This window comes from Vibrio eleionomae, assembly GCF_009874545.1.
Taxonomy (GTDB): Bacteria; Pseudomonadota; Gammaproteobacteria; order Enterobacterales; family Vibrionaceae; genus Vibrio; species Vibrio nitrifigilis.
The window spans coordinates 1-45,624 of record NZ_WEKT01000043.1; the positions used below are offsets into that span (position 1 = coordinate 1).

Here is a 45,624-nt window from a genome sequence, read left to right on the forward strand (position 1 = left end):
AATTATCATTAATATTCATTCTTTATATGTAGTAAATAATATCAGCACATTCGTTTGGATCACTAATAGCATAAAAGAAAGGTGGTTAGTGCTTAAGGCTACCTTGATTGTGGTAATGGAAAAAACGATGAGGAATGTTCTTCCTATTGCTGCTGTGGTAATGACTGCAAAACTTCAAGAACATTTTGGTCAACAATCCCTCTAGTTTAATACCTTGGGTGGTAACTATGTGTCAATAGTCGCTGCGTCAGCCGTACTGATTTTTAATCGTGAGCATGCGGATATTCTATTGCACGCATTACATGAAGTATTGAGTAGTTATACCCAAGTAACCTCAAAATGCTGTTTCAGCGAGAATGTATTCGCTCTTAGGCAAGGCACTGATTTGAAGACATAGTCATTCTACGTTAAAAATCAGTAACACAGCCTAGGAGCGAATAAAACTCGCCCTTCGGGAGCTCATCAACAAACCTATTTCTGCGCCCAATCACGTTAAAAGGGAATGACCATTCCTGCCGTGATTGAGCTTGACCTAGGCTCGTTGATGAAGCTCTGAATCCTGCATCTTGAGGTCATAAAACTCGCCCTTCGGGAGCTCATCAACAAACCTATTTCTGCGCCCAATCACGTTAAAAGGGAATGACCATTCCTGCCGTGATTGAGCTTGACCTAGGCTCGTTGATGAAGCTCTGAATCCTGCATCTTGAGGTCATTTGGGTATATACTTAATAAATTTATCAATTAATGATCTAAAACTTACCTAAAAAACAGCAGAGGTTATGCAAAGATAGGCTCTTAGATTTAGTCAGCAAGAACGATTTTAGTCGTATTGGTATTAACATCTTGAGAATGGATGTTAATACCAGAGCGTCAAACCGATTTGTACTCAAACAATTGTTCGTTATTGCTGAATTTTAGAAAGTCACTGTTCCCATATCGTTAAACGTTAGCTTTCGATATTAAGTCTTTGTTTAATTGTAGGAAGGGCCTTGTCGCCACTAAAGGTAGTGACATTTTTTAGCCAAGTATTAAGTAATTGAGGATGAGCTGATATCCATTTTTTTGCGGCTTCTTTAGCACTAATATCATTCTTATTCGCTTGGTTAATAATCTCGTTTTCCATATCAACATTAAAGGCGAGATTATGCAGTAAGGTATCGACATTTTTGCATTTGTTTCCAAACCCTTTTTTTGTCAAAGTTTGTATTTGCGCACTGCCGTAATTAGGCCCAAAGTATTTGTCCCCGCCACTCAAATAGCGAATGTCAAAATTGACGTTCATCGGATGTGGTTCCCATGCTAAAAACGCAATATATTTATGGCGCTTGATCGATCTTGAAACCTGAGACAACATTCCTTGTTCACTGGATTCGACGACCTGCCAATCGCCAAGCCCATAGTCATTTGAATTGATCATCGTTTTGAGATTTTCGTTTGCTGGTGATCCTGGTGCTATGCCATAAATTTTGTCACCAAATTTATCTGCAAACTTACTAAGGTCAGTAAAACTATGAACACCTGCTTGATAAACATAGTCGGGTACAGCTAGGGTGAATTTGACGCCGTCCAAGTTGGTGCGAACAACATCAACATTCGTGCGATATTTTTTAATGTATGCGTTCTGGGCTGGGAGCCAATTACCCATGAAAACATCTACTTTTCCTGTCTTTAAGCTTTCAAAACCGATAGGAACACTGAGCATGTACACTTGAGTTTTGTACCCTAGTCCTTCAAGTAGTGTTGTGACAACGCCATTGGTAGCGCCAATATCACTCCAACCAGGATCTGAAAATGTAATGGATTGACAAGATTGCGGCTCAGCGGCATAAGCAGAGAACTGCGTCATTAGGAGTGAGATGGTAAGCCCACTCTTCAAAATCGATTTGTTATTGTTTGCAAAAGTTTTAAATTTCATTTAATCGTCCTTAAATAATTGTCCATTTCTATCATTTAACTGTTTGGAAAATGTGCAAATGTCGGCTGGATGATTAGCCCTAATAATACTCGTTAATAATTGCTGTCATCAGAGTATGACCAGTGAGTGCGCTTAGGTTATGGCAATCTTCAGAATCAAACGAGTCACCACCTTTGGTTAGTCGGTGTGATTACGATTGAATTTCTGAAAAGAGAAGATGAATGCACTGTCATTTGATTTGCCATGATGAAGACTCTTTTAAGTTAAGCTGACATGAGTGTTTTCAACTTGTCATTGAATCTAACACAATGATTACATGGGCAAGAAGGTATTGTAAACGTGCTGAAAATTTATGCTATGCATAAGCTTATCTAATGTTATACAGGCAGGACATACCGAACTAACAGAATATCGTGTTTTTTTTTGGAGTTTTGGGCTATTGAGTTATACAACTGATTCCAAGTAATGGAGTTCAAAACCTTTGCAGTAAGTCAATCATGGTGTTTGATGATTTTTGGTTTGATAAGAAAAACTGCGCTTGTATGACATTACGGTCTTTTGAATGGAGCCGTTGATTGACACAATGATAAACGGAGATTATCAACATAGTTCTTAAGTCGGTTCAAAACTAAAAACTTATAAGTCGTAGTGTATATATTCAAATGACCTCAAGTGTCGAATTCATAGTCTATAGCAAGTTCAATCCCGAGAGGAATGGTCATTCCATTTCAACGTGAGTATATCCATAACCCATACGTGATAGAGGTAAATAGCAGCACTTGTCGTCTAAATGTTACCTTTCTGGCGTCGTATAGATCTTAGTCAATGGGCACAATATGAACGATAAATTGTATTGTTGAAAAGGGCGCAGTTATGTTGATGACAATCGTATTACATACACCTGTTTGGGTTTGGTTTTTACTGATGTATCTTTTTTATCGAGGTTACAAAGGCATGGCGGAGCAGAGGGTTGAATTTCGCTCTTTGTTACTCTTTCCTGTGGCTTTGATTTTGTTTGCTTTGGATGAACTTTATGGAAAATCCGCTTTATTCGTTGGGATCTGGTTATTGGCGGTATTAGTGGGAACTCTTTTGGGAATCTATCTATTTGGTCAGCAGATTGAACGTGCTTATCGCGATCAATTAGGGGCGCTGTGTCTATCTGGTCATGTGAATCTTATGATTGTGTTAATGGGTTTATTTATCGGGCATTATTTTGTATCTGTAATGCTTGTATTGCATCCAAACTGGTATTGGAATGCTGCCAAGATTTCATTAACAGGGATTGGATGTGGCATATTTTTGTTGCGGAACTGGAAACTCTTTCTTCAATATCATCATATTCGCTTGGCTCACTAATAATACACAATCAAGGTAGTTAGTGACTATGGCTACCTTGATTGTGGTAGATATCAGTTTATGCTTGATGAGCACTGTCCGATTCTAAAGGCGCCTTGTCTTCTGGCTCCGCAATTGTTTCTGGAGACAACTCTTCTACCGGGCGATTTGCGTGGTTATTGAACAGTAAACGTGTAATGTCTGGACGTGAATAGTGGCCGCAAGCATCCATTGAGTTTTTCGCTACACCGATCATACCAAGGTCGATGTCGGCATACATAATGCCTTCTTCTTTTTCTCCCAAAGGTTCGACTAACGGTGCGCCATCTGGGCCGAAGATGACGGTGTGACCACCTCCCGCACTAATGAGTTCATGTTTCTCTGGGGTATCACATAACAGTTCAATCATTTCATCAGAAACAATGGCAGAAGGAGCAATAACAAAACAGGCACCTTCAATGGCATACACCTTGTTGGTTGCGATGGCCATTTCATCACTGATGGCGTGAGCAAATTTATACGTCGAAAAACTTGGCCAAGAGGCCACGTGCACCTGCTCGTTTTGTGAAAACATCGCATATTTGGTTAAAGACAAGATGTTTTCCCAGCAGTTTAAAGCACCTAAACGACCGTGAGGCGTGTCGTGAACGGCGATATGGCTTCCGTCACCTTCACCAAATGCAGTACGTTCTGCGTGAGTAGGCTTGATTTTACGACGTTGGGCAATGGTGTCTCCGTCAGGACCTAATATCCATTGTGCGATGTAGAGCGAGCCGCCTTTACGTTCGGCTAAGCCAAGCACAACAGTGATATTGTATTCTTTCACGGCGCTACGAATCTGGTCGGCTTCTGAGCTATCGTAAGCTAATGCATTATCAAAGTACTTACGGATATAGCCTTTTTTGATCGCCATCGCAGGTGTATCAAGCCAAATCCACCATGGATAACCTGGAATCCATACTTCAGGAAAGGCAACTAACTTCGCACCATTTTCCGCCGCCTCTTTTATGTAAGCGATTGTTTTTGCAACAGCACCATCAAGATCTAAATAAGCCGGGGCAGCTTGAACTGCAGCGACTTTATAAGCAGGATGAGTTAACGACATGAGCAATTCCTTTTGTATATCGGGTCTGTAGTGACTATATCACTGACTACAAGAGGAAATTTGTACAAAATGGTACTGTTTTTAGGCTGGATTGGAACTGACGAATGTTGTGACAGAAAGGAAAAGGATGGGTAAATTAACGAGAGTTTACCCATTCTAAATCATGTCAAAACGTTAGGCGTATTGGAACGTTGTGATTAAATGATCTTCGTAGCGTTTCACGTCTTGTTCAATGGTTGGATTTTTGAAAATGTCATAGGTAGCAAAACCGTCCACAGATTCAAAACCGTTGAATTGATATGCTTTATGTAGCCACATAAACAGTTGATCGATATTGTGACCTTCGAAAAACTCTTCTTGATTAAAGGCATTTTCTGGTGCGTTGAGCGTGACAGAAACCAACAGTTTTTTCCCTGTAGTTAAACCACCAGAGCCATACGTTTTACTTGGATCGCTGCGGGTTCGACCATCATCTGCTGCCAATTTATCTCCTAACCCTGCATTGAATACCTCGTCGATGTACTTTTTGAACAGCCAAGGTGCTCCCATCCAGTACAATGGGGTTTGGACGATAACGATATCAGCCCAAAGGTGTTTTTCTACTTCTTCATTCGCATCGTAACCGTCATCAACCGTGGTTGTTTTGATGTCGTAATGAAGTGTGGACAAGGTATCGATAGCTACTTGGCTAAACAGTTGATTTAATTTTCCTTCAGCCCAGCCGTCATATTTTTGATGGGCGTTAATTACTAATGCTTTTTTCATAGTATGTCCGGTTTTATTCTGTTTTAAGGATGGCCCAAAGCCCTGATAACTAGTGTTATCGGGGCTTATTTTATAGGATCAAGGCAAGATTAAAGTTGTTGAGCTTGCCATTCAAAAATAACGAATTGAGCAATGCCGGCAACAACAAGAGGGTCTGTTTTTGCAGTTGCCTCAGCCTCTTCTAGAGAGTTAGCTTGAAAAACATAAGCGCCGCCTTGAACGTTGTTGTAGGGGCCAGCAAGACCCAGTCGGCCCTCGTCACGAAGTGCATAGAGATAGTTGTAGTGCTCCTGATAAAGTTCTTCAGAGGCATCGAATTCTCGGATCATATGTACTAAATAGCTATTCATAAATTTACTTCTCATTTTTTTGTGAATTTAGCGTCGGAGGCAGTGGACTGGCTACAGAGTGATGCCATTATGATTGTTTTCATCTCTGGATAAAATGGCATTTTTATGTTTACACTATCCAATATTTTGGATAATAAATTACGACTATGGATCAACTTCAATCATTAAAAGCATTTCAAAAAGTTGTTGAAAAAGGCGCATTTAATAGAGCGGCAGAAGCACTTGGAATGCCAACGTCCACAATAAGCAAAGCCGTGATGGATTTAGAAAAGCACCTAAAAGTGAAGTTATTGCATCGGACCACACGAAAAATCACCATCACTCAAGAGGGGATGGAATACTACGAACGTACTTATCAATTAATGAGTGAGTTGCAAGCGATTGACGCTGAAATTTCAGGGAAAAAGTATGCCCCAAGTGGACATTTAAGAATTGATTGCCAAGTGTCATTTGCCACATTACAACTTATTCCAGCGTTAAAAGATTTTCAGAGGCAATATCCCGATATTACCCTTGGTTTGGGAATTAATGATAGAACAGCTGATTTGATCGATGAAGGTATAGATTGCGTTATTCGATTAGGGGGACAGCAAATCCCAGGTATGGTCGAACGCAAGCTACTCGACTTAGAGTTTGTTACTAGTGCCTCTCCTGCTTTTATTGCCCAATATGGTATGCCTGACTCACCAAAATTGCTTGGAAAATCCTACCCCACGGTGGCTTATTTTCGGACCTCATCGACGAATTCTCTGCCGTTAATATATGAGCAAGGTTCTGAGAAAGTAGTGGTAGATCAAGCGAGTTATACCGCTAATAATGGTCGAGGTATTTTGGATATGGCCTTAAATGGACTTGGCATTATTCAGCATGAGCGGTTGTTTGCTGAGCCGTACATCACTCAAGGCAAGCTGGTAGAACTCTTTTCAGATTGGAAACAGCGCAGTATGCCACTCAATATTGTGTATCCTCCAAATCGCCATCAGAGCGCTCGGCTACAAGTATTTATTGATTGGATGATCGACACATTTCGCGCTTAGCGTTATGTGTATATTTACCAAACGATAGCAAAAAATTAGGCTCTAGTGAGCCTCTAGAACCTAATTCATCGTCGCTAATTATTTTGCTTGATTAGCACGGATATACTTGATGATCGCAGAGAAATCTTGCTCACCAAAGCCATCTTTAATAAAGTCTTCAAAGATATCGATAGTGTGATTGCCTAGCGGTGTGCATGCGTCACTGCTTTTCGCTGCATCTTGAGCAAGCCGTAAGTCCTTCAACAACATGGTCGCAGGAGCGCCCGGTTTGTAATTGTTATTAGATGGTGAAGTGGGTACTAACCCTGGAACCGGGCAGTAAGTAGTGAGTGCCCAACATTGTCCTGTTGATGTAGAGGCCACATCAAACAACGCTTCACTGGATAGTCCCAGTTTTTCCGCTAACGCAAAAGCTTCAGATACCGCAACAATGTTGATACCTAAGATCAGGTTGTTACAGATTTTGGCAGATTGGCCTGCGCCAGGACCACCACAGTTTACGGCTTTTTGTCCCATGATATCCAGTAAAGGCAGCACCACATCAATGGCATCTTGCTCTCCACCCACCATAAAGGTCAATTTTGCATTTTGCGCACCGGTAACACCACCCGAAACAGGGGCATCCACGCTCTTCACCCCGTGAGATTTAGCCAATTCATGGACCAGTTTCGATGTCTCTACATCTGCTGTTGATGTGTCAACCAATGTTGCCGTTGGTTTTACGTGGTCGATGATTTGTTCCCATACTTCTTTCACAAACTTGCCGTTTGGCAGCATGGTGAAAATGATGTCCGCAGAAGACGCCACATTAAGGAGTGAATCACTTGCTTGTACACCATTTTCTGTTGCGCGGGTAATCGCTTCTGGGTTTACATCAAAACCCACGACGTTATAGCCTGCTTTGGCTAGGTTGCTTGCCATTGGGCCACCCATGTTGCCCAAGCCGATAAAGCCGATTGTTAACTGTGTCATAATAAAACCGATAATTTAAATAAGTGTCTGCTCAGCACAAACCGCACTGAACTTAGAATTGATCGAAGGCATCAAATACTTTTGAGCCATACACAAATGCACCGCCAGCTGCGACAGTCATTGCTACTTGAATCGCTGCGCCCACTTCTTCACGTGTTGCACCTGCCAGTTTTGCTTGGCGAGCATGTGCCGCAATACAACCATCACACTGATGAGCAACAGAAACCGCAATTGCTATCAATTCTTTCGTTTTGTTATCAATGACGTCGTTAGAATGAGTTGCCGATTTCATGTCTTGAAAGGCTTTGATCATGTCTGGATTTGCCTGCTGCATTTTGACTGAGCTTTTACCAATATGTTTGAGGTATTCAGGCCATTGTTCTTCCACGATGTTCTCAGTTACTTGTATTGCTTTTAGTCAGTGAGTGACTGGTGTTTGCTTTGGGGGCTCGTTAAAACGAGCCCTCGAGGTGTAAATTAATTAGAAATCGCTTGCGACAGGAAGATCTAAGTTACGACCCCATTCATCCCAAGAACCGTCATAAACGGCCCAATCAGTATGGCCAACCAGTGTCATCCCTAACGCTAGGATACAGGCGGTAAGTCCTGAACCACATGACGCGATAACGGGTTTGTTAAAGTCGACACCAGCATCAAGGTAAAGCTGACGTAACTCTTCTTTAGGAAGCAGTTTTTTCGTTTCAGGATCCAACACGTTTGCCCAAGGTAGGTTAAGGCTATTTGGAATGCGACCTTGGCGCGTACCAGGGTAACGGTCTGCGTCTTTACCTTGCCAACGCGGAGTTGGGCGCGCATCAAGAATTTGATCGTGTTGGTTAGAGGCTTCAAGAACCTGTGGCCAAAGCGCCAACAACTCTTTGCGTTTACCCGGTGCTTTAAATTCTGCTTTTGCGTGCTCTTTTACGCCATTTTCGACGGGCAATTGTTCGGCTTGCCAAGCTGGGAAACCCCCATCAAGGATGACAACGTTGTCATAGCCATAAAAACGGAATAGCCACCAAACGCGAGCGGCACTGTATAAACCGCGCGTATCATAAGCAACAACAGTGGTGTTGTTGTCTATACCTAGGTTGCTTATTTCACGCTCAAAAATGTCTTGTGGTGGCACTTTACGTGGGCGAGGGTTTTCTGGATCAGAAATAACGTCTAAGTCAAAGAAGCGAGCACCTGGAATGTGTTCTTGGACAAATTCTTCTTTGGCACTGCGGCCAGTGTCTGGTAGATGAAATGTGCCATCCACCACAACAAGGTTGTTGTCATTGAGATGTTCATTTAACCATGATGCGGTAACTAAAGGATTTAAGTTTGACATGTTCCCTCCAAACTAATAGTGATTATTGAACGTTCATCAGTGTGTAGACACCAATGATCGCAAAAACGGTAACTGTCTTGATTAGCGTAATAACAAAGATGTCTTTGTAAGATTGACGATGTGTTAATCCACACACTAACAGTAACGTAATGATTGCGCCGTTATGTGGCAGGGTATCCATACCACCAGATGCCATGGATGAGATGCGATGCATTACGTCCATTGGGATGCCATATTGATGCGCAGCTTGTATAAATTGGTCAGATAAGGTCGCCAGTGTAATGCTCAAACCGGCTACCGCAGACCCTGTTAAACCGGATAATAAATTCACAGTGATCGCAGTATTGATCAGCGGTGATTCAAAAGAATTCAGGGCTCCAGTAGCAATGGCGAAGCCCGGTAACGCGCTAATAACGGCACCAAAGCCAAATTCGGATGCAGTATTCATTGAAGCAAGCATCGCCCCACTCACTGCTTTACTGGTATTTTCCTTTAACTGCGGAATAATTTTTGACCAGCTCACTGCCAATGTAAATAGGATGGCACTTGACAATGCAAGCATAACGGAACCGATACCACTTAATTTCTTTAATGACACCGTTACTGGTGAACTGCTGTCTGATAATTGCAGAACATAAGAGTTAGGCAATAAATCCGGCAATGAATTCGATAGTACATAGTTAACAACGAATACTAATGCTAACGGAATCAATGCAATAATTGGGTTTCCTAAGGACACTTTTTCTTGAGAAGAATGGTCAGGCTCGTTGATATGGTTTTCGCCATAACCCTCACCGTCACGTTTTGCGCAGCGTAAGCGCCAATTTAAGTAGGCAAAACCGCCACCAAAAATCATCAATGCACCTATTAACCCCATCCAAGGGGCTGCCCACACTGTGGTTCCATAAAATGTTGTTGGAATAATGTTTTGAATTTGTGGTGAACCAGGCAGTGCATCAATGGCATAGGTACAGGCGCCAAGCGCAATTGAAGCGGGTAATAAACGTTTAGGAATGCCCGCAGAGCGAAAGGCTTCTGCCGCAAATGGATAGACGGCAAATACAACGATAAAGACGGTGACACCGCCATAAGTCAGTAGTGTGGAAACCGTAATGACCATCAACATGGTGTATTTGGTGCCGAAGGTGCGAATGAAATAGCTCAAAATAGTATGAGCAAAACCAGAGACTTCCATTAGCTTGCCAAAGATAGCGCCAAGCATGAATACTGGAAAATAATTACTCAGAAATCCCACCATTTTGGGCATGAAAATGCCAAAGAATGCGGGACCTACAGCCGCTGGAGAGGTAAGTAACACCGCACCAAGTGCACATAGTGGTGCAATTAGAATAACGCTGTAACCTCGATATGCAAGATATATAAGAGTCAGCTGGGCGATAACAATAATGGCAAGATTCATTCAGCTAGTTCCAGTACAACGTGTTTATTAACCTTTTGGAAACTAGAATCCTACACCGATAAATATGCCATACCAATTAGTGTCTTAGGTTAACTTATAACTAAAAGTTATTTTAAAATTGGTACTATTAAAGATAAAGCCACTGGGGGGACCTAAGCGGATCAAACGCTAACTAGGTGAAAATCATACGTATAAGGTGGCGAATCTGTACGTTCGAAATAAAAGTGGATCAGTGGTTGGAGCGTAATATTCCACAAATTATGCTGAAAAACATTAGCATCAATTTTCCTCAAAGGATGGAAGATTGAATCTCGATAGTCATTGGTTACCGTTTTTCGTTCTTATTAATAAATGGGTAAGATCTGTAATTAACAGTTGCTACCTGCTCAGGAAAGCCTCAGAATGGCGCACTTTTCGCACTGGTAAATTAAGTGCGTCGTTCTTATAAATTTTAATTGAGTATCAATATGGGTTTTTCCTCGTTAGGGCTATCTGCTCCAATTCTTCAAGCCATCCAAGAGAAAGGCTATACCACGCCTTCTCCTATCCAAGCGCAAGCGATTCCTGCTGTATTAAAAGGCAATGATGTGATGGCAGCAGCGCAGACCGGGACAGGGAAAACAGCGGGCTTTACCTTACCGATACTTGAGCGTTTATCACATGGCCCAAGTGTTCGTGGTAATCAGGTCCGTGCATTGGTCTTAACCCCAACCAGAGAATTAGCCGCGCAAATTCAAGAAAACGTATTTACTTATAGTCGTCATTTGCCTTTGAGCAGTGCGGTGGTGTTTGGTGGCGTGAAAATTAACCCACAGATGCAGCGTTTACGTAAAGGGGCGGATGTATTAGTGGCAACGCCTGGTCGCTTACTAGACCTGTATAATCAAAAAGCACTCAAGTTCGATCAATTAGAAGTGTTAGTGCTGGATGAAGCCGATCGTATGCTAGACATGGGCTTTATTCGTGATATTCGTAAAATTTTGGCGTTATTACCTAAACAGCGTCAGAACTTGCTTTTCTCAGCCACTTTTTCTGATGAGATTCGTGCACTAGCAAAAGATTTGGTCAACGATCCCGTCGAGATCTCTGTTACGCCAGCTAACTCAACAGCAAAAACTGTAGAGCAGTGTGTATACCCTGCTGATGTGAAGAAAAAAGCCCCAATGCTGCTGCAACTGATCAAAGAAGGGAACTGGCACCAAGTTTTAGTATTTACCAGCACTAAGCGCGGCGCGAACCGTTTGGCTGAATACTTAACGGATAAAGGGGTCTCTTCCGCGGCGATTCATGGTAATAAGAGTCAAGGTGCTCGTACTAAAGCCTTGGCGAACTTTAAATCTGGTGAAGTCCGAGTGTTGGTTGCCACTGATATTGCAGCGCGTGGTATTGATATTCCTCAATTACCTCAAGTGGTTAACTTTGATCTACCAAAAGTAGCGGAAGATTATGTACACCGCATTGGCCGAACTGGACGTGCTGGTGAAAGCGGCAAAGCAATTTCATTTGTGAGTGCCATTGATGCGGATTTATTATTTGCGATTGAACGTTTGATCAAAAAGTTGCTGCCACGTATGGAACTGAAAGGTCACAAACCCACTAATCCCGTACCGGAAAAAGCATTAGATGCTCGACCAATCAAACCGAGAAAGCCTAAGAAACCGAAAAAACCAAAGGCGAAGCCGCAAGAAGGTCAGTCTGGTGAGGCTAACACGCAGGGGCAGGTGAAGAAAAAACGTCGCCCAAACAATGGAAAACCAACGGCTGCAGGCAAATCTGGCCAAGGTCGTCCTGCCAATAAATCGGGTCAACGTTCTGGTGATAACAAAGCCACTGGTGGCAACAAACCAGCAGGGCAGAAACGTCGCCGCGCACCACGTAAGCCACAGGCAGAAAAATAATACGTTATTTTCGGTAAAATAAATAAAGCTGACTTTCATAGTCAGCTTTTTTGTATTCTTTAGTTATATATAAATAATTTAATATTATTAATTCAAATAATAAATGCTCTTATTTTTTCATTTCTATGATTTGCATTAATCATTAATTAAAAAAGTGGATTGCATGGTGAAAAATACAATGGTAGTTTATCAGTTAAACGAAAAAATTTGACTAACTGATTGTTTTAATTATATCATGTTTAGTTATTGATCATATTTACTCCAATAATCATTAAATTTAACGCCGTTCTGCCAATAATAAATAATTTGAGTATACGATGTGTGATGCTTAACCCACATGGGTGAGTTGACTCTATTCCACTAGAAGAGAGAAATAGCAGCAATGGCAGATAAATATTTAAAAATCGTCATGAGAAAACAAACTACCCAGTTTTCCTTTCACTTTGAGACTAGCCACCGCTATTTCTTCTCTATGACCATGGCATAATTCATATGAACAACTCCTCAACAACAGATTCTTTGTCTGTTCATACTTCTTTTCGCTCTATTGGTGCGATGACATTTTTAATTGGTTTGACCTTTGTTGCCATTATCATTTCCTTTGTGGTTGGTCGATTCACGATTCCTCTCTCTGATTTTTGGGACGCATTAACTGGCCACGGTTTAGGCGCTTTGGTGCTACTTAAAGTGCGTTTACCGCGTATTGCTGCGGGGATGGCAATTGGTGCGTCGCTAGCGGTATCAGGCGCTACATACCAAGGCATATTTCGTAATCCAATGGTATCTCCTGCCATATTGGGCGCATCCTCTGGAGCAGGTTTGGGCGCTGCGATTGCAATTTTATGTTCCATGAGCTTTTTTATGGTGCAGGCCATGGCGTTTACGTTTGGAGTTGCGGCAGTACTGATTACCTATTTTGTCGGTAATGCGGTAGGACGAAATAACGACTCACTGCTCAGTTTAGTGTTAACCGGTATTGTGATTTCTGCACTCGCTTCCGCAATCATCTCGTTAACCAAATACCTTGGCGACCCAGAAGAAAAGCTTCCAGAAATCACCTTTTGGTTAATGGGGAGCCTTTCATCGGCGACGGTGTCCAATATGCTTTGGATGATTGCACCGTTAGTGGTGGGACTTGTACCGATTATTATGTTGCGCTGGCAACTTAACCTTTTATCTCTAGGAGATGAAGAGGCGTCGGCGTTAGGGGTTAATGTCAGTAAAGTGCGCGTTATTTTGATACTGGCTGCGACCTTGCTTACGGCGGTATCGGTGGCGGTGAGTGGTGTGATTGGCTGGATTGGCTTATTGATTCCTCATTTAGCTCGTATGTTAGTGGGGCCAAATCACCGCGTCTTGATTCCAGCCAGTATCTTTTTGGGTGGTTCTTATCTCATGCTAGTGGATGATTTGGCTCGTTCCCTGTTACCCATGGAAATCCCAATTGGGATTCTAACGTCATTGATCGGCGCTCCTTTCTTTCTCTATTTGATGGCACGTCGCAAAGGATTATAAGGAGTCAGACAGATGATGAAATTGTCGGTGCATGATCTGCAATGTGGGTATGGCCAAACAGTGATTGCTGAAAATATCTCGTTCTCCGTAACCAGTGGTGAAGTGCTGTGTATTCTTGGTCCTAATGGGGTCGGGAAGTCGACGCTGTTTAAATCGATGTTAAATTTAATCCCTAAGCTCGGGGGCGAGATTCGCATTAATGATGACAACATTGAGAGTTGGTCACGTAAACAGCTAGCGACAGTGTTGGGGTACGTGCCTCAAGCCAGTGCCACGCCGTTTCCATTTACGGTGCGAGAAATGGTAGCAATGGGGCGCACAGCCCACTTAGGTGCGTTTGCATTTCCGAGTAAACATGATTGGCAGTTGGTCGATGATGCCATGCATAAACTCGGTATTAGCCGTTTGGCTGAGCGACGTTTTCCAGAACTATCTGGTGGTGAAAAACAGATGGTGTTGATTGCGCGGGCCATTGCTCAAGCACCAGCGCTGCTTGCTATGGATGAACCGACTGCTAGCTTAGATTTTGGTAATCAAGTCGCTGTGTTGCGCCAAGTTCGCCAGCTTGCGAGTGAAGGGTTTGGCATCATTATGATCACGCATTCTCCAGAGCAAGCCTTTTTGTGTGCGTCAAAAGTATTGTTGTTCAGGCGAGATAAACCTTGTCTCTTTGGTTCCGTGGCTGAGATTGTCACCGAAGCCAATCTACGTGATGCCTATGGTGTCGATGTTCAAATTAACCAAATTGGTGAGAGAAACGGGCACCCCGTGCATTCGTGCACGCCAGTGGTATAAGTGAACCTTGCCAGATAATGGAGCGTAATTTATGTCTGCAAAGAAAGTGTTATTTCGTCAGCATGGAATGCTGAGAACAAAAGCGTTGGCAGCAGTGGCGTGTTTGTCCTGCTTATCTGTTGGTATGCCTGCAATGGCAGCGATCCAGCAAACGGTAACGGATGCCAGTAGTACTGCAGTAGCCGTCCCAGCACCTTCGCAGATTCATGCTATTGGTGATGCGTGGCCTGCGCATTTAGAAGTGTTATCGATGCTCGGAGCTGGAGCTAAAGTGGTGTCCTACGTGAACGTCGATACTCCAGAAAAACGTCCTTGGCTAGCGGTGGTGAACCCGCAAATGAAACAGGCATCTCCCGCGTTTACTAAAACAGACGTGAACGTAGAAGAAATGCTGAAAGATAAACCTGATGTGGTTTTCTCTATTGTTACCCCGCGTATGCGTACTAAATTGCAAGAATTGAATATCCCTAATGTTCAACTGACGTTTACTAACTTTAAAGAGTTGGAAAAAACCTTTGATTTAACCGCGAAGATCCTTGGTCCTGATGCGCAAAAACGCGCCGACGATTTTAACGCTTATCTAGAAGAAAAATTGCAACAGGTTCGCTCTTATACGTCCACTTTGCCTGAAAGTAAAAAGCCACGCGTATTGCATGTAGTGCACTTTAATCCGTTGACTATCGATGGCGGTCATTCGTTGATTGATGCTTGGATTAAAGCCGCTGGTGGCGTTAATGTTGCAGAAGATGTGCATGGCAGTTTAAAAGTGACGTCTAAAGAGCAGATGTTGGCGTGGAATCCTGATGTGATTATTTTTGGTGGCAGCGCAATGCCTGACCCAGCCACTCGCGCTAGTGAATTAAAAGCATTAGAAAGCGATCCGATGTGGGCAAGTGTTAATGCGGTGAAACATCACCAAGTGTATATCAATCCCAATGGCGCTTTTTTATGGGATCGTTACGGCGCAGAAACCGCATTACAAGTTCAGTGGGCGGCGAAAACGCTCCATCCTGAACATTTCAAAAATCTAGATATGGCAAAAGAAACAAAATCTTTCTACCACCGTTTTTTGAATTATGACCTAACAGATAAACAAGTGAATGAAATACTTCAGGATCTCCCACCCAAAACATTGTAAATAACGACGTTAATCATTATGGTAAGCCCTGCTTTTTTGAGTAGGGCTTATTTTATCCGTTCAAGATAAGCTTTACTTTGAAATCATAAATAAAATCAATAAATTAAAAAAGGTAAAATAATGAGAAGTAAAGCACTTCAACGTATCGTTATGTCTGCAGCTTTAATGGCGAGTTCTGTATTGGCGGCACCTACTTGGGCCAGTAGCGACATTTATGTTCAAGCATCTAAAGGGAGCTTCAATAATGAAGCAATAGCGAAACTGTTTGCCCAAAGACCGGCGCTTAAACACGACACCATTTATGCAGGAACACCTTTAAATGTTATGAAATCTGCCAGCGAGCATGATGCCTATGCGTTCAGTGCCGTGGAAAATACCACCATCAAAGGCCAACTGGTTCAGGCAACAGTCACCGCATTTGAGCACTATAAACCCACTGCGCTGCAAGCTTATGTGACGATGCCAATTGAAATGTGTGTGCTGATGAATAAAAAGGATGTTGCGGCTAACACACCAATCAGCTTGATTGCTTCTCACCCAGCAGCACTTAAACAAATTGACCGCTGGAAACACAGCATTAAAGGATTAAAAGAGCAGGCGATTCCGGCGGGTACTGCCGAATCTGCACGTCGAGTCGCACAAGGTGAGTTACCCTCTGGCACTGCCGCTATCGGCTCATGTGCATTAGCTTCTCTTTACACCAACTTATCGATTGTTGATAAAGGTGTGCAGGATAACCAAAATAACGCGACTGCTTTTATTATGATGAAAGTGACCAAACGCGATCACGCCATTAGCGAGCAAGCTGCCCGCAAAGCGTTATTTGCCGCTATCAAACAGGCTAAGCAAGTTGACCAGTTAACGCTGACAAAGTAGTGGGTTAGGTGATAGAACAGCCCCGCTATTGATATTTGGCCAGATTATCTGGCCATTTTTATTTTTAGTAGTGCGTCATCTACAGGGTAAATAAGTTGAAATCTTACTGTTATTATTAAATATGTAAACTTATAGAATTAAATCTAACAGAGTTTAGATACCCAATAGTACTGTAAGTGTCGATACCATAATATATATTGATATGTATGATGTATTTACACTTCATAGCATTAAAATCCATATTAACAACATAACTAATTGTTTTATATAATTTCCTCCTGTGGGCATATTTTATGCTTTAAATCAAAAAGTTGATTGGGGTAATAATAAAGGAACGAATATGAAGAGGTGGTTAAGTGTATTTGTGTTACTTATATTTTCCGGAATAGCTCAAGCAACCGTTATAAGTGGAGCGTCGGTTGAAAATAATATTTTAAGCTACACTGATGGTGATGCGGTTTATGAGTGGCTTCAATGGAATATAACGACTGAAATATCGGTGCAAGAGTTACTTGATAATATCATAGCGAACGATAGCAACCTCGTCATCAATGGTATTGACTACGGTTCTGGATGGTCAATAGCAACTACGTCAGATATGAAAGATTTATTGGACCAGTTCGGTTACGGAACAGATAATTCTTATTATTACAGTGATTCAGAGGCAAATTACTCAACGTTTACTGCAATGTTATCCTTACTTGGAGTGACGTTAAGTGATACTGGAGATGGTTATTTGGACATCGGAACCGCTGCTATTTTTGACGATGCTGATGACAATGACGATCTATACGGGATCATAGTGTTAGAAGGCATATCAGATAATTACGGCAGATTCTCTACTTATGAGTATATTGAAGCGGCAGAATCCGCATCCGGCTCATCCGCGTCACTAGGAATCGCGGTATTGCAAGTCAGTACTGTCCCTGAACCTAATATATTTGGCTTAATGTTTTTAGGTATAGGGTTAATTAGCATGGTGCAGTTTCGTCGCCACAAGGTGAGATAATCAACTAGTTTTCTAAAATGTGCCCATATCACCTTATAACGCTCCCTACACCTTCGCAGTTGTCCTAGCCTTGTATCTCTATGGTGGTGCCATCTGGCATTATCGCTATGGAAGAAAAAATGAAGAGATACACACCTTAATAACGGTGTGTGCCCCTGTTAAACGTTTAAAAATTAGCGTTTACTGCCCCAAACGCTAGTCGCGCTAACAGCTAAAATTGATAGCAGGATAAGTGACGATGCGGGAGCTAATATCACCCAATAGCTACGCTCTACGTAGGGCATGCCTTCGGAAAGAATACGGCCCCATTCTGGGCTTGGTGGCATAGCGCCCAAGCCAAGGAAACCCAGTGAAGCAAGAGCAAGTGCAATGCCCGGCACGCGCAACATGGCATGGCGTAGCAGTGGCTTAAATACCGCAGGAAGCAAGTAAAACACATTGCGTCTGAGTGGCCCAACCCCAATCATTGGCAGCATTTGCATGTAAGTGCGCGCTTTGACTTCTGTTGTCAAAGCGGCGGCGTGTGCGGCCAAAGGTGCCCAACTGACCAATATCACCGCTACACTTGCTCCCCAGATCCCCGCACCATAAATAGCGACAATTAATAACCCGGTAATCACCGGTGGTAGAGCATTGGCGATTTCAATTGGCCCCGCCATAAGGCGCGGAAATTGACCGACAACAAAGCCTATCACCAGACAAATCAGCGCGATGATGATGGCTAAAAAGCAGGTGTAAAAACTGCCATGGGCGACGCGAGCGAGAATGTCTCTGCCCATTGAATCGGCACCAAATGGTAGCGTAAGTGAAGGGGATGATAAGCGCATATGTTCGATAGCAAACGGATCGCGCGGTAAACCAAACACGATGACCAGCACCAACAATCCAAGACAAACCCAAGGGATAACTCGTGCAGAGCCGGTGACTTGAATGCTGTTTTCTTTGGGCTGAGGTAGCGCCCCTTGGCGCAGTGCACGACCCAAAATGAGCGCTTTAATCACATTGACTACGATACCGATGGTAAAGGCGAGCGACAAAATCAGCAAAATACCCAATTGCAGTGTCGGTACATCTTTGGCAATGGCAGCTCCAAGGGTAGCGCGACCAATGCCCGGAATCGCAAACACTTTTTCCACTGCAATGGCACCACCAGTCAGTGATACCACGACTAAACCAACCAAAGGCAGAATAGTGGCTAACGCTCGTTTAAGTACGGCAAAAGTAATATGACGACGACTAATACCCGCCACGCTCCAAGTCGCGACCCAAGGTTCGGTAAACACTTGAGCAATCGTATCTGAGAGTAAACGACCTAGATAACCACCGGCAGGAATCGCCATCGACAGTGCAGGTAACACCGCGTAGTGAAACCCTTGCCAGCCAAAAGGCGGAAACCAACGTAGCCACACAGCGCCGATGAGCAATAATACTGAAGCGAGCAAAAACTCGGGTAGGGCGGTGAACATAACCGCGATAACCCCTTGGCTACGGTATGCTTGCCCACGTAGTCCATAGCGAATAGTGGGAAGAGCAAGTGTTAGGGCGATGATGACTGCCCCACAAAAAGCGAGCCCCATTAATGTCAGAGAGACACTTGCGGCGTTGAGCATACCCCCTAAAATTGGGCGACCAGACACCCAAGAGCCACCAGGATCACCTTGCAATAAACCGTGTAACCACTGTGTCATCAATGCCCATGGCCCTTGATCGAGCCCCAAAGAAGCGCGAATGGCATTCAGTGTCTCTTCACTGGGATTTTGCTCTGCAGAGCGTGCGCGTAGCAAAGCCAGTGCAGGATCTTGCCCTGATAACCAAGGGAGGAGGGCAACTAATATCACCACTCCCCCCATGGTCACTATGCGTGACCCTAGCGAAGTTAGGCCAGACCAAGCGGCGATTGAACGTAAAAAAAGTCGTTTCATGGTTACACGGTTCTTACTGCAATTAATAGGTTACGATTGCGAATTACTTGACGTTTTTGATGTAGGTATGGCTATCAATCAAGGTGCGTTCACGAGGATCGCGAATGGCGCCAACCACTCGTTTCGATTCGCCTTGGATCACACGCTCGTGCAGCATCGGAATGGCCGCATCGCTGGCCAAAATCAAGTTCTCTGCTGCCATGATCGCTTTTTGGCGTTCAAGCCCGGCTGGTAGACTGCCTGCGACTTGCAGTGCTTGGTCGATCTCTGGTTGGCAAAGCTGCGCAATATTAAACGATCCTTTACAGCTAAAGTCGCTGTACATGTACGCCACTGGATCGCCAGAGTCCAATACGGTTGCTCGTGACAAAATAAACGCATCGAACTTGCCCGCTAGCGCATCCGATTCGATTTGTGAGTATTCACGAACATCTTGTTTAACGGTAAAGCCAGCTTTGTTTAACTGTTGTGCGAGGTAAACTGCCACTTCCGGTAGTTCAGTACGGTCGGTAAACGTCGCCAAGGTAATCGTGATGCCTTTGGGATCTGCAGGTGCGACCGTGTGTTCAACGGGTTGGCGCAACTTCGCCGCCCAAGGTAGTGCTGGACCTAATAGACCTTGGGCAATATCAGCACGTTTTTCATACACATTATTGACGATTTGCTCGCGATTAATGGCTTCGCGAACCGCAGCGCGTACTGCAGGATCTTTCATCACACCGTAACGGGTATTGAGATACAGGGTATTGGTGCGTGGCATAGGCACTTCATGAACTAACGAAGGGTCAAGCAGTGGCGCTTGCGATACCGGAATGGCTTCAACAATATCGGCGTTATCAGTGCGCAATGCAGCAGCACGAGCGATACCATCAGGAACAAAGTTCACGTCAATTCCAGATGCTTGTGCTTTCTCACCCCAGTAATCGTTAAAACGATTTAAGGTTGCTGAACTGGTGCCATTGACTGCAGTCAGTACAAACGGACCGGTTCCGGCAGTAATTGGATTAATCACACCGTTTGCTTGGTAGGCATTCGGTGACAAAATGGATAATTGCGGGCTGGTTAAACGCTGCGCCAAAAGAGGATCAGGTTTTGAACTGGTCACGATAACGGCGTGTTCACCATCGGCCTTAATGGTAAGGTTCATGCCATCAAGAATACGTGGTTTTGGGGTTGCCTTAGCGGCCACTTGCAGTGAGTTGACTACAGCCTTGGCATTAAATGGGCTGTGATCATGAAATTGCACGTTCGGACGAAGTTCGAAGCGCCATTCGGTTGGTGAAATCTGTTCCCATTTTGTTGCGAGTGCCGGAGCCAGATTGCCAGCTTGGTCTAAGATCACCAAGGTTTCGGCTGTGCTCCAACGGGACAACTTAAATGCATCATCACTCAGCGGCGTTAACCCTGAGCGTGGTGGCAATAACATGGCTAGCTTAATGCGATCTTGCGTTGCTTCTGTTGTACTCGCTTGTGAGACGGGTTTGTCGCTCGTCGAATCAAAACAACCCGACAATAAAGAGGCAGAGATGGCAACGCTAAGCAATGGCCACTGCTTTAATAGTTTCATTGATACTTCATCCTATAAGAATTACAAATTACGCGGAGCGCCTTTCGAAATGAGACGTTTCCAGCTCTATGCTAGGTACCGCCTCCAATAATTGTTGGGTATATGGGTGCTGTGGCGAAGTAAGCACCGCTTGGGTTGGGCGATCTTCAACAATCGCACCATGGTTCATCACCAAAAGTCGGTCACATAGCCCCGACACAATCGACATATCGTGGGTGACCAGTAAAAGTCCCATGTGGTTTTGTTGGCACACCTCAAGCAACAATGTTTTTATCTGCTCACGTAGGGGTAAATCCAAACCACTGGTTGGTTCGTCAGCCAGTAGAAAAGCAGGCTTTACCATTAGAGCTCGAGCTAACGCCACTCGTTGTGCTTGTCCGCCAGAAAGTTCGCCGGCTTTTTTATTCAGTGTTTCTTCTGTCAGTCCAACCTGCTTTAGGGCGTGAATGAGTTCGGATAACGTCACTTCGCGTTTTTTTAGGCGTTGTACTGGTTCAGCCAATACCTTTGCCACACTTTGCATCGGTGGCAGAGCATTTTGTGGATCTTGCGGTATGTATTGCACCTGTTCGCGATACCAATTCAACGAATGCCATAAGCGTTTACGAATAGGCTCTCCTTGGCAGGCGAGTTGTCCCGAGCTGGGTTGATTAACCCCTAAAATTAGCTTGAGCAAAGTAGATTTACCGCTCCCCGATGCGCCAACCAGTCCCACGCGTTCGTGTTGAGTGAAGGCTAACGTGAGATCGTGAATGATAGCCTGTTGATTGGGCGTAAAACTGACGTTGTTTAAGGTCAAAAATGGAGTATCAGCGTTCATGCATAAGCCCTTGTAGCTGAATTGTCTGCGGTGATATGAGATAAACGGCTGCTCTTAACCGCTTGAACCAAACTTTGGGTATAGGGGTGTTGAGGGTAACGAAGTAACTGGTGCATCGGAGCCTGTTCAACAATCTTGCCTTGATAAATAACGATTGCCCGATCGCACAGTTCGGCTGCCACATTAATGTCGTGAGTAATGAACAGCAATGACAGTGGGCTGCCGTGCAAATGCTCATCGTGAGCACACAGGTGCTGCGGACCACAGCACTGTTTCAGCAGCTCAATGACCTGCTTTTGACTTAGTACATCCAGTGCAGTGGTTGGCTCATCTGCCACCAATACATTGGCACCACTTAATAAGGCTAGAGCGATGCAGAGGCGCTGGCGCTGGCCTCCAGATAACTCAGAAGGCAGACGAGATAACAGATCCGACGTTGGGTCAATGTGCATTTGCGCCAGTACATCATGCAGCTCATGATTGGAACGGTTTTGTGTACTGAGCGAAAGCTGTTTTCCCACGCTCATGAGTGGGTTTAGGGCACTGAACGTATCTTGAAAAATGGTCGCGACCCGGCCTTGCGGCTGGCGTGCTAATACTGGTTTTGCTGTTACATCAATACCATTGATGTTAATTGAACCAGAAACATCACAATAGGGAGGCAGAGTCCCGTTAATAGCTTGTGCTGTTAACGATTTTCCTGACCCTGACGCACCGAGAAGACAGACCCGCTCGCCTTGCGATAACGAAAGGTTAATGTTTTCAACGAGAATTTGTCCATTGATTGAAATGGATAGATTGTCAACGGTCAGTATTGAACGGCTTGAATCAATTGGCTGCACAGGGATTTATACTTTCTAATTATGTAATGTCAATAATGTTATAACATAACAAAATGATAGGAATGAATAAATATGAGGTAGCACTCTGTTACAATTTGACCGTAAATCTAACTCGTGTGTAGGGTCACTCCACCGGAGCCAAGTTTTGTTCATTGAAACTTGGCTCCGGTTAACTTCGTTCATAATAGTCTTCCAGTAGACAGGATTTAAAAACAGTTACTTAGAGGTAGGTATAATGCTTATGTTCTTACTTAGATAAGAATATATTCTGATCTGATCCATTTAATTTGATTTAAAAGTATTAAAGAAGTTTTGCCCCATTATTTTCTATTTTAAGACTTGAGAGACACATCTCTTTTCATAACTTTAACCTATATTTACTAATAGCAGATTATGAACATAGTTGAATTGCTATAAATGTAATATCGTATTCTGCAATTTGTAAGTACAAAGAAATATAACATCTATAGAACAGTATGTTACTGATATGGTGTCTGTATTTTCTAAAAATATTATGAAGATAATATCCGCTGAAAAGACACTGCTAGCTGTTTTATGTAGTAAGAATTAAGTTTATTTAACATTAAAAAGGGTCAAAATGAAGTTTAGTAAGATAACTATATCGTTGATTCTAGATGCATTTCTTTCAGGGTGTGCATCTGGACTAAATTCAATGCAGCAAAGAGAGTATGCTGCAATGGAAAAAGATGGTGTACTAATTAAAGAAAAAAATCCCAATACAGGAATGGCTTTGGGTTTATTGCCAGGTGGCGGGTCTTTTTATGCGCGTGAACCAGGTTTAGGTGTTGTAAATCTATTATTTTGGCCGCTTTCTGTTCTATGGGATCCCTTCAGTGGTAAGCAAAGAGCGGAGTCTATAAATTACGATGTTACCAAACATTATCTTAAGCAAGAGATAAAGAAAGAGATGAGCGAATTAGATGATAAGCTTGCATTAGGAAAAATAAGTAACGAGCAGTACATAGTAGAAAAAAGAAAAATTGAAAATAAATATAGCTATGAATAGTTACCGTAGTTTGTTCGTATCCGCCCCATGATCCCACAGGCCGTTTAGTTTCAGTGTGAAAAGCTCCAGGGAAGAAGTGAGTAGATACCAGGCTCTGGCTTAGCTAGAGCGTGTTGATCTTTGCTGCACATCTTTCATTCAGCAATACATCGGTAGCCACATTATCGTAAACGCCAGTGATTGTTATCAGCTCGTTATCTGCCGATTTTGTTTGAGTTTAATTTTTATTCAAAGCTGATATTTGTTTTTGAGCTTCTGTTAATCGCTCGATCCCTTTGATCTGTTTTCTTTCTTCTTGTGTCAGCTGGTTATAGGCTTGGCTCGCTTCCTCTATCTCTTTGCTGCTTTTACGCGTAATCTGGTTTGCCGCTGGTAGCTGATTCAACATCGCGTTGAATGCTGATACCGGAGTCCAACCTTCAACAAACACGCTACTTGCTCCATGTGGCGTAAATTGGGTTGAATTTAGCTGAGCTGTGCCTGATCCTTTTTGTATATTTCCCTGAACATCCCGACCAAGCCATGGGCGACTCAGTTGTGTGATTTTTTTTCTTTCCTGTTCTGATTGACGGCGTTGGCTAAATAGCCACTGGAAAGGATAATCGAGCTGGTACGCATATTTCCAGGTAGACATATGGTTACCACGGGTGAATGAGATCCAGTTTATTCCAGAGCCGGGGGTTGTATTGTCGTGGTTCGTAACTTCTTTCTCTTTGGTATTCTGTGTCTCCAATGGCAGATAAGGATCCCACTGAGCATGAGTCACTGTTACTCCTGCCGCTTTATAGTAGTCAGAAAGAGCGTTCCACTCACCGGAAGCCATTGAATCACCAGAGCAGCTATGAACCAGTATGTTGTCATCTGAAACCATGTAATACCAGTTTTGGTAATTGTGTTTGTCTAATCCAAAACCATTGAAACTGATAGGGTCATTTTCAGGTGTACGCGCAGGCGAGCCATTATTCTGGAAGTTTTTATTGTAGTTATTTGACCATTGTGAACCAGCAACGGCGATACCGGCAAAAAAGTTATCTCTTTGAGCCGCCATATTTAATAGCAGCATTCCGCCCATTGATTGTCCGGTACCATAAATTCGATCAGTATTGATGTAGCCGTGATATTTTTTCAGTATGGAATCTACCAGTTCCCAAACCGCGGTATTTGCTTCACTGGAAGACACTAAATCATTGGTTGAACGACGACTTTCTTCTATTTGCGGTACGACTATAATGGCAGGGTTTGACGTCTGGACTTTATCACCAGACAGTTTAACCGCTGCTTTTGAAGAGGTAAGTGCCGCCATAGGATCGGTATTATTGGCACCGGCATGTTCCATATGCAGAACCAGAGAAATATTGCCCTTGTGCTGTTTTAATTGCTCAGGGTCAGGAACATATATCGAGTATGGCAGTTCGAAGTCTTCGTATTTACCCGTATATTCACTGTAAGTATGAGTGGCTTTGAATGCACCATCGCCGATACGATGCAATGTCCAGCCGCTTTGGGAGTCAAACTGCGGCAGAATGATTGTGCTTTTATCCGCCGTAATCACGTTTTGCAGACCACCACTCCATTTATTTTTCTGTTGGGTGATGGTGTAGTTAACGATTTCTTTTGTCCCAGCTGTTATTTTCGCATCTTCCCCCTGGATATCAGAAATCTGTTTTACTCCGGCCATCATCGTTGAAGTATAAACGAGGTTTTGTGCTTTGAGCATATAAGCTGTATTGACCTCAAGGATGACATAGCGACCTGACTTTGTTCCGCCGCTTATGGAAGGCATGGGTTTATTATTGACATACACTTTGGTGATATGTCCTTCATTTCCTTTCACACTGTCGTTATCACGTTCAATCGTCTTATCAAAGCCATGCTGACGTTCCTGATAAAGTGCATAGTCAGTAATTTGATAATCATTACTATCGACAGACTTTGCATCAATCGGTGTGTTGTATTCAACAATGATTGCAGATGTTTTTGCCCCTTCAAGATCGACAAAACCATAAGATTTGACCGAAGTAATCGCATTGTCTGCTGAAACTGTTTTTTTAGCAGCTAGGGTATGACTGCCGTATAAGGTCGCGACAAGCATTAATGCAAGACCTGAAAATTTCATTATTCTTATTAAAACCTCTGATGGATATCTGTGCTAGATCGTTTAGATTAGACCAGAAAAACCTGTAATAGTTTAATTTATATGAAACTTTAGAGGTGGATTGGCAGATTTATAAACAGCAAAGCCGCTGCACGGAGAGGGCTGCGGCTGATGCTTACTTTGTTGTGGTAGTTATGGCGTAATCGCCTCTGCCTCTTCAAGTTTCTGTTCGTGATAGCGTTTTCCGCCACTCCAGCCAAAATTATCCACTGTGTACCCCCCCCAGCATTGCGTTTGTCGCAACGGCTCCGCCAAGGTCGCTTGGTAATTAAGGTACGACAGAATCGCTTGGTGATCACATGTCAGCTAAGATCCAGTTCTTTCGGCCAATGACCATCGATTTTATCGCACGCTCTGCTCGATTGTTGTCGATGAATAAGTGCCCATCATCCACATAACGCACCAACTTTGGCCATTGACCCAAGGTGTATTTAATCGCTTTACCCAGTGGGCTAGATTCGAACACTTTCTGTGTCGTGAGCCATTGATACAGGTCGTCCAATATCGGTTTGGCGTGTGATTGTCTTTCTGACCAACGCTCTTCGGCTGACGACGGTTTTAAGCGAGCTTCTAGCGCATAGAGTTTTTGGATTTTCGCCAGTGCGATATCCACTTTCCCAGTCTTGCCTTTTCCCTGGAGCTTTTTTGCTTCCATGAACTTACGGCGAGCATGAGCGAAGCAACCGACGTTTGTCACTTGAGTGAGACCATCGTACGCCGCATAACCATCGGTTTGCAGGTAACCCGAGTAATCTCCCAAGAAGTCCATTGGGCACGCTCTCGCGCGACTGTTTTGATAGTCGTACAAGACGATGTTTTTCATATCCGGTAAACAAGCTTGCGGAGAGTCAGCTCCTGAGCAGTAAAGCCACATGTAACTGCGCTTCTCTTCTTGTAGAACATTTAATGGGGTTTCATCGGCATGCACCACCACTTGCTCAAGTAAGTGCGTTTTTAAGGCTTGGTACAAGGGTTGGAACTTCTCGCTCACTTGGATAACCCAGCGAGCCATGGTGGTTCTTGATAAGTCGATGCCCGATTGTGTGAACAAGGTTTCTTGTCGATACAGCGGCAAAGCGTACTGGTATTTACCTAAGATGATATTGGCCAGCAAGCTTTCTGTGGCGAAGCTTTTCGGGATAATGCTCTCTGGCGCTGGCTGTTGGTGAACAGGGTTAGTCTCACCGTGTTGCACACAATGATGGCACGCGTATTTAGGACGAACGTATTCGATAACTTTGAGAACGGCAGGCGTGAACTCCAGTTTCTCGCTACGGTCTTCCCCGATTTGATGCAGAGAGTGTTGACAGCAAGGACACTGTTTATCGTGCTCGTCCAGATCAAGAACCACGGTTTCGCGAGGTAAGTCTTTAGGTAATGGCTTGCGTTTACCTCGGCGCTTTGTTGTGGTCGTCGTGGTCACCACTTCTTCGTCGACTTTCTCCGCTTCGCATTCCACTTCATTAAAGAAGTCGCCCTGAGCTTCGTTATACGGTTTTAACGCTTCAGAGCGTTTGGCGAACTGACGGTCAAGTGCCAGTTTGAACTGCTCAATTAAGGATTGGCGCTCTTGTTGCCACTGTGATTCTTTTTGCTGCCAAGCTTCTTGCTCAGACATCAACGCCTTCACCATCGCTTGAAGTTCCGCGATGTTTTGGCTGTCTGGATTGATGTCGGGGGTCGTCTTTTTCATGGTCGTTATTGTACTTAATACCGATAAAAAAGGCTTGGTTATCTGACTTTTATTGCCATTAACCCATTGTAAAACTGTCGATTTTTATCGCTTTATGGCCGATTATTGTGAAGCCAGAAAGCAGCCTGTCGAGGTCAAATTGCGTTAAGGTAAACACCGTATTTTTCTCTTGCGTGGGCCACTTAAACTTGGCTTTTTCGAGGCGTTTATACCAGAGCGCATAACCCGTTTGGTCCCAATACAACGCTTTGATTTTATCGCGTTGTTTATTGGTGAAGAGGAACAATGCCCCTGAGCCTAGCTCGAGGTCGGTTTCGGATTCAATCAACAGCGCCAGACCATTGATAGACTTTCTGAAATCGACAAACTCGCGGTATAAATACACCACTGGCGCGGTCATCATGCGTTTCATGACAAGGCTCCAATCAATTCTGCAAGATAGTGTGTCGGCGTGCCTTGAGGAATACTCAATTCGACGTTATTTGCTATCAAAGTCATGTTCGCCAACGACGTCTGGGTCACCTTGAGGCACGTAGTCTTTTCAATCATTTCGGCCTTAACGAAACCACTCTGATTCGCGGAATAGTTAACACTCAGCTTTTGCCGCTTGGCGTAAAACGTCGATACGCTAATGTCGTGCTTTTGGCAAAAAGCGTGTTGTGTGAGCGAACTGGCTTGGCATTGCTCAATCAGAGAAAGCCATTCTTGGTCGGTGCGTCGTTTGTACATATCACATCTCCTTTGGATTGGAGATGTGATCATAGAGTGGGCAACGGGTGATTAGAATGTGGTGTTTGTGGTGCGCTTACGTTTGTTCAGCTAATAAGTCAAATTAAGCCGACCCAATTACGCGGTGTTTGCCTTTATGCTTTTTAGCGTAAAAGTATACCTTCGACTATTGGTCGGTTGATTTCCGGCATTATGTTAATTGATGAACATCGAGGATGTTCACGACGACACACTCTATCATCGATGTTTAACAACCATATTGTAATTAGTTTTTGAAAAGTTTTTTCAAAAAAACTCAGGCAGGGGCAATATCAAACTTCAACGTAGAAATGCGTGGATATATACGATGAAAAACAGTAGATCTAGTTTATTGAGCTTGGGTGTCAGTTTCTTAACCGCCGCCTAGGGCTTTAAATAAGTTAACCTGCTGTATCCGTCGGTTGGATGATAGAAACGGCGTAACTTTCACGGGCATCTAACATTGCGCGTTGGTTATTCAGCTGTTCGTTACTTTGGTGGGCTGTAAGGTTATCAACCAAACTGTAAAGGTGAGTGTTCCCGTTAAAAAATATGTAGATTTTTATTGTGTAAATTGTTGGTATGAATTCGTATTAGCTTTCTATATAGTTTTATTTTTATATTGCCATTGATTTGATCAATTATTCATTTCGTATCAACGGCCTAACTACGGAAATATATTAGGGATATCATGAAAAAATTGTCACTAGCCATTGCACTTGGCTTGTTAAGTAGCGGTTGTGTCACTACGCCTCAAAGTTCGGATTCAGCACAAACCATTAGCCCGAAAGTGCTCATCGTGACTATGTTTGGCAGTGAAGCTAAACCTTGGTTAGAAACGAATACATTCACGCATAGCTATCATATCGCTGGTCTGAGCGCCGAATACCCAGAACTAAAATGTAATGGCAAGGGTATCTGTCTTGTCACCACCGCGATGGGATATGCCAATGCAGCAAGTACAATGAGTGCCGTTGCTCTAAGCCCACAATTAAATCTACGCGACACTTACTTTATTATTTCTGGGATCGGTGGTGTGGATCCAAATGACGGAACGCTTGGCTCAGCGAATTGGGCACGTTATGTGATTGATGGTGGCCTCATTCATGAAATCGACTCACGTCAGATTCCGCAAGATTGGACATCAGGTTTGCTGGCTTTAGGTGCCACTAAGCCTAGCGAAAAAGCTAAATGGAGCGCAGGGACTGAAGTCTATAAACTTAACGACGCGTTGGTGAACAAAGCCTACAAATTAACTGCGAATGTTGCTTTGAGTGATGGGGAACAAGCACAAAAATATCGACAGCAGTACAAGGCGGGCACTCCTGGAGCCCAGACGCCAAAAGTGTCTATCTGCGATACTCTTTCTAGTGATACCTATTGGCACGGTTCGGACATAGCTAAGTCAATGCAGGCATATACCACGATGGTTACTAACGGCAAAGCAAACTACTGCACGACGCAGATGGAAGATAATGCCAGCCTAACCGCTCTAAAACGAGGGGCTGAGTCTGGGAAGCTGGATTTCAACCGAATATTAGTGATGCGTACCGGTTCTAACTTTGATCGAGAAGCCCCAAACCAAACCCCAATTGAGTCGTTATCAGCAAAATCAGGTGGATACATGCCAGCGGTAATCAACGCTTACCGAGTTTCAAACACCCTAGCACAAAAAATTGTAACTGACTGGCCACATTGGGAAAATGGTGTGAAATAGCGATTAATAACGGATTAGAAAAGTCATCCTGAATAGGCTCATTTAGCGATGACTTTTTTATCCGACATCGCGATGGCTAAATTGGAAATGCCCCATCATCAGCTAGGGTAAACGTTCATATTTTATTAATGAACGTTTACCCTACAAAAAGTAATATTCCTTCCTATTAACTTATCTTAGTACGGTGTATTTTTCAGAACTTGGGAAATACGCTGAATTGCGGTGACTAAATCCTCTGGGTCTGCATTGGTAAAGTTGAGACGTATTGCGGATGGTGGCTCAGCTGATGTCGGATAAAATACGGGGCTTGGGACGACTGCAACTTTATTCGCTAATAATTCATTTGCTAATTTGTAGGTATCACATTCTGGGAGGGTAACCCAGACAAACATCCCGCCTTCTGTTGGAGTGATTTTGCATTCATCGGGTAGATAGGCCTGTACTGCCCGAAAGATAGTGTCATAGCGAGATCGATAAATAGCACGTATATTTTCCAGATGTTTAGGAAATTCAGCATGTTGTAATAAACCAAGTATTATTGCTTGTATAGGCGTACTAGAGTGTAGGTCTGCCCCTTGTTTAACTTTTAATAGCGGTTCTAAATAACTCTGCTTTCCGCTCACAGTCCCAAACCTCAGACCTGGAGATGCTATTTTAGATAGTGAACGCAGCACAATAGAGTGGTCTGGGCAAAAGTCAGAGACTAAAGGAAGGGGCTCACCAGAAAAACGTAATTCTCGGTACGGAGCATCTTCAATAAGCACAACATTATATTTGATGCACAGTGTTGCGACTTGGTTGCGTTTCTCAAGTGACCAACATACGCCCGTTGGATTATGAAAATCCGGAACCGCATAAAACATCTTGGGTGATGTTGTTTTAAAACATAATTCTAATTCATTGATATCAGGTCCGGATTCATCCTGAGATACGGTAACCAAATTAGCCTGTGCTAAGCCAAAGACTTGCATTGCACCGAGATAACAAGGTGCTTCCATAGCGACGGTATCGTTGGGGTTTACGTATGCTCGGGCAATTAAATCCAGGCCTTGTTGAGAGCCAGTACACGTCATCACGCGATGTGTTTCTGGTAGATTATATGTTTGTGTGAGGTGAACAATTAATGGCTCATACCCAATGGTTGCACCATATTGAAAGACATCAGTCATTGCAGTAAGTGCTTCTATAGCGGGTTTCATTAAATGGATAGGGAATGTTTTTTCATCGGGTAAACCGCCTGCAAGTGAAATAACATTTTTATCACTGGCAGCAGCAAGGATTTCACGTATATAGGAAGATTGTATTTGTTGGACTGAGTAGGCAGTTTCCATATAAGACTCAAATTTTGTTGTGGTTGGTCTGAAAATAGTAATGACTATTGGCAAAGAAGGTCGGTCCATATATGCTCACTAACATGTCCATTTATGCTATATATCTCTACGCTATGAATAAGCTTCAACAATCAAGAATTAATGATGTGCTTTTCTATATCCATCAGGATATCAGTAGAGATTTGACAGCTCGTGAGCTTGCAAAAGTTGCGTCTTATTCAGAGCAGCATTTTCATCGAACGTTTCAACGTGTGGTTGGTGAATCGGTAAATCAGTATATTCGCCGTATTCGTATGGAATATGCGGCTAACCAGTTTATGTTTGATCCGCAGGCAAAGGTTATTGATATCGTGAATAAGAGTGGCTTCAGTTCCGCTTCATCATTTAATCGAGCATTTAAAAGTGTATTCAATATGTCGCCAAAGGAATGGCGTAACCACGATTTACAGATATCAGATAAGCCATACCTGAAGGATAAAGAAATTGCGTTGGGATATGAGCGCGTAGCGAATCATGATTTGCCCATGCCAAAGATAATTGAAGTGCCAAGTCGTATGGCTGCTTATGTTCGCCACACGGGTTATAACCGTTCTATTTCAAATGCCTGGCTATTATTAAAAGCGTGGGCGATGACGGAAGGTCGTGATTTTTCCGTTCAATATGGATTACATCATTCGAATCCTGCATGGGTGGCGTTAGAGCAGTGTCGTTATGTGGCATGCATTGAGATAGAAAGGCCGATTTCAGTGCGTGGCGTGGTCAATCAATTTGTTATCCCTGGTGGGCTACATGCAGTATTTCCTTTGAGTGGGATTTATGGTGAGCTCTTACCGAAGTTGAGCTTGATATTAGAACAATGGCTACCTGAATCCGGCTTTAAATTGCGTTCAACTCCGGCATATGTTCACTACATTAAAAATCATTTTCTCAATCAAAACGAAGAGTTTGAACTGGATTTCTATTTGCCTATAGGGTTCTTTTAGTTACTTACACACTTTTGATAGGGCAATTAGCATAGCGAGTGATTTGTTAGTTAACGAGGATATACGCCCTATCTTCGTCTCGTTTTCCAGTTCCTTTTCATCTCAGTTTCTTTGATTTCACTTATAAGTTTTCTCCCGGTGTATTTCGTATCTATCGCTGTGTATGCCGCTCTTTCCTCTGCGGCCAGGATGCTGTCACCGGTAAATCTTACGAACACCGCCGGGCTTGGGGGGCTCATCCAAAGGACTCAATTAAAGACAAAACCCAATTGGGCAAAAAACGAATGGTGGGGGTTACTGATTTCATAATAGGTATGACAATACACAAGCCCTGTGAGATCTCGCCTTTTCTCAATAATCCCATCAATAGTGTCCTGCAGACAGAATTTAGGAGCCGTTATTTCTCAAAGTAATTCCTCCAAAACAACACCAGCTTCACCATTGGCAATTCTTTGAAGAAGGCCATCCATTTCTACTTTTTCATCGATTGAAATTTCTTTATTTTTAATGGATTTATTTTTATTAATGCTATTCTCATTAGCAATGATTTGATTAGACATATTATGCCCCTTATAAAAATTAAAATTAAGGTGCACTGAACATAGGTATTATTTTTAGGATAGATAATTAAGGGAGATTACAGAGAGAAACTTGCTAGGGATGACGCTGGAAAACTTTCTTTATATTTTATCTTGAAACAACTCTTTGTCAGAGCAAGTGCCACTATATAGGTTTATTTAATTAAAGATACCTTTATTTTCAATTTAGTTAATCCGTGTCAGTTTAGAGTTGTTGTGACAATCTAGCTCAGAATCTGTGGATGGAAGAGTAATGTCCATCAACGTGCTAGTTAGATCTTCGCTGACACGAAAATGCTCCATTTTAACCCTGTTAGTTATTTAGTATGAAGGAAGTGTAGCAGGATTTATTTGACCCAATTTTAATAATGCTACAGGTGGTTAATACCCATGAGTCAGAAGGATTATATAGGGAAAACTCTAAAACTGTGGTCAATTTTTATTGATCACTTTCTCATGCCATCATGATAATTTTCATATCTTGCTGTAATGGCATTATTGTATACACAAACCGCACAATTTTTGTTGAAGTATCGGGCTTAGATAGTTGACTTTTCTGACGCTTAGACTTAACTCACTTTAGGTTAACTCCAAAAAAATAATCAGAATTTGCCGGGCCAGAAGCTTGATACATCAATATCGTAGTTTATTTTCGGCTAGTGAGGGAATATATGTGGTTTAGTAAAAAAAAGGATGTACCCACTTCAGAATTAGAAAATCAGTATGTATATGATTTAAAATTAAATATGAATGCTATCATTAAGTATACCGCTTTTATTGTTTTCAGTCCTCAAGGTAACATCACTTTTGCTAATGAGTTGTTCTGTCATGCTGTAGGTTATGAATTTCGTGAGATTGAGGGTAAACATCATTCAATATTTTGTTCAAAATCGCTTAGTTCGAGTACAGAATACCAAAAACACTGGGAAGAACTAAGAGCTGGTAAAAGTATGAGCGGGGTATTTGAAAGAGTAAGAAAAGATGGTTCACCTCTTTTTATCTCTGCTGATTATTTTCCAGTTCAGGATGAAAATGGTAGCGTCATCAGAGTAATTAAAATCGCAAGGGATGTTACAGAAGAAACTCTCCAAAGAAAATCTCAAAAAGCAATACTACATGCACTTGATCGTTCCCTTGCAGTGATAGAGTTTAATCCTGACGGGACTATTATTTCGGCTAATGATAACTTTTTGACAACTGTAGGTTATCGTCTTGAAGATATTAAAAATCAGCATCATAAAATGTTTTGTTCAGAAGAGTTTTACAGAAAATACCCTAATTTTTGGAAAGAATTAGAACAGGGAGAATTTAAAACAGGGCGGTTTAAACGTAGAAATGTAAATAATGAATTAATTTGGTTAGAGGCTTCTTATAACCCTATTTATGATGATAAAGGTAAAGTTGTTAAAGTGATAAAATTCGCTTCTAATATAACAGAAAGGATTAACAATGTCCTTGACTCTATTGATATGGCATCAAGCACATCTGAAGAAACATCGGCTATAACTAAATTGGCAGTGGATATTTTAACTGAAGCGGTGAAAACATCTGAAAATATAGTAGCGGAAGTCAAAAAGGCGAGTGTAGTTGGTTCAAAGCTCATTACTCAGTCTAAGAGTATTGATGATATAGTTACGACAATTCAGGGGATTGCAGAGCAGACTAATTTATTAGCATTGAATGCGGCAATAGAAGCTGCACGAGCAGGAGACAGTGGCCGTGGTTTTGCAGTAGTGGCTGATGAAGTCAGGCAACTTGCCAAACGGACAGCTGAAGCTACGACTGAGATCGCTACTGTTGTTCACAGTAATAACGATATGATAGATGAGATGGATAGTAATTTATCTCAGGTGAGTGGTATCGCTATTCAAGGACAAGATAGCATTAGTGAAGTACAAGAGGGGTTAGCCCAAGTTAGGCAAGGTGTCGAAGATCTTGTTCATTCAGTTCATAGATTAAAACCATAGCCAGAATGCGCATTTAACGCATTTTCTCTTAGCGAGATGGAGAGATATATCAAACGGAACGATTACTCGCCGTTGTAAAGGTGAGTGTCCCCATTAAAAAATAGAGTTTTGGAACTGTTAATCTGATATAAGCATTTAAGGCACTGTTCTAAAACGTTTTTTTTCAAAAATAAACTAGAAATACTGTTCTTAAGCTTTAATAACCGACACCCAACTTGCACCTTGTCCGCACGGGGAGGTGGCTTGGTGGGTTAAGTTGCCATCAGAAGGATTAATGGCATATAAACCAGTAACGTTGGCATGTTCGCCAGTGACAATTAACCACTTATCATCCGGTGTAATTGCGATACTTCTTGGGCAGGTTTCTACCGTAAAACGAGTAACAAAACGTATCTGATGTTCATTAACATGAAAGAGTGATACTTGGCTTGAATTGCGCTCGGTGGTGTATAGAAACTGTCCGTTATGCGTAATCTGGATATCTGCGGCCCATATTCGTTGGTGAGCGGCGTTATCAGCGATGCGATTTTCTGGCATTAACCCAGGCAATAAACCAAAGTGATCGAAGGGAAGAATGGCCTTCTGTGTCACAAAGGAAAGGGGCTTGTTATTTTCTGATTTTCCTTCATTTACGCTGTAAACAAAGACTTTACCAGACATTTCCGTTAAAACATACAAGGTCTTCCCTGATGGAGAAAAAACGAGATGACGAGGCCCTGAACCTTGGGGAAGTGGCACTTCGATTTGTTGAGAGAATTCAGGACCAGTGTGCGTAGAATAAGGCATGACTTTAACGGTATCTGAGCCTAATTCGGTATGAACAAACCAGCGCAGATCAGGGCTGATTTTTATCGCATGTGGATGCTTACCGCACGAATGCGTTATGGTTTCTTGATTTGATGGATTGCTTACATCCAATCTCGCCAAGAGGTTATCATTAAATGACACCATCCAAATCGTGTTTCCATCTGGTGTCAGTTCGATATTTGCCATGCTGGCAGGTAAAGGAAAAGTGTTTACTAGCTCAAGACCTGAATTGTTGATTTTGTAAGCCTGTAATTGGTAAGGCTTAGAGCGGCTAACAACATAAAGAAGCTCAGCGCGTTCATCTATCGCCATAGGCATCACTAGCGGTGCCGCCTCTATGTCACTCACGCGGGAAAAGAGTTCATTGCAGCTATCAGCCCGTTCACTCCCTAATCGGTAGCAACCGATGGAGTTGGATTGGGCATTTGAGACGAAAATATGAAAAGGCATAAAATTACCTCTAATGGCCCAATAGATTTGCCAGCAATTACATCATATTGAGGGAGTGGTTTCTGTGGATAGTGAAAGGATTTTAATAAAAACCACAGCTTAGAAAGTTGTTAAGCTGTGGTTCGTTAATGAATTATGGGGATTTTAGGATTGTTGGAAACGGAATTAACGACGTTTGGTTTCGCGTTTTTTTAGTTCAAATTCGAACTCTTCTGGATAGAGCACAATGCCTTCGCCTTGTTGATCAGGGAAGACAATAATAGACAATTCGTCGTCTTCTAGGCCGGGAGTCCAGCGGCTTTTCCATTTTGCTGTTGAAATGGCTTCAGGAGTGAATCCTTCCCACTCATCGGTTGCCCATTGTTTGGCATGCTCTTCACTTGGCCACACGGGAACGCAGTCTTCATCGTCGGCGCTCAGCAACACACTGCCATGTTCGTCGATCAGTAACCAGATCTTTAGATCGCTTGCGACGGTTTTGAAAAACAGATTCATACGTTCAGTTGGATCTTTAGGTAGGTTATCTAGCGCGATATTTGCTGTCATTTGGGGCCTCAACATCACATCAGTGAATGATCATTATTTAGTGGTGCTATCTTATCAATAAAGCCTCTATTTGAATAAATAATTTCCGTAGTAAGTGAGTGAGAAATTATAATTTTATATATCGTGAATGGTAATATTCAAATCCCCAAGTAATCCCAAGGTTATGATTTGCCAGATTTAAAAATACGGTGAAATGTATTTAACGCTGTCACTTTTGCATTGGTATGGCGTTGCCACTTTTCATTGCTCGCAACCAGCCATTTTTGATGAGCATTATTGAGAATAGCTTGGCTCACAATCGCTTCTCGTGGTTCATGCTCCATTGCGAACTCTTCGGTTTGGTTGTTGGTTGGGTTAGTAATAGTGGTAATCGAGGCGCAGCCAATAATACCAATATCTGCATAAAATTGGCCGAAAAACTGACTGATAGACTCGCCGACAATATCTTGATCCTTAGGGCGAATCATTCCACCGGGAACCCAAGTCTCAATATGGCTGTATTGAGATAAAATGTGGGCGGCTTCGAAATTGTTAGTGACCACTCTTAGTTCAGTGTGATTGTAAAGTGTCTCAGCAATCAGGGCGATTGTGCTACCTATTCCCAAGAAAATGGTAGAGCCGTTGGGAATTAATGGCGTGACTTGCTGTGCAATCGCTAGTTTTTCTTCTCGATGAGTCTCTTGTCGTAATCGATAGCTTTGATTACTCAATGTGGCAGGTGCCCCCACACCGCCGTGATGGCGGCGAGCTAAGCCAAAATCGCATAAACTGTTAATATCTCGCCTAATTGTCTGTGGGGTGACATCGAATTGTTGCGCTAGATGTTCGATAGAGCAGTAATCACTTTGCTGGATTAACTGCACAATCTGTTTTTGACGGTGACTTAATGACGGTGCCGAGTCGTTATCTAACATCACCGCCCCCTAATCTTGTTTCGCTTCGAGATAACTCTGTGGGGTGTCGGTAATCATCATATCAACGCCCCAATTCCAGTAACTTTTAACGAGGGCAGGAAAGTTTGGCGTGTAACAGTAAATCTCATAACCTTGCGCTTTTAGCCGACGTGCTTGTGGTTTAGTTAAAAAGCGATAATCACAGTGCACACTGAATGCATCGATTTCATGTAATGTTGCTTCTGCATCTTCAGGGATCTCTTGCCACAAATGGCCGCGACGGATCGTTGGTAGATGTCGTTTTATCTCGATTAAAGCGCGAGTATCAAAGCTAGAAAATAACAGCTGCTCTGGATTGAATTGTTTGTCGATGATCAGTTGGGCGACTGTTTCACATAGTGTTGGTACATCATCACCAGGACTGGTTTTTAGCTCGATATTAATGGCAATAGAATGGTTTTTGGTAAGAGATAATACGCTCTCCAAGGTTGGGATTTTTTCACCGCGAAATGTGTCGCTAAACCACAGCCCAGCATCGAGAGATTGCAGATCGGCTAACGACATTTGCGTCACAATACCACTGCCATTAGTACAACGGTTAACGGTTTGGTCATGAATCACCACCGGGATACCGTCTGAAGAGAGCTGAGTATCTAATTCAATCCACGGAACTCCAAATTCAATCGCTTTGAGAAAGGCGCTCATGGTGTTTTCTGGCGCTTGGCTTGATAAGCCGCGATGTGCGGTTATTTTCATTTACTGCTCCATTATGTTCATTTCTATTTTTTAAGCAGCATTGCAGGTATTTGTGACTCTTATATGTCATTAAAGTGAAAATGTAAGATGTTCAAATTGATACATTTCTGTCATTGAAACGTCATCCCCACCTCTTAGTGTAAATGGCATTCATCTTTTTCATGCGCTGGTTTTTACCACAACAAAGATAACCATAGGGAAACGGATAATGTCCATAAAACATCTGACAGGCTTAGCAGTTGTTGCTGCATTGTTGAGTGCTCAAGTACAAGCTAAAACGGAAATTGAATGGTGGCATGCCATGGGGGGGGCCTTGGGTCATAAGGTTGACCAAATTGCGGCAGACTTTAATGCAAGCCAATCACAATATGAAGTAAAGCCGGTGTATAAAGGCTCTTACTCAGAGACTATGACCAGTGCAATAACGGCTTTTCGTGCTCATAAACAGCCAGCGATTGTTCAGGTGTATGAAGTGGGCACGGCAACCATGATGGGCGCGAAAAAGGCCATTTATCCTGTGTATCAATTAATGCAGGATGCCCATGAAAAATTCAACCCTAACGCTTACTTAAGCGCTGTGACGGGTTACTACACAACGAACGATGGCAAAATGTTATCGATGCCATTTAATAGTTCTACGCCTGTGATGTATTACAACGAGGATATGTTTGCTAAAGCGGGAATTAAAACACCGCCCAAAACATGGCAAGAAATGGATAATGTGGCGAAAAAACTTCAAGCATCTGGAGCGAAATGCGCATTAACCACTACATGGCAATCGTGGATTCAAATTGAAAACTTTGGCGCACGTAATAACTTACCATTAGCGACTAAAAACAATGGCTTTGGCGGGCTGGACACCCAATTTGAGTTCAATGCGAAACCGTTTGTTAAGCATATTGAGCGTTTAGGTCAGTGGAGCAAAGAAGGGCTGTTTAAATACGGTGGTCGTCAATCGGATGGTTTGCCGCTGTTTTATAAACAAGAGTGCGCCATTACCATGGCATCTTCGGCATCTCTTGCTGGTATTCGTGAAAACATGAAAGGCGTTCACGTTGGTGTTGCTCAGCTGCCTTATGATGCGAGCATCATTCGCTCGCCGAAAAATACCATTATCGGTGGTGCCTCTCTTTGGGTGCTACGTGGTCAAAATGATGATGTGTATAAAGGCGTCGCTAAGTTCTTTACTTATCTTTCAAGTGCCAAAGTTCAGGCTGACTGGCACCAGTTCACCGGCTATTTACCTATCACGAAAGCAGCTTATCAGCTCACCAAAGATCAGGGATTCTATCAGAACAATCCTGGTACCGATGTTGCTGTTTTACAAATGAGCGCTGGCACACCAACGGCGAATTCGAAAGGCATTCGTTTTGGTAACTACTCACAAATTCGTTCGATCATCAATGAAGAATTAGAAGGCGTGTGGTCGGGTAAGCAGAGTGCTCAACAGGCATTGGATAATGCGGTTAAACGCGGTAATCAACAGCTACGTCGTTTTGAACGAACTCAACATTAATGGTGAATTTATCCGGTAGGTAAGTCGCCATTGGGTACTTGCCTACCTGTTTGTTTTTAAATGGAATTATGATGTCTGCATCTGTTTATTTTAAAAATCGCTGGCTGCCGTTATTGCTGATTGCTCCGCAACTTGCGATCACAATGGTGTTTTTTATTTGGCCAGCAGGGCAAGCGATCTTTCAATCGACTCAGCTACAAGATGCGTTTGGCATGGGCAGTGAGTTTGTTGGGTGGGAAAACTTTACCAATTTATTTCATGACCCCCATTACTTGGAGTCGATCACCACGACATTAATCTTCAGTCTCAGTGTGGCGGTATTGGCGCTGGTATGTGCTTTGATCCTCGCGATGTTTGCTGAACATGTGGTGCGAGGTGCTACGGCTTATCGTACTTTATTGATTTGGCCTTATGCCGTTGCTCCTGCGGTTGCTGGCGCATTATGGCTATTCATGTTCGATCCGACCATTGGTTTAGTGAGCGGGTTGCTGCAATCACTCGGTATGGATTGGAATCCAAAATTAAACGGCAGTGATGCGATGTGGATGGTCGTGATTACTGCAACATGGAAACAGATCAGCTACAACTTTCTGTTCTTTCTTGCTGCGCTGCAGTCTGTGCCAAAGTCTTTGCTTGAAGCAGCAGCGATTGACGGTAGTGGACCAGTAAAGCGCTTTTTCACCATTAGTTTCCCACTGATTTCTCCAACCAGTTTTTTCTTACTGGTGGTGAATTTCGTGTATGCCTTTTTCGATACTTTCGCCATCATCCATGGCATGACAAAAGGCGGGCCGAGTGATAGCACGTCTACGTTGGTTTACAAAGTTTATCGTGATGGTTTTATCGGATTAGACCTCGGTTCTTCCGCTGCGCAATCAGTAGTGTTGATGATTTTGGTGGCTTTATTAACCGTGGTGCAATTTAAATATGTTGAGAAAAAGGTGGCGTACTAATGGTAGAACAACGTCCTTGGTTTAATGTGTGTTGTCACCTTGTGTTAGTGCTTGGCATCGTATTGGTGGCGCTGCCGGTTTGGGTCGCATTAATGGCAACCACGCATGCCAATGGTGATTTTGGTACTGGCGCTCCATTATGGTTTGGTGAGCTGGGGCTGAGTGTATTTAGAAATTTATTTACGAGCTCAACTCATATGAGTAGCAGTGCGGTACCAGTTAGCCGCATGTTGTTGAACTCTTTTATCATGGCTATCTGTATCACTATTGGTAAGTTGGTCATTTCTATCATGTCGGCTTATGCGGTGGTGTTCTTCCGTTTCCCTTGCCGAATGTTGGCCTTTTGGGTGATTTTCTTCACGCTGATGTTGCCAGTTGAAGTACGCATTATGCCCACGTTTGAAGTGGTCAGCGATCTGCACATGCTGAATTCTTTTGCTGGGTTGACGATTCCTCTTATCGCGAGCGCGACCGCGACCTTCTTATTCCGGCAATTTTTTATGACCATACCTAATGAATTGATTGAGGCTGCACGTATTGATGGTGCGGGTCCAATCAAGTTCTTTTTCGATATTTTGCTACCACTCTCTCGCACGAATATCGCGGCACTGTTTGTGATCACCTTCATTTACGGCTGGAACCAATACTTGTGGCCACTTCTTATCACAACGGACACGCATTATTACACCATCGTATTGGGCATTAAGCAGATGCTGGATGTGAACGATGGGGTAGTGGAATGGAACAAAATAATGGCGACAACGATTATTGCCATGCTACCGCCAGTGCTGGTGGTGATTGCAATGCAAAAAGCGTTTGTTAAAGGTTTAGTGGATTCGGAGAAATAAATGTCTACTGTCACTCTTACAAATATTGCAAAACGTTACCCCAACGGATACCAAGCGATTTCACAGTTAGACCTTGATATCGAAGATGGCGAAATGGTGGTGTTAGTCGGGCCGAGTGGTTGTGGAAAATCAACCTTACTGCGCATGGTCGCTGGCCTTGAAGAAATCAGTGATGGCGTGCTCACAATTGATGGACGTCAGGTGAATAACGAAGAGCCAAGCCAACGGGATATCGCGATGGTATTTCAAAACTATGCGTTGTATCCGCATATGACGGTCTACAAAAATATGGCTTATGGGCTTCGTAATCGTAAAACACCGAAGGCAGAGATTGATCGTTTGGTTAACGAAGCTGCCGAGATGCTTGAACTTAAATCGTTATTGGATCGTAAACCTAAGCAACTGTCCGGCGGACAGCGCCAACGAGTTGCGATGGGCAGGGCGATTGTTCGCCAACCTAAGGTGTTTTTGTTTGATGAGCCTCTCTCTAACCTAGATGCCAAGTTGCGTGTGCAGATGAGGCTTGAAATCAAACGCTTACAACGCCGACTTAATACGACCTCTATTTATGTGACTCACGATCAAGTAGAAGCGATGACGTTAGCCGACAAATTAGTGGTGTTAAATCAGGGGCATGTTGAGCAGATTGGATCTCCGATTGACATTTATCGTCATCCTGCGTCCATTTTTGTCGCTACCTTTATTGGTTCTCCTGCAATGAATATTTTGGAAGCTACATTACTCGATTACGGCGTAAGAATTGGACCTTGGTTACTACCTATTTTTCCAACCAAGCCAACTTGTTATGTGAAAATTGGCCTGCGACCAGAGCATCTAAAAGTCACACAAGATAATCCTGATTTTTATGTTGAAGTAGAAATGATGGAAGCCCTCGGTGCTGATTTGTTGCTCTATTGCACAATGGAAGAGCTGCATTCTCAGCCGCTAGTTGTTCGCGTTGCTGGCAATTGTGATGTGGAATTGGGGCAGCGTCTTGGTATCACCATCGATTTAGATTGCATTCATCTGTTTGATAGTGAGACAAAAAAGCGAGTGGAGTTTATTGTACGAGATGAACCAGTATTAGAGAGAATCAATGCCTAAATTATTGACAGATTGGTCGTCACAAGCGGCAAAGAGAGTAACTTGGTTGTTTACTGATGTTGATGACACATTAACATGGCGAGGAAAACTACCAGCAGAAACGCTCGATGCAATGCAGCAGTTGAGTTTAGCCGGAATTAATGTGGTCCCCGTGACAGGAGCCTGTGCGGGGTGGTGTGATCAAATTGCTCGTTTATGGCCAGTTCATGGTGTTATTGGTGAGAATGGCGCCTTTTGGATCACTAAGCGTCAGCAGCAATTTCATCATCATTACTGTGTGCCTTTTTCTGAGATGCGCAAGCGACAACGGTATCTTTTAGAGCAAGTTAAGCAAGTTCTAGCATCCTATCCAGGTTTAACTCTGGCTAATGATCAGTCTTTTCGTTTTTGCGATGTAGCGGTCAATATTGCTCAAGATCGAACACCGCTTAGTGTTGAATTGATTGAAGAGTTACTCCTTCAGTTGCGTCAGCTAACGGTATTTGGAGACCCTGTGCAAGCCACAGAAAGTTCGATTCATATAAACGTTTGGACTGGGAACCACAGCAAGCGCTCTTCGAGCCAATCCTATCTTAGTCAGGCGTTAAATGGAGAAGTTAATCAAGGGGAAGTCGCTTATGTTGGCGATTCTTGCAATGATGAACCGATGTTTTCTTGGATTAACAATAGCGTAGGCGTCAATAATATTACGCCATATCTGCCTAAACTAGCGTGTCCACCCCAGTATATGACGAGACAAAATGGCGGCTACGGCTTTGCCGAATTGGCGCATTTTTTGTTGTCTGCGAAGGAGTGATTTATCTTTTAGCTGGTTCTCGTTGGTGACGCCCAAATATTACATCTTGAGGCCATTGAGATATCGGTAATAAAAGAGCATAAAATAGTGCGCAAAATGTCACCTTTATCACGAAATCGAAGAATAGATTTACCTATATTCAGCTCAGTGAGAGGGCATACCTAATCACGAAGTGTTCGGCATGGATGCTTTGGAAACCGAGGCGATAGCAATAAAGCCAGAGGTTAGGTGTTCAAAGATGTCGGAGGTGGATATGAAAATACTTTTCATCTTATTAGCTGCACTCGCTTTTACGATTGCCAGTTACGCATAGTAAAAACGTGTTACCAACATGACAAGTTAGCCTGAGTAGCAAGTGATATTGCACTCAGGTTTTTTATTGCTCTATAACCAGTCACTTTTGAATTCTGCATCTCGAGGATATTGGGTATATCAAATTGCAAATTTTATAATTTAGTTCTGCTTCAATAATTATGTGTGAATGATTAATCCATTACAATTAATTNGTGTAAGGTATTATTTTCGTTATATTTTTAGATAATATTATTTTTATTATGTGATTTTTATTGTATTGTTATTTCATTTTTTGTGAATTTTTGACTTAGTCAATTATCTGTTATTTAGTGATATTCGTTTATTAATTAAAAACTTCTATATACATTACACATTTAAATTGTGTCAGCATTTATTTGAACCGATTTAAACTAGTGGTATATAAATGAAATTTAATATTTTTAATAAAGCAGTGAAAACATTTGGCATATTATTATGTGCCTGTACTATTTCTAATTCAGCAGTCGGGTCGATAGAAGTCGCATCTTCTGCTATTTCACCGGCCATTCTTAATGGTGTTGATACTGATTTATCGACAGTTCCTTATCAAGTTCGATTAACGATTCAGAAAAGCTCGGATTCTGGATCTAAATATTATCTATGCGGTGGTTCTATTATTGATGATGGGGTTGTACTCACAGCGGCTCATTGTTTAGAGGATGAGGGAAGCTACGCAACGACCCGAATTTATATTTACTATCTCGATTATTCAGATTCTTCAAACCCTACTCAGCAGGTCGCTCAAGCAACCGTAGGCGAATTTGAAGTCAATCCTAACTGGACTGGTTCACTCAGCGGGTCTCATGATACCGCGGTTATCTATTTGAGTAGTGATGATTTTGCGAACGCAAAGAAAATTAAGGTGGCAGATAGCGATGAGATGGAGGCAATGTTTCAAGAATTTTCGAGTTCTTACGTTGCGAATCAGGATAACAGCACGAACGTTATGGCAAGCGGTTATGGCAAAGATGAAGATGGCGTTACTGGAACGTTGCAACGTGTATTGTTAGCAGGAATTCCAACGGACACCTGTGATTCACTCTCTTCTGATAATGTCTCTGGTAATAATATTATCTGTGTTCAAAGTCCAACCACAGATACCAATTTTGGCATCTGTAGTGGTGATAGCGGTGGTCCTCTGGTGTGGCAAGACCCTGACCATGCTTCGGATGACGATTATGGTATTCGTCTTGTTGGGGTAGCTTCTTATGTCACAACGGATAGTGGCTCGTGTCGACTGAACGGCCAGTATTATTATGGTGGTTATACCAGCATCAATTTCTTCAAATCTGAGATCAACAATGCGGTATATAACCTTAACGGTGGAACGAACTACGATATTAATTCGCTCAGTTTAAGTTACGCCTTTGATTCTAACCCGATGGCATTTACTAACGAAACCTTAGCTCAAGATAGTGATTCGTCTACTAAGTCGAGTAACACGTCTACCGATAGTAGCAATTCAGGCAGCGAAGCTACCTCAAGTGGTGGCGGTGGCAGTAACGGCTGGATCGTTTTACTTGTACTTGGAATGGTCACAATGATTAGACGTCGTTGTAATCACTAATCGACCTAAAGAGCGAATAAAACTTGCTCTAGGCTCTTTGATAAGGCTCTGAATCCTGAGGTCATTAGGAGATACATATAAAGTTAAGAAGCCATAAGGGCTTCTTAACTTTTTCTGAATAATAGTCACTATAGAGATGACAATCATGTAAGTATTCATTTGCTAGTGTTTAGTTTCTATTTTTAAATAATGTTACCGGTATTTAAATTGTAAATACTTATTAATGGGTATATTTAATTT

The 45,624-nt window shown here is 42.8% G+C and carries 40 protein-coding genes and 1 pseudogene; 19 read left to right on the forward strand and 22 right to left on the reverse strand.

From position 1 onward, the window contains the following. The coding region (locus tag F9817_RS24100) for a hypothetical protein (RefSeq protein WP_237476283.1) at positions 1 to 205 on the forward strand (205 nt) is incomplete at its 5' end. Between the two features lie 741 nt (positions 206 to 946). Here the strand turns inward: F9817_RS24100 and choX are convergent. Further along, positions 947 to 1,915 (reverse strand): choline ABC transporter substrate-binding protein, encoded by a 969-nt coding sequence (gene choX / locus F9817_RS17705; RefSeq protein WP_161157494.1) that lies wholly within the window; start codon positions 1,913 to 1,915, stop codon positions 947 to 949. A gap of 873 nt (positions 1,916 to 2,788) precedes the next feature. On the opposite strand from choX, the gene F9817_RS17710 reads away from it, so the two are divergent. After that, positions 2,789 to 3,274 (forward strand): DUF6622 family protein, encoded by a 486-nt coding sequence (locus tag F9817_RS17710; protein WP_161157495.1) that lies wholly within the window; start codon positions 2,789 to 2,791, stop codon positions 3,272 to 3,274. A 58-nt stretch (positions 3,275 to 3,332) separates the two neighbouring features. Here F9817_RS17710 and F9817_RS17715 read toward each other — a convergent pair whose 3' ends face one another. The 3 genes from F9817_RS17715 to F9817_RS17725 all read right to left on the reverse strand — a co-directional run bounded on the left by F9817_RS17715 (position 3,333) and on the right by F9817_RS17725 (position 5,473). Further along, positions 3,333 to 4,358 carry a carbon-nitrogen hydrolase family protein gene (locus tag F9817_RS17715; RefSeq protein WP_161157496.1) on the reverse strand — a complete coding sequence of 342 codons (1,026 nt, stop codon included), beginning with the start codon at positions 4,356 to 4,358 and terminating at the stop codon, positions 3,333 to 3,335. Positions 4,359 to 4,532: 174 nt separating this feature from the next. Continuing rightward, positions 4,533 to 5,123, reverse strand: coding sequence for an NAD(P)H-dependent oxidoreductase (locus F9817_RS17720; RefSeq protein ID WP_161157497.1), 591 nt, complete (start codon positions 5,121 to 5,123; stop codon positions 4,533 to 4,535). An 89-nt stretch (positions 5,124 to 5,212) separates the two neighbouring features. Continuing rightward, the gene (locus tag F9817_RS17725; RefSeq protein WP_161157498.1) at positions 5,213 to 5,473 is read right to left on the reverse strand and encodes a YciI family protein; all 261 of its coding nucleotides are present in this window, start codon (positions 5,471 to 5,473) and stop codon (positions 5,213 to 5,215) included. Between the two features lie 146 nt (positions 5,474 to 5,619). Between F9817_RS17725 and F9817_RS17730 the strand changes: the two genes are divergently transcribed. Further along, on the forward strand, positions 5,620 to 6,510 hold the full coding sequence (locus F9817_RS17730; RefSeq protein ID WP_161157499.1) for a LysR family transcriptional regulator: 891 nt from the start codon (positions 5,620 to 5,622) through the stop codon (positions 6,508 to 6,510). A 78-nt stretch (positions 6,511 to 6,588) separates the two neighbouring features. Here F9817_RS17730 and mmsB read toward each other — a convergent pair whose 3' ends face one another. From mmsB to F9817_RS17750, 4 genes are all read right to left on the reverse strand, one after another. Then, complete coding sequence (gene mmsB, locus F9817_RS17735) at positions 6,589 to 7,482, reverse strand: 3-hydroxyisobutyrate dehydrogenase (protein WP_161157500.1); 894 nt, start codon at positions 7,480 to 7,482, stop codon at positions 6,589 to 6,591. A gap of 52 nt (positions 7,483 to 7,534) precedes the next feature. Further along, positions 7,535 to 7,870: a carboxymuconolactone decarboxylase family protein gene (locus F9817_RS17740; protein WP_202436508.1), complete on the reverse strand. Its 336-nt coding sequence runs from the start codon at positions 7,868 to 7,870 to the stop codon at positions 7,535 to 7,537. 93 nt (positions 7,871 to 7,963) lie between these two features. Continuing rightward, complete coding sequence (gene sseA / locus F9817_RS17745) at positions 7,964 to 8,815, reverse strand: 3-mercaptopyruvate sulfurtransferase (protein ID WP_161157501.1); 852 nt, start codon at positions 8,813 to 8,815, stop codon at positions 7,964 to 7,966. Positions 8,816 to 8,837: 22 nt separating this feature from the next. Then, positions 8,838 to 10,235, reverse strand: coding sequence for a GntP family permease (locus tag F9817_RS17750; protein ID WP_161157502.1), 1,398 nt, complete (start codon positions 10,233 to 10,235; stop codon positions 8,838 to 8,840). A 467-nt stretch (positions 10,236 to 10,702) separates the two neighbouring features. Here F9817_RS17750 and F9817_RS17755 point away from each other — a divergent pair, with 467 nt between their 5' ends. The 6 genes from F9817_RS17755 to F9817_RS17780 all read left to right on the forward strand — a co-directional run bounded on the left by F9817_RS17755 (position 10,703) and on the right by F9817_RS17780 (position 17,466). Beyond that, positions 10,703 to 12,133, forward strand: a complete 1,431-nt coding sequence (locus F9817_RS17755; RefSeq protein ID WP_161157503.1) for a DEAD/DEAH box helicase — start codon at positions 10,703 to 10,705, stop codon at positions 12,131 to 12,133. Positions 12,134 to 12,625: 492 nt separating this feature from the next. Next, the gene (locus F9817_RS17760) at positions 12,626 to 13,648 is read left to right on the forward strand and encodes a FecCD family ABC transporter permease (RefSeq protein WP_161157504.1); all 1,023 of its coding nucleotides are present in this window, start codon (positions 12,626 to 12,628) and stop codon (positions 13,646 to 13,648) included. 12 nt (positions 13,649 to 13,660) lie between these two features. After that, on the forward strand, positions 13,661 to 14,443 hold the full coding sequence (locus tag F9817_RS17765) for an ABC transporter ATP-binding protein (RefSeq protein ID WP_202436509.1): 783 nt from the start codon (positions 13,661 to 13,663) through the stop codon (positions 14,441 to 14,443). Between the two features lie 31 nt (positions 14,444 to 14,474). Further along, positions 14,475 to 15,581, forward strand: a complete 1,107-nt coding sequence (locus F9817_RS17770; RefSeq protein ID WP_202436510.1) for an ABC transporter substrate-binding protein — start codon at positions 14,475 to 14,477, stop codon at positions 15,579 to 15,581. Between the two features lie 120 nt (positions 15,582 to 15,701). Next, positions 15,702 to 16,457: a prephenate dehydratase domain-containing protein gene (locus F9817_RS17775; RefSeq protein ID WP_161157505.1), complete on the forward strand. Its 756-nt coding sequence runs from the start codon at positions 15,702 to 15,704 to the stop codon at positions 16,455 to 16,457. Positions 16,458 to 16,797: 340 nt separating this feature from the next. Continuing rightward, complete coding sequence (locus F9817_RS17780; protein WP_161157506.1) at positions 16,798 to 17,466, forward strand: PEP-CTERM sorting domain-containing protein; 669 nt, start codon at positions 16,798 to 16,800, stop codon at positions 17,464 to 17,466. 173 nt (positions 17,467 to 17,639) lie between these two features. Here the strand turns inward: F9817_RS17780 and F9817_RS17785 are convergent, their stop codons facing one another. The 4 genes from F9817_RS17785 to F9817_RS17800 are packed head-to-tail and all read right to left on the reverse strand — an operon-like array spanning position 17,640 to position 22,617. Further along, positions 17,640 to 19,388: an ABC transporter permease subunit gene (locus F9817_RS17785; RefSeq protein WP_161157507.1), complete on the reverse strand. Its 1,749-nt coding sequence runs from the start codon at positions 19,386 to 19,388 to the stop codon at positions 17,640 to 17,642. Positions 19,389 to 19,431: 43 nt separating this feature from the next. Further along, positions 19,432 to 20,955, reverse strand: coding sequence for an ABC transporter substrate-binding protein (locus tag F9817_RS17790; RefSeq protein WP_161157508.1), 1,524 nt, complete (start codon positions 20,953 to 20,955; stop codon positions 19,432 to 19,434). A 28-nt stretch (positions 20,956 to 20,983) separates the two neighbouring features. Next, positions 20,984 to 21,775, reverse strand: coding sequence for an ABC transporter ATP-binding protein (locus F9817_RS17795; RefSeq protein WP_161157509.1), 792 nt, complete (start codon positions 21,773 to 21,775; stop codon positions 20,984 to 20,986). Continuing rightward, the gene (locus F9817_RS17800; protein ID WP_161157510.1) at positions 21,772 to 22,617 is read right to left on the reverse strand and encodes an ATP-binding cassette domain-containing protein; all 846 of its coding nucleotides are present in this window, start codon (positions 22,615 to 22,617) and stop codon (positions 21,772 to 21,774) included. Before F9817_RS17800 ends, F9817_RS17795 begins: the two co-directional genes overlap by 4 nt. A gap of 598 nt (positions 22,618 to 23,215) precedes the next feature. Between F9817_RS17800 and F9817_RS17805 the strand changes: the two genes are divergently transcribed. Next, a complete protein-coding gene (locus F9817_RS17805) occupies positions 23,216 to 23,644 on the forward strand; it encodes a hypothetical protein (protein WP_161157511.1) in 429 nt (142 codons plus the stop codon). Between the two features lie 217 nt (positions 23,645 to 23,861). On the opposite strand, the gene F9817_RS17810 is transcribed toward F9817_RS17805, so the two are convergent. The 4 genes and pseudogenes from F9817_RS17810 to tnpA all read right to left on the reverse strand — a co-directional run bounded on the left by F9817_RS17810 (position 23,862) and on the right by tnpA (position 28,221). Continuing rightward, entirely contained in the window at positions 23,862 to 25,760 is a 1,899-nt protein-coding gene (locus F9817_RS17810; RefSeq protein WP_202436511.1) for a hypothetical protein, read from the reverse strand. Positions 25,761 to 26,103: 343 nt separating this feature from the next. Next, positions 26,104 to 27,492, reverse strand: a pseudogene (tnpC, locus tag F9817_RS17815) (IS66 family transposase); the annotation flags it as partial. A 58-nt stretch (positions 27,493 to 27,550) separates the two neighbouring features. Continuing rightward, a complete protein-coding gene (gene tnpB / locus F9817_RS17820) occupies positions 27,551 to 27,904 on the reverse strand; it encodes an IS66 family insertion sequence element accessory protein TnpB (protein ID WP_161157512.1) in 354 nt (117 codons plus the stop codon). Continuing rightward, positions 27,901 to 28,221 (reverse strand): IS66 family insertion sequence element accessory protein TnpA, encoded by a 321-nt coding sequence (tnpA, locus tag F9817_RS17825; RefSeq protein WP_161157513.1) that lies wholly within the window; start codon positions 28,219 to 28,221, stop codon positions 27,901 to 27,903. The genes tnpB and tnpA overlap by 4 nt, the downstream gene beginning before the upstream one ends. 709 nt (positions 28,222 to 28,930) lie before the next feature. Between tnpA and F9817_RS17830 the strand changes: the two genes are divergently transcribed. Next, positions 28,931 to 29,956, forward strand: coding sequence for a purine-nucleoside phosphorylase (locus F9817_RS17830; RefSeq protein ID WP_161157514.1), 1,026 nt, complete (start codon positions 28,931 to 28,933; stop codon positions 29,954 to 29,956). Between the two features lie 176 nt (positions 29,957 to 30,132). Here F9817_RS17830 and F9817_RS17835 read toward each other — a convergent pair whose 3' ends face one another. Continuing rightward, positions 30,133 to 31,287, reverse strand: coding sequence for an aminotransferase-like domain-containing protein (locus F9817_RS17835; protein WP_161157515.1), 1,155 nt, complete (start codon positions 31,285 to 31,287; stop codon positions 30,133 to 30,135). A 113-nt stretch (positions 31,288 to 31,400) separates the two neighbouring features. On the opposite strand from F9817_RS17835, the gene F9817_RS17840 reads away from it, so the two are divergent. Then, positions 31,401 to 32,270, forward strand: coding sequence for an AraC family transcriptional regulator (locus F9817_RS17840; protein ID WP_161157530.1), 870 nt, complete (start codon positions 31,401 to 31,403; stop codon positions 32,268 to 32,270). Positions 32,271 to 32,674: 404 nt separating this feature from the next. Here the strand turns inward: F9817_RS17840 and F9817_RS23870 are convergent, their stop codons facing one another. Further along, positions 32,675 to 32,830, reverse strand: a complete 156-nt coding sequence (locus tag F9817_RS23870; RefSeq protein ID WP_202436512.1) for a hypothetical protein — start codon at positions 32,828 to 32,830, stop codon at positions 32,675 to 32,677. A gap of 689 nt (positions 32,831 to 33,519) precedes the next feature. Here F9817_RS23870 and F9817_RS24320 point away from each other — a divergent pair. Then, positions 33,520 to 34,815: a methyl-accepting chemotaxis protein gene (locus tag F9817_RS24320; RefSeq protein WP_161157516.1), complete on the forward strand. Its 1,296-nt coding sequence runs from the start codon at positions 33,520 to 33,522 to the stop codon at positions 34,813 to 34,815. Positions 34,816 to 35,004: 189 nt separating this feature from the next. On the opposite strand, the gene F9817_RS17850 is transcribed toward F9817_RS24320, so the two are convergent. The 4 genes from F9817_RS17850 to F9817_RS17865 form a co-directional block, all read right to left on the reverse strand. Further along, positions 35,005 to 36,072, reverse strand: a complete 1,068-nt coding sequence (locus tag F9817_RS17850; RefSeq protein WP_161157517.1) for a lactonase family protein — start codon at positions 36,070 to 36,072, stop codon at positions 35,005 to 35,007. Positions 36,073 to 36,237: 165 nt separating this feature from the next. Then, positions 36,238 to 36,567: a DUF2750 domain-containing protein gene (locus tag F9817_RS17855; protein WP_237476286.1), complete on the reverse strand. Its 330-nt coding sequence runs from the start codon at positions 36,565 to 36,567 to the stop codon at positions 36,238 to 36,240. Positions 36,568 to 36,779: 212 nt separating this feature from the next. Continuing rightward, positions 36,780 to 37,532 carry a DeoR/GlpR family DNA-binding transcription regulator gene (locus F9817_RS17860; protein WP_161157519.1) on the reverse strand — a complete coding sequence of 251 codons (753 nt, stop codon included), beginning with the start codon at positions 37,530 to 37,532 and terminating at the stop codon, positions 36,780 to 36,782. A 9-nt stretch (positions 37,533 to 37,541) separates the two neighbouring features. Further along, complete coding sequence (locus tag F9817_RS17865; RefSeq protein ID WP_161157520.1) at positions 37,542 to 38,267, reverse strand: glycerophosphoryl diester phosphodiesterase; 726 nt, start codon at positions 38,265 to 38,267, stop codon at positions 37,542 to 37,544. A 208-nt stretch (positions 38,268 to 38,475) separates the two neighbouring features. Here F9817_RS17865 and ugpB point away from each other — a divergent pair, with 208 nt between their 5' ends. From ugpB to F9817_RS17895, 6 genes are all read left to right on the forward strand, one after another. After that, entirely contained in the window at positions 38,476 to 39,783 is a 1,308-nt protein-coding gene (gene ugpB / locus F9817_RS17870; protein ID WP_161157521.1) for a sn-glycerol-3-phosphate ABC transporter substrate-binding protein UgpB, read from the forward strand. Between the two features lie 71 nt (positions 39,784 to 39,854). Next, entirely contained in the window at positions 39,855 to 40,736 is an 882-nt protein-coding gene (gene ugpA, locus F9817_RS17875; protein ID WP_161157531.1) for a sn-glycerol-3-phosphate ABC transporter permease UgpA, read from the forward strand. Continuing rightward, a complete protein-coding gene (gene ugpE, locus F9817_RS17880) occupies positions 40,736 to 41,584 on the forward strand; it encodes a sn-glycerol-3-phosphate ABC transporter permease UgpE (RefSeq protein WP_161157522.1) in 849 nt (282 codons plus the stop codon). The genes ugpA and ugpE overlap by 1 nt, the downstream gene beginning before the upstream one ends. Continuing rightward, positions 41,585 to 42,688, forward strand: coding sequence for a sn-glycerol-3-phosphate import ATP-binding protein UgpC (locus F9817_RS17885; protein WP_161157523.1), 1,104 nt, complete (start codon positions 41,585 to 41,587; stop codon positions 42,686 to 42,688). Next, a complete protein-coding gene (locus F9817_RS17890) occupies positions 42,681 to 43,484 on the forward strand; it encodes an HAD family hydrolase (RefSeq protein ID WP_161157524.1) in 804 nt (267 codons plus the stop codon). The genes F9817_RS17885 and F9817_RS17890 overlap by 8 nt, the downstream gene beginning before the upstream one ends. A gap of 718 nt (positions 43,485 to 44,202) precedes the next feature. After that, on the forward strand, positions 44,203 to 45,384 hold the full coding sequence (locus F9817_RS17895) for a S1 family peptidase (protein WP_161157525.1): 1,182 nt from the start codon (positions 44,203 to 44,205) through the stop codon (positions 45,382 to 45,384). Positions 45,385 to 45,624 lie beyond the last annotated feature (240 nt).

Bases quoted from the DNA above. Each gene is read 5' to 3' on its own strand.
- sseA (WP_161157501.1), bottom strand. From the start codon at position 8,815: ATGTCAAACTTAAATCCTTTAGTTACCGCATCATGGTTAAATGAACAT.
- F9817_RS17760 (WP_161157504.1), top strand. From the start codon at position 12,626: ATGAACAACTCCTCAACAACAGATTCTTTGTCTGTTCATACTTCTTTT.
- F9817_RS23870 (WP_202436512.1), bottom strand. From the start codon at position 32,830: ATGTCTAATCAAATCATTGCTAATGAGAATAGCATTAATAAAAATAAA.
- choX (WP_161157494.1), bottom strand. From the start codon at position 1,915: ATGAAATTTAAAACTTTTGCAAACAATAACAAATCGATTTTGAAGAGT.
- F9817_RS17895 (WP_161157525.1), top strand. From the start codon at position 44,203: ATGAAATTTAATATTTTTAATAAAGCAGTGAAAACATTTGGCATATTA.
- ugpE (WP_161157522.1), top strand. From the start codon at position 40,736: ATGGTAGAACAACGTCCTTGGTTTAATGTGTGTTGTCACCTTGTGTTA.
- F9817_RS24320 (WP_161157516.1), top strand. From the start codon at position 33,520: ATGTGGTTTAGTAAAAAAAAGGATGTACCCACTTCAGAATTAGAAAAT.
- F9817_RS17810 (WP_202436511.1), bottom strand. From the start codon at position 25,760: ATGAAATTTTCAGGTCTTGCATTAATGCTTGTCGCGACCTTATACGGC.
- F9817_RS17720 (WP_161157497.1), bottom strand. From the start codon at position 5,123: ATGAAAAAAGCATTAGTAATTAACGCCCATCAAAAATATGACGGCTGG.
- F9817_RS17835 (WP_161157515.1), bottom strand. From the start codon at position 31,287: ATGGAAACTGCCTACTCAGTCCAACAAATACAATCTTCCTATATACGT.
- ugpA (WP_161157531.1), top strand. From the start codon at position 39,855: ATGTCTGCATCTGTTTATTTTAAAAATCGCTGGCTGCCGTTATTGCTG.
- F9817_RS17855 (WP_237476286.1), bottom strand. From the start codon at position 36,567: ATGAATCTGTTTTTCAAAACCGTCGCAAGCGATCTAAAGATCTGGTTA.
- F9817_RS17770 (WP_202436510.1), top strand. From the start codon at position 14,475: ATGTCTGCAAAGAAAGTGTTATTTCGTCAGCATGGAATGCTGAGAACA.
- F9817_RS17725 (WP_161157498.1), bottom strand. From the start codon at position 5,473: ATGAATAGCTATTTAGTACATATGATCCGAGAATTCGATGCCTCTGAA.
- F9817_RS17885 (WP_161157523.1), top strand. From the start codon at position 41,585: ATGTCTACTGTCACTCTTACAAATATTGCAAAACGTTACCCCAACGGA.
- F9817_RS17795 (WP_161157509.1), bottom strand. From the start codon at position 21,775: ATGAACGCTGATACTCCATTTTTGACCTTAAACAACGTCAGTTTTACG.
- mmsB (WP_161157500.1), bottom strand. From the start codon at position 7,482: ATGACACAGTTAACAATCGGCTTTATCGGCTTGGGCAACATGGGTGGC.
- F9817_RS17785 (WP_161157507.1), bottom strand. From the start codon at position 19,388: ATGAAACGACTTTTTTTACGTTCAATCGCCGCTTGGTCTGGCCTAACT.
- F9817_RS17765 (WP_202436509.1), top strand. From the start codon at position 13,661: ATGATGAAATTGTCGGTGCATGATCTGCAATGTGGGTATGGCCAAACA.
- F9817_RS17750 (WP_161157502.1), bottom strand. From the start codon at position 10,235: ATGAATCTTGCCATTATTGTTATCGCCCAGCTGACTCTTATATATCTT.
- tnpA (WP_161157513.1), bottom strand. From the start codon at position 28,221: ATGTACAAACGACGCACCGACCAAGAATGGCTTTCTCTGATTGAGCAA.
- F9817_RS17710 (WP_161157495.1), top strand. From the start codon at position 2,789: ATGTTGATGACAATCGTATTACATACACCTGTTTGGGTTTGGTTTTTA.
- F9817_RS17850 (WP_161157517.1), bottom strand. From the start codon at position 36,072: ATGCCTTTTCATATTTTCGTCTCAAATGCCCAATCCAACTCCATCGGT.
- F9817_RS17775 (WP_161157505.1), top strand. From the start codon at position 15,702: ATGAGAAGTAAAGCACTTCAACGTATCGTTATGTCTGCAGCTTTAATG.
- F9817_RS17840 (WP_161157530.1), top strand. From the start codon at position 31,401: ATGAATAAGCTTCAACAATCAAGAATTAATGATGTGCTTTTCTATATC.
- F9817_RS17860 (WP_161157519.1), bottom strand. From the start codon at position 37,532: ATGTTAGATAACGACTCGGCACCGTCATTAAGTCACCGTCAAAAACAG.
- ugpB (WP_161157521.1), top strand. From the start codon at position 38,476: ATGTCCATAAAACATCTGACAGGCTTAGCAGTTGTTGCTGCATTGTTG.
- F9817_RS17715 (WP_161157496.1), bottom strand. From the start codon at position 4,358: ATGTCGTTAACTCATCCTGCTTATAAAGTCGCTGCAGTTCAAGCTGCC.
- tnpB (WP_161157512.1), bottom strand. From the start codon at position 27,904: ATGAAACGCATGATGACCGCGCCAGTGGTGTATTTATACCGCGAGTTT.
- F9817_RS17830 (WP_161157514.1), top strand. From the start codon at position 28,931: ATGAAAAAATTGTCACTAGCCATTGCACTTGGCTTGTTAAGTAGCGGT.
- F9817_RS17780 (WP_161157506.1), top strand. From the start codon at position 16,798: ATGAAGAGGTGGTTAAGTGTATTTGTGTTACTTATATTTTCCGGAATA.
- F9817_RS17730 (WP_161157499.1), top strand. From the start codon at position 5,620: ATGGATCAACTTCAATCATTAAAAGCATTTCAAAAAGTTGTTGAAAAA.
- F9817_RS17805 (WP_161157511.1), top strand. From the start codon at position 23,216: ATGAAGTTTAGTAAGATAACTATATCGTTGATTCTAGATGCATTTCTT.
- F9817_RS17790 (WP_161157508.1), bottom strand. From the start codon at position 20,955: ATGAAACTATTAAAGCAGTGGCCATTGCTTAGCGTTGCCATCTCTGCC.
- F9817_RS17865 (WP_161157520.1), bottom strand. From the start codon at position 38,267: ATGAAAATAACCGCACATCGCGGCTTATCAAGCCAAGCGCCAGAAAAC.
- F9817_RS17755 (WP_161157503.1), top strand. From the start codon at position 10,703: ATGGGTTTTTCCTCGTTAGGGCTATCTGCTCCAATTCTTCAAGCCATC.
- F9817_RS17890 (WP_161157524.1), top strand. From the start codon at position 42,681: ATGCCTAAATTATTGACAGATTGGTCGTCACAAGCGGCAAAGAGAGTA.